Below are 57,191 nucleotides of genomic sequence, written 5' to 3'. Positions count from 1 at the left end.
GGCTTATTTTTATCTTTCTCTTAACACAGGCAATAAATTGCCTGCCTATGAGCAATTTGCCCCTCCGGGGCGAAATCAGCACAAGGCTTTGCCTTGATAGTTTTTCAAAAAACTAAAGTGTTACGAATAATTATTGTTACGTCCCTACTCTGCTAAAAACAGTAAAGAAGGTAAAAAAAAGGATTTTTAAATCCAAAAGGGGTGATCTTTTCTGCACGTAGGTAATGTCATAATTTACCCAATCACTGAATTTACCGCTCTCCCTTCCCATTATCTGCCAAAGTCCGGTCATACCTGGCTTGACCGAGAGCCTGATTTTTCTCCAATTGTCGTCTCCCGTCATCTCTTCATCTGCCAGGGGTCTTGGGCCTACAAGACTCATCTGTCCTTTTAAAACATTTATCAACTGAGGCAATTCGTCAAGGCTATACTTTCTGAGAATCTTCCCTATTTCTGTAATTCTTGGGTCATTTCTCATTTTAAACATGGGGCCGTCCATCTCGTTCTTAAGCCTTTTTTTCAAGGACTCTGCATCTTTAACCATCGTTCTAAATTTATACATATGAAACACCTTTCCATGCCTGCCACACCGCTTCTGCAAAAAGAAAACAGGTCCTTTACTATCTATTTTTACCAAAATGGCAATAATGAAAAACAAAGGAAGAAGAATAGTAAGCAAAAAAATGCTACATACCATATCCAAGATTCTCGTTAAACAATCTTCTATAGCAGTCCAGAGATTCATACTATACAAATAGCTTTTGCAAGTCCAGATATTATATCTTATGAAAGTTTATTTTTCTGATCTAAATTACAGATCCAGAGCACAGCTGTAACCATACCTCTCCGTTGCCCTTTGAGAGGCCATATCATTATTTACTCATTTTTAAACTTCAACATTATAATAATCGGCAGGTTTTTTTCAAAAATAAATATTTTTATTAGCAACCCTCTTTACCTAAATGCCCCAGTCGCATGATGTCCAGACTAATAGTTGTGTTCATAGGTACTTTTCTACAAACAATTTCCAATTGATTTTAAATTGTCATTTACGCAGATTTTGTGTATTATATGGTATTATAATTTTCAATTTTCAATGAACCTGATAAGAGAACTCACGTGCGGGTGGCAATAGTACATGACTGGCTGACCGGAATGCGGGGAGGGGAGAAGGTTTTGGAGGTCTTCTGTGAACTCTTTCCAGAAGCAGACATTTTTACATTAATCCATCGTCATGGCTCAGTTTCAAAGACAATAGAGGACAGAAATATTCAAACCTCCTTCCTCCAAAGAGTGCCTCTTGCGAAAAGGAACTACCGCTCTTTTCTGTTGTTATTCCCTTTAGCAATAGAAGGTTTCGATATGAGAGAGTACGATATGGTTCTGTCCAGCAGTCACTGCGTGGCCAAAGGGGTGTTGACCTCTCCATCTGCAGTCCATGTATGCTACTGCCATACCCCGATGCGCTATGTATGGGATCATTACTACACCTATTTTGGTAACGGTAAAAAGGGGATCATTTCCAGGTTTTTGATACCTGCCATAGCACATTACCTGCGGATGTGGGATGTTGCCTCCAGTAACCGGGTGGATTACTTTGTGGCAAACTCCTATCATGTTGCAAACCGGATAAAAAAATATTATAAAAGATCGGCGGAGGTCATTCACCCGCCCGTAGATTGTTCGCTTTACACACCTCCGGAGAGTCAAAGAGAAGGAGACTACTATCTGGTTGTATCAGCCTTTGCTCCCTATAAAAGGATTGATATTGCTGTAGATGCATTTGAAAGAATGAGTTTACCGCTTGTCATTATCGGAGGGGGACAAGAAGAAGAGCAAATCAGGAAGATGGCAAAAAAACACGTACAGTGTATTGGATGGCAATCCAGCGAATCTTTGAAGGAATATTACCGGGGATGCAAAGCATTAATCTTTCCTGGAGAAGAAGACTTTGGAATCGTCCCTTTGGAGGCACAGGCATGCGGAAAACCTGTAATTGCCTTTGCTAAAGGGGGGGTGTTAGAAACCGTTCATGGTGTATACGCTCATTGTGATTCCGCAATGGAAAAGACACCCGGGGGGCCAGAAACACCTACCGGTGTATTTTTTACAAAACAAACGACAGAGTCCTTGATGGAGGCTGTAAGGTTTTTTGAACACCATAAAGACCTATTTGATCCACTTTTAATTAGAAAACATGCGGAAAGTTTTGATCGCTTAACATTTAAAGAAAAGTTTAAACAATATACTGAAAAACTTTTATGCTAAAGAAACACAGCAAGTTTTTCGAATCGTTATTGCTCCTTACCGACTGGTTCACCCTGTCCATCACGTGGATATCCTCCTACTACCTGAGGTTTTATTCGGGCATTATACCCGTTTATAAAGGGATTCCTCCCCTGAAAATTTACCTGATCCTCCTCATTTTCATGATTCCTTTATGGGGTATGGTTTTTAAAGTATTTGGGCTGTATCGTCCCCGCAGGGTTTCAACCAGGATTTCTGAAATCATAGATATTGGCAAGGCATCCACATTCGCCACACTGATCCTTATCGCGCTGACGTTCCTCTTCCGTCAATATGAATTTTCCCGTTTAACGTTCTTGTATTTCTGGCTCATCAACATTGTATCTCTCAGCCTGACTCGTATCCTGTTCCGGGAATTTCTACGTTTCTTGCGACAGAAGGGGTACAATCAGAGATACGCCTTGATCATAGGCACAGAAAAGTTGGGACAAGACCTCGTAAAAAAACTACAGAAACATCCCGAACTCGGAATTCAGATTTCCGGTTTCCTGACCAACGACCCGAATACTGCAGGAAACACCATACAGGGAATAAAGGTCCTGGGGAAATATCCGGATGTCCGTGAATTCATTCCAAAACTTGGTATCGATATTGTTTTTGTTGCCTTACCCTTTAATGCCCATAATCAACTGAAGGAGGTTTTAAATTGGATCGGTGACGAGATGGTTAGTATCATGGTCTTGCCAGACCTCTTTGAGTTCATTACCCTGCGTGGCAGTGTAAGTGAGTTTGAGGGCATGCCGCTCATCAGCCTTCGCGACACGCCTCTTTATGGCTGGAATATTATTGTAAAAAGGGTTCTGGACGTTGTTTTCTCCTCGCTTGTTCTCGTATTTACGGCCCCTCTTATGATCATTATCTCAATACTGATTAAACTAACTTCTGAAGGCCCTGTATTCTTTAAGCAGGAAAGGATGGGGATGGACGGTAAGATATTTAATATGCTCAAATTCCGAACGATGTTTATCAATGCGGAACAAGCAACGGGACCCGTTTGGACGAAGAAGGACGACCCAAGGTGCACCAAAATAGGCAAATTGCTGAGGAGGACGAGTCTGGATGAGCTTCCGCAGTTTTTTAATGTATTACGAGGAAACATGAGTATTGTCGGACCACGTCCTGAAAGACCAATCTTTATAAGAAATTTCAGAAACACCATTCCAAAATACATGTTAAGGCACAAAATGAAGGCGGGAATCACTGGCTGGGCACAAGTTAGCGGCTGGCGTGGAAATACATCATTGGAAAAACGAATTGAATACGACCTGTATTACATTGAAAACTGGTCATTAAACTTTGATCTGAAGATAATCTGGCTTACGCTGTGGAACGGACTTATTAACAAACATGCATACTAACAAAATGAGAAGACGACCACAGATTTCACAGATTACACAGATAAATAAAAAATCTGTGAAATCTGTTTTTGTATTTTTTTTCTGTGCAATCTGTGTAATCTGCAGTTTCAAATATTCTTTCATTGGTTTGAAGTATGCCTCGTTCGATTTATTGGCAGAAGATTTTAGGCCAAATCTGGTCTGGGAAATTAATACGCAGGAAACAGGGCTGGCAAAAGCTGCACTTCAAATTGCGCAAGAATCGTATCCTGAAATAGACATAGAACAGTATCTCAAAAAGCTCGATAGCATTATTCAAAATATCAAGAAAAGTCTTAATGACGAAACAGAACCGGAACAGATTATCAAAACCATCAACGTTGTACTCTTCAACGAACTCCAGTTTAAGTATGTACAAACAGGCGAACTAGAGTATCTATCCTTAAACAAGGTATTGGACGCAAAGACCGGCAACTGCGTAGGGCTGTCGATTCTCTATCTCAGTATTGCAGAAGGGTTACACCTGCCAATCTACGGTGTAAGCGTACCAGAGCATATCTTTGTGCGTTACGACGACGGAGATTTTCGCAAGAACATTGAAACAGGCTATGAGGGTATGGCCACTCCCGACAGTTACTACGTACATATGCCTGGGAAGCGCATTTCACAAACAAGCATCAAGAATGGATATTATCTCAAAAATCTCACCACGAACGAAGTAATTGCTGATATTTATCTAAACCGTTCCATAATACAAAAAGAGAAAGGTAATATACAGGCCGCTTTGAAAGACATAAACCATGCTATCCAATTACACGGGAACGATGCCGTAGCCTATTGTAACCGGGGTGTCCTTAACGAAAAAATGAATGATCGCGAACGTGCCCTGGAGGATTATAACAAGGCCATTGCCCTGAATCCTGACTATGCACCGGCATATTACAACCGTGGTTCTGTTTATGCCTCAATGGAAATTATTGACAGAGCCATCATGGATTATAGCAAGGCGCTGTCTTTAGACCCCAATTCAACCTTGTCCTATTATAACCGGGGCATCGCATTTAAAATGATCGGGAGGGCAGACCTGGCAATCGAAGACATGAGCAGCGCCATTTCTTCAAACCCTCAATTTGCGGCTGCATATGCCCAGCGTGGCCTGGCTTACGCCGAATCAGGTGAACCAGAAAAAGCCCTGGAAGACTTTAACAAGGCGCTGGAACTTGATCCCAATAATACCGAAATGTACATGAAAAGGGGAATTCTTCATGCTGATGCACAGCGCTTTGATAAAGCTATTGAGGACATAACGATCTTCATAAAATTCGCACCAGGGAATTCCTTTGCCTATTATATTCGTGCCAAAGCATACCGCGGAAAGGGAGATATTGAAAGGGCTATGGAAGATTATAACAGGGTGTTAGAATTGAGTCCCCGAATGGCTGGAGTATACTTCGAACGAGGTCAAATGCAAAACCAGTTAGAAAAACACGAAGATGCCCTTGCGGACTTCAACGCATCCATAGAACTCTTTCCATACAACCCTTTTGCCTATCTCCACCGTGGAAATACTTACAAGATGCTCGGCAATAATAAAGACGCGCTAAGGGATTACTTGGCCTATCTAAAACTCAACCCCAATGCCCCCGATGTAGAAGAAGTAAAAAGGGCTATAGAAGATATCAAAAATAACCTATAATTCTTAGTTACCCCGAATGCGGAGTTTGTCTGACCGGGTCTGTCCAAAACATTGATTCCTGTACCCCCCAAAAGCATCTTTTGGCCACAATCCGTACAACTATGGAATGCCATAAACCTCCACAATCGGAAACCAGGCACTTTTTTCTCCTGCTCCTTATTCCGTAACAACTTTTCACGCGTGTTCATCTACTCAAGCTCGCAATATAATAACCGGCTACAACAACGGCACCTATCCCTCCGGCGACATTTGGCCCCATCGCATGCATAATAAGATAATTATTCGGATCCTCCCTTTGACCTTCCAGATGGGCAACACGTGCTGATATAGGCATTGCAGAAACTCCCGCTGCACCAATAAGTGGATTAACGGGATTATGGGGGCTCAGGTAATTCATTACCTTACCCATGAGAACACCACCTGCCGTTGAAACTGCAAAAGCAAAGGCACCCAGAAACAGAATTTTAAGCGTTTCGATATTAAGAAATCGTTCGCCTGTCATCGTTACACCAACACTGGTACCAAGGAAAATCGTAACGACATTGATGATCTCGTTTTGGGCGGCATTCACCAGACGTTCCGTTACACTGCATTCGCGAAGGAAATTTCCCAGCATCAGCATGAAGATTAAAGCCGAAGATGCAGGAATGAGCAGCACACAAAGAACGGTGATAATCAGGGGAAAAAGGAGTTTTTCCAGCTTTGACACTTTTCGCAGCGATTTCATTCTGATTCTCCTTTCATGCCGTGTAGTTAATAATTTCATGATAGGAGGTTGAATCAAAGGAACGAGAGACATATAACTATAGGCAGCTACTGCAATCGGCGCTAACAGTTCCGGTGCAAGCCTATTGCACATAAAAATAGCCGTAGGGCCATCCGCCCCGCCAATAATTCCGATAGATGCCGCCTGCTTTGCAGTAAAACCAAGGCAGGATGCCCCAAGGAAAGTAACGAATATTCCCAGTTGCGCAGCAGCTCCCAAGAGAAACGTACGTGGGTTGGCAATCAGTGGTCCAAAATCAGTCAGTGCCCCGACTCCCAGAAAAATTAATGGAGGAAATACCTCCCAGGTAATTCCTTTCGAGATGTAATAGTAAAGACCGCCGGGCTGATTGTGGACCGGAAGATTGACGATACCCTGGGTTGGTAGATTTGCAATGAGTGACCCGAAAGCAATCGGCACAAGCAGCAATGGTTCAAAACCTTTGTATACTGCAAGGTAAAGCAGTACAAGCGCTATACCCCACATTACCATCATTTGCCACGTCACAAGATGAAATGCCGTCAGGTGCAGGAAATTGATGAAATCTTGAATCATAAAAGTGGGTTTATGAAAAGATTAACAGCTGTTGACCTTCTTCTACTGCATCTCCAATTTTTACAAGAATGGCTGAAATTTGACTGCTCTGAGGTGCATAAATGTAATTATTCATTTTCATCGCCTCAATGATCATCAACTGATCTCCTTCATTAACAGTTTGCCCCACATGCACAGACATGGCGACTACTCTGCCTGCCAGCGGACTGACAATTCCTCCCGGCCCGGCGTGAATGGGTAAAACCGTGGCCGGTACTGCCTGTTCCTGAACGGAAGGCGGTGTAACAGGTTTGGATGGTTGCGGGGTTCCGCGCTCATTCTCTTCAAGGATTTCAACTGTCACTTCATACACCTTTCCGCCCACAGTCACTCTAAGCTTTTTCATATTTCGAGTAATTGTTCTTTCTATAAATTAACGGATTTTGTGAGATGCAAAATGTTGACGTCTTCCTTCGATAGACCATGCCTGCAGGTAGAGATTCTCAATGACCTTGCCGTCGGCAACGGGACGAATGGAAACAATCCGGTGGGAATCTTCTATTGCTAAATACACCGCAGCAGCAATAACAGCCAGCAGCTCCTGGGTATCTTCTTCCTGTGGTAATACCAATGATCTTTCAAGAGTTGTACCAGCACCAGTCACGGTCTTTCTGTCACCCGTTTTTTTGAAGAGATATCCAAATGAATACAGTATCAAGGCGATCAACCCCAAAACCAACAGTACAAGAACGAAACCAATTGTTTGAAAACGAAAATTTTCCACAAAAGACGGATGTGCTGGCAAATTGGCAAAGATCAACATTTTATTAAATACCATCATATCGCAACAGAACCGCAACTAAGTTAACCATCTTGGCCCCTTCCTTCGCAAGGAGATTAAGGGAAGGTAAAAAATTTTCAAAAGAATTGACACAACACCACTAGAGAGGAATATTCCCGTGTTTTTTCGGTGGACGAGTTTCACGTTTTGAAAGTGTCTTGCGCAACGCAAGCGCAATCACAGAGCGTGTATGTGAGGGTTCTATTACGTCAGTAATCATCGCGTGAGCGGCTGCCTGATAAGGCGAAGCAAACCGCTCCCTGTACTCTGATACAAACTCCTCCTCCCGAGCCTTTGGATCTTCAGCTGCCTCAATTTCACGGCGGTAGATAATTTTGACTGCGCCTTCCGCCCCCATCACGGCGATCTCTGCCGTTGGCCATGCAAAAACCAGGTCTGCCCCCATATCCCGACTGCACATAGCCAGATAGGCACCTCCGTATGCCTTTCTGAGAATTACGGTAATTTTGGGCACTGTAGCCGCAGCATAGGCAAATAACATTTTTGCCCCGTGACGGATAATCCCTCCCCGTTCCTGGGCAATCCCGGGCAAAAACCCGGGAACATCCACCAACGTTACCAAAGGGATATTAAAAACGTTACAAATGCGGATAAAACGACTCGCTTTATCTGAAGCATCAATATCGATTGTTCCGGCTTTGACGAAAGATTGGTTGGCGACAAGTCCCACCACAATCCCTTCGATCCTTGCAAAACCAATAACAATATTTTTTGCCCATTCTTTCTGTACTTCCAGAAAATGTCCTTCGTCAACCAACCGTTTAATAATTTCCAGCACATGCAATGGCTCCCTGTTGTCTGCGGGAACAACCTCATTCATCCCCCGGTCTTCAGCCAGCGAAATCGCAGAAGTGGGCCGGTGTGGCGGATCCAAAATATTATTCGATGGTAAATATGAAAGTAACTGTTTCACGAGATCAATGGCATGTTGGTCATCTTCTGCGATAAAATGAATATTCCCGCTGATTGAGGCGTGAACTACCGCATTTCCAATTTCATCTAAGGTTGTAGATTGTCCGGTAGTAGCTCTGATAACATCAGGTCCGCAGATAAACATATTGGCGTTATTCTTTGTCATGATGATAAAATCCATTAACGCCGGAGAATATGCTGCTCCCCCAGCACAAGGGCCGGCAATGACGGCAATCTGCGGAACAACACCTGAGAGCATTACGTTCCGGTAGAAAACCTGTCCATACCCTGACAACGAATCTACCCCTTCCTGTATTCTCGCACCTCCTGAATCATTAAAGCCAACCAGTGGCGTTCCTGTCTTCAGCGCATACTCCATAAGATCGCATACCTTCCGGGCATGAATCCTTCCCAACGCTCCGCCACCTACCATGAAATCCTGACTAAACGCTGCCACAGGTCTCCCATCGACATAACCTGTTCCTGTTACTACCCCGTCACCGGGTAAGGCCTTTTTCTCCATACCAAAGTCACGGCAGGCATGCTGTGCGTGCATTCCCGATTCCTGAAAAGTATTTTCTTCAAAAAGACTTGTGAGACGTTCACGCGCAGTCATTAAACCCCTGTCATGCCGCTCCCTGATTTTATCACGCACGCTATCCAGGATTGCCTCACGGCGCCTTTCAAGTTCTTCGATACATTTTGGTGGAATTGCCATAAAAATTTTTTACTTTGTATGATATTGTCTTTATGATTTTCTGTTACCCTGTGAACAAAATTCCGTAAGAACACCATGGGTTGATTTCGGGTGAAGAAAAGCTACCAGCTTTCCGCCGGCCCCTTCAATCGGCGTCTCATTCAGGAGACGACAACCTGCCCTGCTGGCCTGTTGTAACTGTGCACCGATGTCATCCGTCTCAAAGGCAACATGGTGCAATCCCTCGCCTTTTTTTTCAAGAAACCCGGCTACAGGACTATCAGCCGAGGTAGGTTCCAGAAGCTCAAACCGAACTTCACCCACCGTAAAGAACGCTATCCGCACCTTTTGTGAAGGAACTTCCTCCTGCCCTTTACACACAAGACCCAGCGCCTGCTCATAATAGCCAATTGCTTCATCAAGTGAGTGTACAGCAATTCCCAGATGATCAATTTTCTGAATCATAATCGGCTCCCTGCCTCAAGCGGGTTTAATGGTTTTTGTTAATAATTTTCTGGCGCTGCGAAACTGCAATCAAAAGCACAGGAAATAACAAGCACCAAATACCGAATAAATTCCAATACTCCACATTCCAGCTACTGGTATTGATTCTATAAAAGATGTTTTTTCAGGGGCAATACTAGAGACCTCTTCTCCCGCCATACACACCAAACACCCCGCGCAGGACGTCGCAAATCTCGCCCATCGATGCATAGCAGCGTACAGCCTCCATGATGAAGGGCATTACATTCGCCTTTCCCCGCGCTGCTTCATCCAGACTTGACAGTACCTCTTTCACTTTCTGGTTATTACGTTTCGTGCGTATTTCCGTAAGTTTCCTTATCTGGTTTTCCTCCACAGATCTGTTGACTTGAAAGACATGAAGGGAAACTTTTTCCTGTTCCTGAAAGCAGTTGACCCCCACAATCGCCCGCTCACCCCTGTCAATTTGTTGTTGGTATTGAAAGGCAGATTCCTCAATCTGGCGCTGAACTATTCCTGCCTCGATGGCTGCAATCATTCCGCCTGCCCGATCAATTTCTTCGATCAGTGTCAGGACTTCACGCTCAACCCGATCAGTCAAATCTTCAACATAATAAGAACCAGCAAGGGGATCAACAGTATTGCAAGCATCGGATTCATGGGCAATAATCTGCTGTGTACGTAAAGCAACACGAACTGCATCTTCCGCCGGCAGCGCCAATGCCTCATCACGGGAATTTGTGTGCAAAGACTGCGTTCCTCCAAACACCGCTGCAAGTGCCTGTAATGCTACGCGGACTATATTGTTATCAACTTGCTGTGCCGCCAGGGTATATCCGGCCGTTTGGGCATGAAACCGCAACATCTGGCTGGTGGGTTTCCGGGCATGGAACCGTTCCTTCATCAATCTCGCCCAGAGCCGCCGGGCCGCCCGAAACTTTGCCACTTCCTCAAAAATATCTGAGGACGTGCTGAAGAAAAAGGCCAGGCGCGGAGCAAAGACATCGACATCCAGACCCGCTTGAATCGCTGCCTGTACATACGTACACCCATCCGCCAGAGTAAAGGCAACCTCCTGGACTGCGGTCGAACCTGCCTCCCGTATGTGATAACCCGAAATTGAAATTGTATTGAATTGCGGAACCACCTTACTACACCACTCAAAAATATCTGTCGTTAATCTCAAACTCGGCCGGGGCGGAAAAATGTACGTTCCCCTGGCAATATATTCTTTGAGAATGTCGTTTTGGATTGTCCCCGTTAATTGACAGGGATTAACTCCCTGTTTTTCTCCCACTGCAACATACATGGCCAGCAGCACCGCAGCCGGGGCATTAATTGTCATTGAGGTGGAAACTTTATCCAGTGGAATACCGGTAAACAGGGCTTCCATGTCCGCCAGGGTATCAATGGCTACACCTACCTTACCGACCTCGCCCCGGCTCATGAAATGATCGGAATCGTATCCAATTTGCGTTGGCAAATCAAAGGCTACGGAAAGTCCAGTTGTCCCCTGCTCCAGTAAGTAACGGTACCTTTTATTAGATTCCTCTGCTGTGGAAAATCCTGCATATTGCCGCATTGTCCAGAGACGTCCGCGGTACATGGTGGGTTGAATCCCCCGTGTATAGGGATACTGGCCGGGGAAACCAATTTTCGAGAGATATTTTTCATCAAGGGTCTCAGGCAATACAAGGCGCTCCACAGGAAGGCCTGAGGCAGTCTTGAACTCCTTTGATCGTTCTGGTGTACGGTCCAAAACTTTTTGAAGGACCTTTTCTTTCCAATCAACAAACGCTGGATGTTCATCCATAGGAATACTTCAATGGCTCATTTTTTGAGTAATTCAGTTTGCGAAATACATACTTCTTAAATGACCGTTGCCGGTTCTCCAACTCCCTCTGCGGTCATGTTACGTTAACCGCTTCTTTTGGTGGTATTCGCCGGCGACTTTTCTAAATGCATTCAGAACTGTTTGAATCGGCGTGCCGGGGGTAAACACATCGCAAATACCTTCGTGTCTTAAATGCGGAATATCCTCCTGGGGAATAATACCTCCCACGATTACAGGTATGTCTCCGGCATTCGCCTGACGAAGGGCTTTTAGCATCTCCGGAATAAGCTCATTATGTACGCCGGAAAGAAGCGACAGACCGATTGCATCTACATCCTCACGAATCGCCATTGATACAATTTCTTCAGGTGTCAGGCGTATACCTGTGTAAATAACCTCAAAGCCATCTTCACGCAGACTACGTGCAATAAACTTCGCTCCGCGGTCATGTCCATCCAATCCTAGTTTACCAATTAACACCCTGCCCCGGTGCTGCCGTATTTCCATAACAATAAGCCTTTCGTTTGGTTGGTAGCATGAAACCCAAAATTACAAGAGTTATTCAACCATATAGGGGGGAGGTAGTGCAAGAGTAATTTTATCCTCTTATGGACAAACCTCTCAAGCGATTATCAAAAAATGTTTTGAATTTTTTAGCAAAAATATCAAGGCAAAAAGTTTGAATAGCAAATTTTCGGATTTTATTTATTTTGACTCATTCGGGTTGAGGATATAAGTCAAAAAGTTTGTGCAGCTTCTAAAAACTTTTATTTCCATCCCATCAATGGGCAGAGTAACCGCATGCCCAGCCAGATAATGACAAAGCCACATATGTCGAAGAAAAAACCTACCCTGACCATTTTGGAAATTGGAACCAACCCGGTGCCATAAACGATTGCATTGGGAGGAGTTGACACAGGCAACATAAACCCATAACTGGCACCGAGACATGCCCCAAGTGCCGGAGGAATCGGGTTGATGCCTGCGGACTTAGCAAGCGTAATAACGATCGGAATGATCATGTTTGCAGATGCAGCATTGGAGGTCATTTCACTCATCACAATCGCTAATGCAATTGATATTGCAGTCAATCCCCACAGCGATTGGGCACCCATCAGGTTCGTAACGCTCTTTCCAAGAGCTTCTGCTACCCCGGTGGAAAACATCAATCCTCCAAGGCTCATTCCGCCACCCATCAAAAGGATGGTACCCCAGTCAATCTGCACTGCCTCGCGCCAGGTGATGGTAAACTTTCCCTGTTTATTATCTGTTGGCAACAGAAAAAGGATGCTTGCCGCAATGAGTGCAACCATCCCTTCAGGAAAATTTTCACTGGCGAATTTTGCACACTTGTGATCACTCCCAAGAGTAATTGCGAGCAATCCAGGGGTAATCCACAATGCTACGGCAACTCCAAAGGCAATCAGCGTATTTATCTGCCCACGAGTCCACCCGCCAAGTGACTCACCCTCTGCCTGAAGGTATTGTGTGAATTGCAACATATCAGTGTTTTTCTGCGTCTTTTTGTTGTGCAGCAAACAAAGCAGCACAAAAAGCACTCCATACATGATTATACACAGGGGAATCCCAATGGCCATCCACTGGAAAAAGTTAATTTCCACACCGACCAACTTATTGATGAGTCCAATACCGATGAGGTTGGGAGGCGTACCGATCGGGGTACAAATACCACCCACCGATGCCGAGAATGCTGTCATGAGCATGATGCCTGTTGAGAAAGGGTCATTTTGCAGTTTCAAAGATATTCCGGACGGGTCACGATCCGGCTGATGTATACCCCGGAGGGCACGAAGAATCCCCATAGCAATTGGCATCATCATAGCTGTAGCGGCCGAGTTGGAGACCCACATTGAAGTTATTGCTGTTACCATTCCAAAAGCACCCAATATCCTTGCCCGATTCCCGCCAACCCAGCGAAGAGAAAGAATGGCAAGTGCAAAACGCCGATCGAGATGATGCAGCGTCATTGCACGGGCGACTATGAATCCACCTATGAACAGGAATATAATTGGGTCTGCAAACGGAGCGAACGTTTTCCTGGCATCCGCAACACCAAAGACGATACACATGCATGCTCCCAGCATTGCGCTCACCGGAAGAGGAAGTGTCTCAGTCATCCACAACACCAGCACACAAGCCAATACTGCGCTCAGATAATTACCGTCAGGCGTTAGTCTGCCCCGGGTGAGCCAGAGAACAATACAAAATGCCAGAGGGGCAGCATAAAACCCTGCCCTCCGGCGCAGACGGTTGAACCGTTCCTCCGCCTTTGATATTACTTCCAGCCTGGTTTGTTCTTCCGCATGGGACAGATCTATTTCATCCATAAAATTATTTATCTACCAGACTGTATCTTTACTCATTCCGGAATTCCGTCATTATTAAATTATCTGATAACCTCGCTCCCTTTACTCTTCATCTCTTTCATGAAAAGCAAATGGTTCTGACAGGTATCGCTGGCAGATTATCGTAAAAAGCATTAGGCATTTCAAGGGTTTTTGTACGGAACAACTGCGAAATTCAAATATCGTACTGTATATGTATTTGCGGCTTGATGTTACTTACGAGGTATTGTAAAATTATAACAAATTCGGTACGCTGTAAACGTCAGAAATGCAAGAAGTTTATGACTAAAACCATATAAACTTTCTTCTTTAATTTTTACTATATGCGATGAAGGTTCTTTGAAGGAGTAAGTCATTATTCAGGCCTCTTCTCAGATACTTATGAAAAAGTTTTTTTAACCAAGATTATTAAATGGAATATTTGGCAACTTTGAATTTCTTAAAGTAAATTTAGTCCGGTATGATATATTCATAATATGAAAAGCTATATATGGTAAAAGGCGTTAATCTTTTTAGTGGCATTGGCAGAAAACTGCTTTGCTGGTTTTTGTTGTTATCCATTTTGCCCATCATTACCGTTGCCATTCTTACCTATCGGTATGCGCAGGAAACCATCAAGAACGAACTCCTCAACGAAGAGGCATTCCTTGCTGATGGAATTAAAAATCATATACTGACTATCCTCAATGCGGGTGAATATTCGTCACAATTTTTTGCATCTGATGAGTTTATCCGAAGACACCTGGAAATTCTGAACCACAACCCAAAGAACACACACATCGTCAAAAAATTCAATGATTACATGATATACAAAACGAATCTGAATAAGGACTTTTACGAGACTTTTGTCTTAAACCCTGCGGGAATTATCGTGGCATCGAGTAACGAGAACAACATCGGCAAGATTGAATTCGGTGCAGATTATTTTACCTACGGCAAGGAAGGTCCTTATGTCAAGGATGTCTATATGGACGAAAACACAGGGGAGTATTCAATGGCCTTTGCCACACCAATTCTAAAGAAACGGAGTGGAAAGTTTCTCGGTGTGCTGGTAATCCGATTCAATGCAAACAAGTTAAATGAAATTACGACGGGAAAAAAGGCTGGTGTAAAAGAAGATGTGGGCATGTTCCTTCGAAGGGGCAAGACAAGCGAAGCATATATTGTAAGCAAAAATCACCTGATGATTACCGAATCGAGATTTAAGGAAGAAGCCATTTTACGACAGCTAGTCAACACCGAACCTGTGACCGCAGCGCTTCACTCCGGAAAAGAGATTGTGGGTGTATATAAAAATTACATGGGAAGGAACGTCATCGGTGCCACACGGTATGTAAAGAAGATGAAATGGGTCCTTTTGGTGGAAACAGATGAATCAGAGGCATATTCCCCCATTTCCAGGTTCAAGTATCGGGCTATTACTGTAGTGGGTATATGTATTGTTGGTGTAATATTTATATCCTTTTTTGTCTCCCGGGGGATCATTATTCCCATTATACGGCTTGTCAAAGGCATGAAAAGGGTTGCGGAAGGTGACCTGAACTTCCGGGTCGAAAGCAATTTGAAAGACGAACTTGGTGAACTAACGACCTCGTTTAACCACATGACCGATGACATCAAAGACGCGCGTGAAAAACTCCTGAAGCTGAAGGCCGACCTTGAAGAAAGAAAAGAATATCTGGAAAGCATCTTAAAGTATGCAAACGAACTGATATTCACGCTTGATGTTCAAGGAAACTTTACCTTTGTCAATCCCAAGATCAAAGAATGGGGTTACCACGAAGAGGAGTTGATCGGGCAGCCTTTGATTTCCATCCTGTTCGATAAGCGGCTGGAAAATGCAGATCAGATCATTCACAATGGTTTCAGGAAGATATTCGAGGTTGAGGTATTGGATAAGCAAAAGAACGTCCGAAATGTATTGCTGAGCACATCTCTTATCAAGAGTAAAGATGGAAAATTGTTGAGTATATTAGGGACTGCCAACGATGTTACTGAATTGAGAAGACTTGAGCAAAAGCTTGTGCAGGCCGACAGGCTGGCATCTATTGGTCAGTTGGTAGCTGGAATTGCCCATGAAATCAATAATCCGATCGGTGTAATTTATCTTTACAGTACGGAAAGTTTAAAGATTTTCGAAAAGGTCACGAATGCCTTAAAACTCACAAGCTCGATCCCTATTTCTGAAAACACACAGCGGCTGAATGGTCTTATTTCTCGTTTGGGTCACGCAGAAAACGTCACCTTGGAAAAGGATACATGGGCAGAGGAGCTTTCATACATCGCTAATGACTTAAACAAGTACTGCCAGGAATTGTCGCAAATTTACACTGTTATTAATAAGAACAGAACTTATTTGTATGAATACTTAGAAGGTTCTGTGAAAGAGTCCGTGCGGTGTAAGGACTTAATTAGCGGACTGCTGGATTTCTCAAGGCAAAAAGAGCCGGAAATGCGCCTGTCAAACGTGAACGATCTGATAGACAATGTACTCGGTATGGTAGAAAAACAATACAGAAAAGAAAAGATAGAAGTAGTTCGTACGCTCGACCCAAATATCCCTGACGTTATGATGGATGCCCGTCAAATGGAGCAGGTTATCATTAACATCACCAATAATGCCGTCTTTGCCATGAAAGAATTTATGGGCAATACGGAACACGCCGGAGTGCTTAGGAAGGGTGAGTTGACAGTAGGATCCCGTTTCCATCCGGATAAGGAGTGTGTTGAAATATTTATTAAGGATACCGGGGTGGGTATCAGTAAAAATGTTTTGAAAAAAATTTTTGATCCCTTTTTTACTACAAGAAAGGACGGTAAGGGGACGGGCCTGGGTTTGAGTATTAGTTATGGAATAGTAAAAATGCATGACGGTAGTATTGAGGTTGACAGCGATATTGGGAAAGGCACAACATTCAGGATATTTTTACCCCTGAAATCAAAAAAAGAGCAGGAAATGTCTGTGATTAAACTATAAATCTTCTATCATTGGTTATTTGTCAAGGAGACAGCAAGCTACAAAGTAAAAGTATAACTTAGTGTCTTAGTGCCATTGTGGCAAATGAATAGGTTGGACTAGTTTTTTTATGAAAACGAATGGGACGAAAATATTGGTCGTGGACGATGAGATTGGTTACCGGAAGGTGCTGAACAACGTACTGACAGAGCGTGGCTTCCATGTCAAAACGGCGGCATCGGGAGAAGAGGCACTGGCAGAACTGAAAAAACAGGAATTTCCCCTTGTCATTATAGACATGAAACTCCCCGGGGGAATCGATGGACTGGAATTACTTCAAAGAATCAAGGGGACATATAACTCTTCCGTGCTGATAATGACTGCTTATGGAGGAATAGAGACGGCTGTAGAGGCAATGAGGCGGGGTGCATTTAATTATATTACAAAGCCCTTCAATCTCGATGAGATCATCCTCAATATCGACCGCATGATTGCCCAGCAGAAGATTATTGAAGAAAATAAGTATCTCCATTCCGAACTGGAAAAAGTCTATGGGTTAAAAAAGATTGTGGGAAGTTCTAAAGAAATACTGAAGGTGCTGAACATGATTTCAAGGGTTGCTTTTAGCTCCGCTACCGTACTGATTACCGGCGAGAGCGGCACGGGAAAGGAACTTGTAGCGAGGGCGGTCCATTTTACCGGGAATCGGAAAGATGAGAAATTTGTCGTAATTAATTGTGCCACGTTAACCGAGAATCTCCTTGAGAGTGAATTATTTGGTCACGTCAAAGGCGCTTTTACCGGTGCCATCAAAGACAAAAAAGGTCTCTTTGAAGAAGCAGATGGTGGTACCCTGTTTATGGATGAAATTGGTGATATCCCAAAATCGGTTCAGGCAAAGATATTGCGCGTTTTACAAGAAGGGGAGTTTATTCCGCTGGGAGATACGGTTACAAAAAAAGTGGATGTGCGTATCATTGCAGCTACAAACCAGGATTTATTACAGCGGGTACAGGAAAAGGAATTTCGGGAAGATTTGTATTATCGCTTGAATGTAATCAACATCAGGATGCCTCCATTACGTGAAAGAAAAGAGGATATCCCCTTACTGGTAAAACATTTTATTGAAAAGTATAACAAAAAGGAAAATAAACAGACCAAAGGGATCTCTCCTGAAGTAGAAGCGGAATTTTACAATTACCACTGGCCTGGCAACGTCCGTGAACTGGAAAATGTTATAGAAAGAGCGATTACCCTTACCAATGAAGACGTAATATCGTTAAACGTAATATTGCCGCTGGTAAAAAAAGAGGGACTCTCCGGGGATTTTGGAGATGAATTACTTTCTCAACCATACAAAGAGGCGCGCAGGAAGGCACTCGATACATTCAATGTAAAATACATAACGAACGTATTGAATAAAACGGGTGGAAACGTAACAAACGCGGCCAAGGAAAGCGAAATAGAACGTCAATATCTCCAGCGCATGCTGAAGAGATATAATATTAAATCGAAGGATATTTTTTAAACCACAAAAAAAGTTTTTACTGGGTAATATTAACGGGTCTCGGAAAGAACAGACACCCTATGAGGAACTGTAGACATGATGACGCTAAGGCAATTTTCACACACACCAGAAAGCATACCAGCTACTACCTCTTGGTATCTGGCCGATCTCGGCGAATCCCGCGGAAAGCAGGAACTCTTTACCAGACAAGCACCGCAGAAACTCAAGGTTTTGCGGGAACATGCACTTATAGAGAGCGCAGTATCTTCAAACCGCATCGAAGGTGTAACCGTTGATCAATCCCGCATCCGCACCGTTGTTTTCGGCAAGTCATACTTGCGCGACCGCGATGAGGAAGAAATAAGGGGTTATCGCAACGCCCTTAAGATCATTCATGAGCAAGCTTCAAAATTACCGGTCTCAGGGGACACCATTTCCAGGCTTCATAAATTGGCAAAGGGTGATATTGGGGATGCAGGGCAATATAAAGAAAAAGCCAGTGATATTATTGAGAAGCATCCTGACGGCACATTCCGGGTACGTTTCAAGACGGTCTCCCCTGTCCAAACCCCTGCATATATGGCCGAGTTGATTGACCTGTGGAATCAATGCAATCGCGAACGCTGGGTGCATCCACTGATTGCTATGGCTGCCTTCAATCTCGATTTTCTTTGCATTCATCCCTTTCGTGACGGAAATGGCAGGATTTCAAGGCTGCTTCTTTTGCTTCAATGCTATCATCTTGGTTATGAAGTCGGTCGTTACATCAGTATCGAACGGATTATAGAACAGAACAAGGATCGCTACTATGAAACCCTTGAACAAAGCTCTCAGCGCTGGCATGAAGGGAAGCATGACCCATGGCCTTACATAAACTATGTTCTTTTTATTCTCAAGTCAGCCTACCGGGAGTTTGAAGAACGGGTGGGACAATTGAGGTCTCCAAAAGGTGCAAAGACAGAATTGATTAAAACAGCCATCGATTCCTTTGCAGGTGAATTTTCCTTGTTAGATATTGAGCGGGCTTGTCCTGGTGTCAGTAGGGATATGATACGCCGGGTGCTCAGGGAACTCCAAGTCCTTAAAGCAGTGGAATGCCTTGGCCGTGGACCAGGGGCACTTTGGAGGAAAAGATGTAATACCTCTAAAAGAGAGTAATAAAGAGGGCAATGTGACAGTGTTTGTGATGATTTACTTGCTCAACCATATAAAGAGGCACGGAGGAAGATCCTCGATGCATTCAATATAAAACATAGAACGAACGTATTGAATAAAACGAGTGAAAAATGTAACAAACGCTGCTAAGGAGAGCGAAATAGAGCGTCAATACCTTCAGCGCATGTTGATGCGATATAACATTAAATCAAAGGATATTTTTTAACTTGGGAAACAGAAATATGACACAAATGTCTCGTTTGTGTTATGTCCGACTTTAAACAATCCATTTTGTAAAGCCTCTCTTTTTAAGTCCCTTGAGTTTGGACAATATCAACAATAACTCCTTTTTTTTCCATCTCCAGCATCTCCCAGTCGATAAAGTCGCTTTCTGTTTCATGACCGTGCCTATCCTTTATCCTGCCTTCATCCCACGTTTTTTCAAATTCGCTGAAGGAGACACCGTATTTCTCTTCAAATTTCAGTATCTCCCGGGTGTACTGTTCCAACCTGTTTTCAATTGCGGTGGGAAAAGACCTCTGGGACAAATACTGGATAGCATTGGTTGAGTTGAGGTACGAAACCCAACATTTCTGCTATTTTTGCACCTTTCCATGCCCCTTTGTCTTCCAGTCCTTATCATAAATCGTAACATAATCATCTTTGATAATCACGTGCTCTTTTACGTTTCCCTTACTATCGTATATATTGATTACCTGGCGTTCTGCCTGATTATCTTCAACAGGTGGTAAGGATGCACAACCGGCAATCATAATGCATAAGATTGATGCAACGAAAGTCCTTATTATCATCTTTGATAATTTCTCGGCAAATTTAAGATTTCCTGTAAAGCTACTATACTCCATATTTACCAGTAATTTCCATTGACAAATGTTTTGTAATTATGTAAATATAAAAAATGAGTACAGTAAAGCAAAAAAAGAAGATGTAAAATCCATAAAATTCCTAGAAAGAAAAACAAACCCAGTTCCGATAAAAAAGGATGATCCTTTTTTTCATCTGCCCCCAGTAGATATAGGTCATACGAATAATGAAATAATTGATGAATTATTGTATGGCATAAAATGTCAGAAATAATTTTTTTGCTTCCTGAGAAGATATAAAGGTGCATTAAAGTCGCGGCCTTTGACCGACATTTTATAGCTGCCGGTTTTCACATAATCCCTGCAACCCAATCCTGAACGTCAAAATCCAAACAACGACGTAGAGATTGATCGCAACGACCTTAAAATCAATCATGAGCAAGCTGCAAAAAGCCAATTTCAGAGGTCGGAACGCACAATGGCAAAAGACAAAAAGGGAAATAGGTAATACCTATTTTCAAATGAATGATGAATTAGATAATATGAATTTACAGGTACAGCAGGGCTTTAAGGAAAAAGGTAATACCTCTAAGAAGGGCAACAAATAGGACAAAACGGTGTAATCCTAGTAAAATCAGACCAGAAACTGCTCATGGCTTGAAACTTATCACTTGTAACTTTAAATATATTTTCAGTATTATGTGGAATATGGAATGTGGGGAGGTAAGGAGAGAGTCATTAATCAAAATTATTCAATATAAGGTGCATAAACGTAAAGACACTATTCTGTGACAACGGTACTGAACAAATCAAAATTAAACAACCTCGCCAATGAAATCTGGAAATCTGCCGAGCGGCTGCGAGGTAAATTTAAGGCCTACGAATACCAGAGCGTTATCTTGCCCATTATTGTCATACGGCGGCTGGAATGTGTCCTGATTGACTGGCGGAAAAAGAAGGCTGAGGAGATTCGAAAGAAAAGACCTGATATTACTGAAAGTAAACTTGAGAAACTGGTCAAGGAACTTGAACTCAATCCCAAAGAAATTCCATTCTCGAATAAAACCAATTGGACATTGCAGGGTATATGCAAGGAAGACCCAACCTTGATGGAGAAAAACTTCCGTGATTACATCAACGGCTTTTCCGATAACATCCAGGACATTATCGATCATTTTGACTATCGCGCCGTGATCGGGCGCATGGTGAAGAACGCCAGGCTTTCTCCCATTCTCAGTCAATACGCCACTGAACCATTGGGACCGGAACATCTCTCAAATCTTGAAATGGGATATATCTATGAAGAACTTTTACGCCGGTTTTCAGAACAGAGCGGCGAAGAGGCGGGAGAGCATTTCACGCCACGGGAGGTCATTCGCCTCATGGTGGAATTGCTTGATATCCCTGCCCCCACGAAGCATATTTCTATTTATGATCCCGCCTGCGGGACGGGAGGTATGCTCTCTGTTGCAAAGGAACACCTTCTGGATAAGGCAAGAACCGATAAAGCGAGAGAGGATGTGGAGCGGTTTGTCACTTTGCACGGACACGAGCTTCAGCCTGCCAACTATGCCATCTGCAAGGCGGATATGCTGATCAAGGATGACAGACAGGCAGAGATTTGTTACGGCAATTCGCTCATCCCACATTCAAAGCAAAACCGTGAGCCTGGTGACCAGCTCGCAGGCCAGAACCACCGGTTTGATTACATGCTCAGTAATCCACCGTTCGGCGTCACCTGGGGAGGCAAGGACGGATATGAGACAGAGGCGAGGAGTTCCAGTCCACACGCTATGCGGCCGGGATGCCCCGTACCAATGATGGGGCGCTTCTGTTTCTCCAAACGATGCTGGCAAAGATGAAACCAGTGGATCAGGGTGGTAGCCGTATTGCCATTATTTTCAATGGATCGCCGCTCAGCAACGGCGACTGCGGCTCAGGCGAGAGCGAAATCCGCCGCTGGATATTGGAAAATGACTGGCTGGACGCCATTGTAATGCTGCCCGACCAGCTTTTCTACAACACCGGTATTTTCACCTACGTCTGGCTCCTGACGAACAATAAGCCTCCTTCTCATAAAGGACGGGTGATGATTATAGATGCGCGGCAGCAATATGAAAAAGAACCGAAATCCTTCGGAAATAAGCGAAACCGGATCCTCGACCACCACAGGCAATGGATTGAAGAACGCTACTGCAACGGCTGGAAAAAGGGATGCCAGGATGAGTGTGTAAAGATATTCAATACAAAGGATTTTGCCTATCACAAGGTAAACGTTGTCTTCTGGCAGACCGACGAAAATGATCAGCCCGCATACATCACCGAACCGTATACAAAGACCTTTACGGCTGCCAATATAAAGAAAGAACAGGAATTTTATGCAGGCGACCTGGGGTTTCGCATACATCTGAAATACGGAAATTCAGAGCATGGGATTGCATTTACACTTTCTCCGGATTCCGATTTTGTGAAGCTTTTTGAAAAAAAAGTAAAAGAGGCATTTTCAACCGAGATCAATGCCTTGGCATCTGATATTAAGACTGCCACTGAAAAGAGCAAGGCGATTAAATTATTTATCAATTCCCTTGAAGTCTCAGCCGAATTCACCCACCGCCATTATGTGGAAGATTACGAGTACATTCAGTACGGCGAGGATATTGAGGAATTCCTGAAACGTGAAATCGGCAAACAGATTATCCGATGGCAGGACAGCCCCCAGCTTGGATATGAGATTCTGCCGAACAAGTATTTCTATCGCTACGAGCCGCCCAAACCGGCGGATGAGATTTTAAATGAGTTTTGGAAATTGGAGAAAGAAGCTGAGGAAGTGTTGATGAAATTGAAATGAAACATGAGCTTGTTTTCGTTCAAACTGGACAACTTAATTCCATGTCACCCTTCGACAAACTCAGGGTGACAACTCGGCAAGTGTTCGACAGAGCTCACGCCGAAGGCCCTCTGTGTCAATAATAGTTGGACACTTTCCGATGAGTAGTTTACTGTAGTGTGACAAAGGATGCCATCGTAAACCTGTCATCATGTCCAGGTATCGTAAAACTGTCATCCTGAGTGCCGGTCATCCTTCGACAAGCTCAGGGTGACAATGTCCCTGTCAATGTGAAATTGTCAGGCTGAGCCTTCGGCATGAGCTCAGCCGAACGTCTATCGAAGCCTTGTCGTGGTGAGCTTGTCGTGGTGAGCTTGTCGTGGTGAGCTTGTCGTGGTGAGCTTGTCGTGGTGAGCTTGTCGTGGTGAGCTTGTCGAACCATGACAAACGCTATTTATGAAACTTATGAAAAGCTACTATACTTATATCTTACAATGCTCTGATGGTAGTTATTATACGGGTGTAACCAACAACATAGAAAGACGACTTTATGAGCATCAGGAGGGTCTCATTAAAGGGTGTTATACCCATGATAAAAGGCCTGTGAAATTGGTACGTGTTGAAGAATTTACCAATGTTATGGATGCAATCGTGAGGGAGAAGCAGATAAAAGGCTGGACGAGGAGGAAGAAAGAGGCATTAATCGCCAGGGATTTTGAAGGTTTGGTGAAATTATCTAAAAGCGGCAATTCGACAAGCAGTTCAAATGATCGTTCGACTAAACTTACTCCAAAGGTTCGGGATGTCAAGGGGAGTCATAGTGGGGACTCCGATGCCAGTCCTCCTTCGACAGGCTCAGGATGACAGTTGTGTTTTGCAGGCTCAGGATGACAGTTGTGTTTTGCAGGCTCAGGATGACAGTTGTGTTTTGACAGGCTCAGGATAACAGTTGTGTTTTGCAGGCTCAGGACAAAAGTTGTGTTTTGACAGGCTTCGGTGACAATGTCCCCTGTCATGGTGAGCCTTCGGCGTGAGTTCAATCGAACGCCTGTCGAACCATGGCAGGTTCAGGATGATAATCATGCTTTGACAAACCAGTCAGGAGTTCATCGAAGGGCTCAAGATGACGGGTATTGCAAGTTGTCAGGTTGAGATCGTCAGGCAGAACTTGTCAGGCTGAGCCTGTCGGAGCCTTGTCGTGGTGAGCTTTGTCGTGGTGAGCTTTGTCGTGGTGAGCTTGTCGAACCATGACAAGCATTTGAGAAAGAACCAAAATTATGAAGCAACAAGATTATTGGATTCCCATGCGGCTAAAGAACACAGCTGATGTGAAGGTATGATACCAGCCGCATAAACCGGCGAATGAGTTGTCAAATGAGTTCTGGCAACTGGAAAAAAAACTGACCGAATTTTAACAGAGCTTGGAAGTACCTAAGTATGCAAAAAACAACAGAGTCTTGGCTTAGTTATATTCCTGATGAATGGCAACCCAATCGAATCAAGGATGCTGCACAATTATCACCTGGTTTTTCCAATGGCGCACCCGATCCAACTGAATTATGTACAGTCGTACCCATGGAGGCCGTCTCTGAAAAGGGATACATAGATACAAGCACCACTGAAGAATACGATCTTATAACGAATGGACTGACCAACTTTGAAGTCGGTGATGTGTTATTTGCTAAGATCACACCTTGTATGGAGAACGGCAAAGGGGCCTATGTCGAAAATTGCCAACGAAATACGCTTTTGGCAGTACCGAATACCATGTCCTTCGCCCAGGACCTAAGGTTGAAGGTAAATTTCTTTATTACTACACATACAATCCAGTTTACAGAGATTATGCAGAGACAAATATGATAGGTGCTGCGGGGCAGAAACGCGTCTCTTCAAGGTTTCTTAATTATACAAGAATTCATTTACCACCAAAATCCGAACAGTGCCGGATTGCCGCTTATCTCGACGAGACCTGTGCGGCAATAGATGCGGCGATCGGGGCAAAGCGACGTCAGCTTGAATTGCTGGATGCCTTGCGGAAGTCCATTATCCACAAAGCCGTCACCCGCGGGCTAGATGATTCAGTTGAATTGAAAGATTCCGGGGCAGGTTTTATCGGGCAGATTCCAAGACCTTGGAGAGTGGATCGGTTAAAGGATGTAACCACGAAAATAGGCAGTGGCATTACTCCAGAGGGGGGTGCAACTGTCTATGTTGACGAGGGAATACCTTTGTTCAGAAGTCAGAATATTCATTTCGATGGTTTACGCCTCGACGATATTGCTTACATTACAGAAGAACAGCATGAAGCAATGTCCAATACACAAGTTTATCCAGGAGATGTTCTTCTTAATATTACCGGCGCATCTCTTGGCCGTTGTCACTATGTCAGTGATGGCTTTGGCGAAGCTAATGTTAATCAGCATGTCTGCATTATAAGACCGATAAAGAAGGTATTCTTCAAATTTCTATTTTATTTCATATCTTCTGATGCTGGACAGAGACAGATTTTTGCTGGATTTCGTGGAGCATCACGGCAAGGACTTAACATTCGAGAGATTCATGCCTTTGTGTTGCCTCTTCCCCCAACCAAAGAACAACATAAGATATGTGAATATCTTGATGAAAAAAATACAGATTTTAAAAAGCTTAAGGAGAATATTGAGACTCAGATTATGACATTACAGCAATACCGCAAATCCCTTATCCACGAATGTGTAACCGGCAAAAGGCGGGTTACCGAAGACGATTTAAAGGATCAACATGGTGAAAGAAAAGAAGATTGTTATTATTGCGGGGCCTAACGGGGCAGGCAAGACAACGTTCGCCAAAGAGTTTTTGCCCAATGAGGCAGGCTGTCCTATTTTCGTTAATGATGAATGGCAAATCAGCGAAACTGACGGTGACAGAGAATATTTTCTCAGAATAGTTAGGAGCCAATAGGGAAAACGGGCAGACGGGAAAATCCCGAAGGGATGATATGATTATAGAAAAAAACGCACCACAATATTCAACCCCGTAGGGGTGAAATATCAAGAAAATAATGATACCATGTCACCCCTACGGGGTTAACCATACTTGCATAACGATATGCTATAATAATGACATCCCTTCGGGATTACATAATCAATATTTTGTTCATTCGTAGTGATTGTGAACGAAAATACGCTGAATAGTTACTAATTTTCAACACATTTACAAGCAGTTGGTAGACGCCTGGATTCTTTACAACAACTCAGGCAGGACATCAAAACTTCTTGATGAAGGAGAGAAGAGATGAATGAAAAAAAGATACAGATACATGACAAAGACCTTGCGAATGTTGAAGCAGCGTTGCTGAGGGCGGCAAAAAGGGCAAGGGAAATAGCCAAACAAACGTATACTCCACTGGTTTATTACGAAAACGGGCATGTGGTAAAAATATTTGTTGAACAGAATGAGGATAGACAGGAAAAGCTGATCCATCATGTTTGAAGGACCGGAAAAGAAGTTCCAACGACACATCTTCGAATACCTCATACGCGAACACAAGTACGCCGTGCTGGAACAGGATGAGATCACAGACACGGAATACTATTTTGCTGAGGATCACCTGATTGCCTTTATTACAGCAACACAGAAGGAGACCCTTGAATCCCTGGAGCGCGATTACGGAACGGATGCACGGGATGAATATTCAGGGCGTTGAAAGATGAACTCCGTGTCGCGCCTTTGTGGACGATCATTCGCCACGGCCTGAAGGTGCGGGGACTGGAGTTCAAACTCTACTACCCAAAACCCCGCTCAAGCGAGAGCGTCGCAAACTTTCACTACGAGCAAAACCGGATTGCGATAAAGCCCGAACTGATCATCAGAGGTGGCAAGCGGCCTGATTTTGTCTTTTTCCTGAATGGTCTGCCCATCATAACTATGGAACTCAAGCACGAGAAGAATCAGACCGTCCATGACGCCGTCAGGCAATATGCCAAAAGAGACCACAGCGACAGAATCTTTCAGCTCCCCTTTATCCATATTGCAGCGGATACCTCTGACGTTATGGTTGCAACCGACCCGCACAGCGAGAAAGGCTTTCACTGGCACAATTCTGGATTGACGAATAAGGCGGATAATGAAAAGGAATATCCTGTCGAATTCCTCTATCGCGATGCCCTTTCAAAGGATTCCATCCTGGAGGCGTTATCCTTCTTCCTGGTCTATGTCCCAAAGCGTGAGGCCGCGGAAGACAAGCCTGAACGTCTTGCATTTACGATTTTTCCTCGTTACCATCAGTCGCGCATGGTACAAAATGTAGCACAGGATGTGCTCTCTCACTTTGCATCAACCGGGGCGTTGGGAAAGAAATACCTTATCAACCATTCTGCGGGATCGGGCAAGACCCTCTCCATCTGCTGGTTTGCCGATCGCCTGCATAGTCTGTATAAGCCCGGCACAAACGAGAAGGTGCTGGATATGATTTTCGTGCTCACAGACCGCAAGGCGCTGGATAAGAACATCCGGGACGATTTTGAGAATTTCAGCCATTTGAGGGAAGTTGTTGGATATGCAAAGAAGGCAAAAAATCTGCAGGAGTTTCTCAAGAGAGGCCAGTCAATCGTCGTAAGTACCCTGCAGAAGTTTGAATGGATACTGGGCGAAATTGAAGGCGACCCTGATTTGAAGAAATTGCGTGTGGCTTTCCTGATTGACGAGGCACACCGCTCTCAGGAAGGCAAGATGGGGGTTGCTATCCGGGTGCCTTTCCGGAAACCGGAAGAACCGGACGGAGACCTGCCCGAAGCTGAAGAAGATATTGAGGAAGAAATCGCAAAGATTATACGGGCACATGAGGGCAATCAGCTCTTCGTTGCCTTTACTGCAACACCGTCGCCGGCAACAGTACAGTTATTTGGAGATCCCTTCGATACTTATTCCGAGGCAGAGGCGATTGCTGAAGGGTATATCGTCGACGTTGCCACCGGGATCATATCATACAAGACACTCTACAACCTGCATTGCCCGATTATTCCAGGCACAGAGGAAGAAAAGGTCTATCCTAAGGGCGTGGTCAGCAAGGCATTAAAAAACGTTGCCTTTCAGGATGAAGGACTGATTCAGTACAAGGCTGAGGTAATGCTCCGCATCTTTGAGGAAAAGATCGAGCCGCTCATCGGTGGACGGGCAAAGGCGATGATTGTTGCGACCTCGCGGCTTGCCGGGCTCAGGTATTTTCAGATTCTCAAGGACAAACTCAGGGAGAGGCCGGGCTGTGATTTCAATGTCCTGTATGCCTTCTCGGATTTCGTTCATCCGGAGACGAATGAGTTGATAACAGAATTCGCAGTCAATGGGCTTAGGCCCGGAGAACTTATTGAAGACCGTTTTGAAGGCAATGACTACCGGTTCATGGTTGTTGCAAGCAAGTTTCAAACAGGTTTTGATCAGCCCCTTTTGGCAGGTATGTTTCTTGACAAGGCGGTTGTTGACCGGAATGCTGTACAAACGGTATCGAGGCTGAACCGGTGCCATGATGGCAAAGATACCGTTGTTGTTGTGGATTTTACGAACAACGCACCTGCTATTTTAAAGGCCTTCGGCAAATACCGGAAGGGTATCCCGTTTGACAGCAGTGAGCCTGATAAAGAGCAATGCATCAAATATTATCAGGAGATTATTGCGCAAGGGGTATTCAAACAGGCTGATGCCGGGAACGTCGTCCAGCTTATTGCCGGAAACAATGATGCTGCGTTGCAATTTACCGTTAACGCCCTTCGAACGAGGTTCCAGGAACGGATTCAGGCCGCTGACGACCGCAAGAAATTTGTCTATCTGATGGCACGGTTGGTAAAGAGTTATCATTTCCTGTCGTGTTTCTTTCAATATCCTGAATACATTGGTATATTTGCCGCTTTTGCTGAATATGTGGGCCCGCAATTGATCAAACAGGGTTCCGTCTCTGATCTGATGAAACAGATACGCAAGACGAGCGTTGTGAAGGCCAGCGTTAAATATAAAGGAGAAGTATCTATCCCCGGTGAAGTAAAACTCAAGAATGGCCGTAAGAGCAGCGGGGGGCCACCGCCCAAAAAGGTCTCTGTCCAGGATATGATTGGTGAAATTCGCCAGAAATTTCAAATTTCGGATGAAGAGGCGTTATACATAAAGGAAGTGACAGAGGAAAAAATGCACGATGAGCAGATTCAGACAACTATCGGGATACACAAAGATGATGTATTTTATTTAGAAAATACCTATGCCGGACAGGTGAATCATTCAATACAGGATTCCTACGAAGGAAGAAGCCGGTATGAGGAGCTTGCAGATCCCAAGCATATTGACCCTGGGGCGATATTCGACATGATGGCGCTGACGGTGATTTATTATGGACTTCAGCGTGCAAAGTCTGCGTGAAGACATGAAAAAGAATACAATTAGAAATTTACCCGAATGCGAGCGTCCGAGAGAAAAGCTCCGGCAAAAGGGAGCAGAGGCATTATCTGATCTTGAATTGCTGGCCATCCTTTTGGGAAGCGGGACAAAAGGCCATGATGTGATGACCATTGCAGGAAAGATATTGAAATCCCTGGATGGTGGAAAAGGGAGTGTGAGTCTTGAGGAATTACAGAAAATTGAGGGCGTTGGCCTGGCAAAGGCCACGCTCATTGCCGCTGCCCTTGAATTTGCCCGCCGCCGCATCCGTCCCGAAGGTCTTAAAATTTCTTTATCGGCAGATGTGCTTCCACTGATCCGTTACTATGCCGACCGAAAGCAGGAACATTTCATCTGTATATCCATAAACGGGGCGAATGAGGTAATTGCAAGCCGGATCGTATCTGTCGGTTTAGTGAATAAAACCCAGGTGCATCCCAGAGAGGTGTATGCTGATCCAATCACAGACAGGGCATCGGCCATCATCGTAGCCCATAACCACCCGGCCGGGGACTTAACGCCCAGTATGGAAGACAAAGAAATTACCGAACAACTCAAATCCGCTGGTGAAACCCTCGGTATCAGGTTACTCGATCATATTATTTTTAACCACAAAGGTTATTACAGCTTCCTTGAACATGGAGAATTATAATCAAATGCCGCATGCGGGTGGTAAACAGATGAAAACCTTCGAGGAAATAAAAGGATTGCTTCAAAGACATAAAGAAAAATTCAGTAAGCAATACACGATAATTCGAAACAAGCCGGTCTTTGAATAACAGTTCCGCCCTCCCCAAAAATCTTCTCTTGCTCGTCGTATTTCATCAACCTTGGCAGATGTTCCTCTTCTGTTTTCTTAACGCAAAAAAATAACAATTTTTATGTTTTTTGATGCCCTTAAAAGGCATGGATTTGATCTTGAACTGCAACCAAATTGTTTCCACTTATTAAACTTTTGTTATTAGTTTCTATATTACTTCACTCAAAATACTTATGACTATTATTGAGAATTGGATATGAAACGAATTGTTTACAGTTAAATTTGTAAAAAAATTTTAGAAATAATTTTTATCTTTTATAAGTCATTGAAATAAATACGCTTGGAGCAACCCAGACGTCCTTTTGTTTTTATAGGCACATTGGTTGCAAACTATAAACACAGAATTCGTGATTTCAGAAGAGATTAAGGATTATAAAAGATGATAACAAAAAGGGTACTGATCGTTGATGATGAGGAAGGATATCGAAAGGTATTATCAAATTCCTTAACTGACCTTGGATATGAGACAAAGGCAGTGAACAATGGCCTAGAGGCCCTGGAAGAGATTAAAAGGAGAAGGTATTCGGTTATCTTGCTGGATGTACAGATGCCAGGTATGGATGGTATCGAATTACTGGATCAACTGCAAGGCATACGATTCAGTTCTCATATCGTGATTATCACTGCCTATACAGGTGAAGACGTTGTGCACGAGGCGATCAGGAAAGGCGCAAAAAAGGTCATTACAAAACCTTTTAGTGTTGATGATATTGAAATATGTCTTAATGAATTTTCCAAGTTTAAGGACAATAATTTACATAACTCTGACATTTAGCTCACAAGAGGTGAAAGATGGGAAAGATGGTAGGAAGAATATTTAAGGAACGCATAGTAATCGTCATTATTGCATTTGTACTTTTTGGGTTGTTTCCCCTTGTTCTGTTTCGATTAATTGCCTTTCCAAAGGCAAGCACCGAGCTGAAACAAGGGGTGCAAAGGAACCTTTGGGGAATCGTAAACAAACAAAAAGACCTCCTTACACTGCTGTGGGAGGAAAGGAAATCGCACGCGAGGAGTGTTTCAGACACTATCCAAAGTGAATTACTTATCCACGACGATAAAGATTTTTTGAGTCTGGTGAATGGAAAAAACGAACATGAATATCTTAGATTAAAGATGCAGCTGGAATGCATGAAGGCAGATTATGGTTATAAAGGGATAGTAATTTGTGATGCGACAGGAACAATCCAACTGACAACTGATACTGAAAAATCCATGGTAGGCATGAATATTATGAAAGAAAAACCTTTCAGGAATGTTCATGAGACCTTATACGATGGTAAAACGTACACCTCCGATGTAATTCATTATTCTCTCAATGATGCAAGTGATGGGAAAGGGGATGACTCACCTTCCCTGTTTATGTCTTATCCTATTAAGGGTGAAAATCATGATGTAATCGGCGCTGTTTTACTGTGGATGGATACCTCCCTGCTGACTAAGAGCATGAGAAATGTTTTATTAGGAAAAACAGGGGAGGCTTATCTGGTAAATAAAGACGGCATTATGGTTACTCAATCAAGATTTTCAGACCATATAAAAAACAATGGTGAAACTTGCAGGACATGTCATAAGGTCGTAGACCCGGATACCAATATGCTGACAAAAGGAGTAAAAAGATGCATTACAGAAAAAAGAAGTGGTTATGACCTGGAAGGGTATATGGATTATGACGGGTTAAAAGTCGTTGGCGCATGGAGCTGGCTTAAAGATTTGAATATGGGATTAATTGTTGAAATCGATGCAGATGAGGCACTTGGTACCGTAAACAACATTAATTCAATGGTAAAGTCTCTCATGGTAGTGATAATTATTCCGGCGTTCGTTATGGCAATACTCATGTACAGGAAGTTAAGTACAGGATATATGCTAAGAAAATTATCTTTACCAAAGAAGGCTTTACTGGGAGTCACAAGTATCATTGTGGTTGGATTTGTAATAGCCATCCTGGATGGTTACGAATTGAGAAAAGAGCGCGGTTATCTGCGGGAACAGAAATACAAAGTACATAATCCCTTAGATGTGTTTGGTTCGATTGTGACACGGAGAGATGAGGATTTTATCAAGAGTAATATTTCTAAATTCAAGGGGCAGTTTCCCATTTTGAAATCTGAAAATACGATTAATAAAGAGAGTGTGGATCAGGAGATCGTAAAAACTCATATAAAACAATCACCAGAAAAAACTGTAGCAACGTGGGAATTAAAACCTTAAAACAAAGAATTGCGAATAAGGAGATATGCATGAATAATACCATTTTGTCAACAAAAGATGAGTCTAAGCTGTTTCTTAATGTGCAAGATGCAAAGGGCTGGTATGAGTATGAGCCTTCCTATGATGGCGTCATCACGCATATCAATACCGCAGGTGCAAAGCTTTTTGGTTTTGCGTCATCTGATGATGTAATCGGGAAAAAAATCAACGAACTGTACGCACACCCTTTTGACCACGAAAAGACATTGTCTATGCTTTTTAGAGATGGACAAGTGAATGGCTTTTTTACCCTGATGAAGACGAGGAATGGCAGATTGTTTTTTATAAAGCAAACGAGTTCACTAATCACAGAGGGTCTCTACAAATGCCCTATCAAGATAAAGAGTGAATTTGAGCCTATACAATCACTGCTTCCTTCATAACATCAAATTTAAGATTTTTAGGAGATCTATTTTTATGAACTCATCAGTACAAACATCTTCGGTACAATCACCCCAGGGAAATACCAAGGTGCTGATACTTGCAACCTTAGCATTTGCCATATGTTTTGCCGGTTGGGCACTCTTTTCTCCTTTAGCTGCATACCTGAAGGTCGAGTTTAACTTATCTTCCACAGCCGTGGGATTATTACTCGCAACACCTGTATTGCTTGGCTCCATTGCCAGGGTGCCCATTGGCGTTTTGACAGACAAATTTGGTGGCAGGCGGGTTTTCAGTGTCCTGCTCTTATTTGGCTTTTTCCCTATGTTTATCGCAGGTTTTGCGCAGAGTTACGGCTTTTTACTCATCTGTGGGTTCTTTTTCGGTATGGTAGGTACATCATTCGCCATTGGCATTCCACAGGTTTCACAATGGTATCCAAAAGAGAAGCAGGGGTTGGCATTAGGAATTTATGGTGTGGGAAATATAGGATCAGCCGTTGCCACGTTCGGAGCGCCATTCCTTGCAGAATCTCTCGGATGGCACAAGGTATTTATGATCTATTCAGTACCACTGCTTATCATGGCCTTTGTTTACTGGTTTTTCTCTGCTGATGCCCCGAAACCAGCCAATGTAAAGCCCCCCACCTTCAGTGATAAACTGAAGTTATATAAGTCCTCTCATTTAATCTGGGTCTTTTGCCTGTTTTACTTCATGACCTTTGGGTTTTTTGTAACCTTCTCGTTATGGCTGCCGTCTTACTTTCGGGACTTTTATAAATTAACACCGGTAAAGGCAGGCAGTTTTACGTCAATATTTGTATTCGCTACAACTTTTTCCCGTATTCTCGGCGGATATCTTGGTGACCGCATACCCGGAAGGCGTATTTTAATTGCCCTTTCAGTGGCGATCCTCAGCATATTGATATTCCTGAACCTGAATGTATCGTTAATAACTTCACTTACGGTCTTTTATTTGATGGGTATTTGTCTGGGCATAGGTAATGGTGTTGTGTTTAAGCTTGTAGCAGAGTATTTCTCGAAGGACACAGGCGCTGTTGGCGGAATGGTAGGTGCTGCGGGTGGTCTTGGTGGTTTCTTTCTTCCCATTATATTGGGTACAATCAGGGATTATACAAATAATTATTCTTTAGGATTTATCTTCGTATCCCTTATATGTCTGATATGCCTCTCGTTTATGGAAGAAAAAACGATAACAAAGATGCATAAAAAAGTAGCGAATGTTGCATAGGCGTAGTTTCTTAATAAAAACATTTTTACATTTTTGACGAAAACAATTCAGCATCGTCCTTTGTGCAGGGGCGGGGTTACCCAGCCCCTACGGTTCGCAGGACAGCAACATAAATGTCACACCACTTGTTCTGGCTCATTCTGGTTAGGGTTAAATCAGCATAAATCCAGAATTTGATGTTTATTTTGGATTTCATAACGAAACAGAGTTTCGTACCAATTGTGTTCCCAAACAGAGTTTGGGAACAAGCAAAAAAATCTTTTCCTCATATACATGGGGAAAAGATTTTTTTGTAAATTTTACGACTATTCATTTTGTTCTACTACTAACTACCTTTTAATTTTTTGTTGTGACAATATCGTCCTACTGCATATAATATATAATTGTAATTTGTGTTTATTACTTGCGTATCTAACATATTGGTGAAGACATTCATGGAATAAAATTCGTTTTATGAGCAGATTAAAGATTGCAACCTATTCATTAAATACCCGTTGGTTTACTATCGTCATGGCCACGATTATGATTGCATCCATATCTCACATGTATGGCTATGAGGTAATTGCCCCTTACTTTTTTTCAGCAAGTTTAGCCATACTCTTCTCTGTGGTTGTTTTTAAGGCAGTGCAGACGGTATTATTCTATAAAGACTCTTTGGAGGAAATACTCAATCCGGAGAAAACCCTCTATTTCTTTACCATTGTAGGAAGTGTAAATTTTATTGGTATTTGTTTTTCCAGGGTATTTCATCTCTACACAACGGCCACTATATGCTGGTATGTGGCCACAGGCCTCTGGCTGGGAACATCACTTTCCTCATTTAGCATCCTGTTTTTACATAAAAAATCTGCCGATAGAAAGATCGAAGATGTCTTGCACGGCGGATGGTTCTTTGCTACCGTGGGCACCCAATCTACGGCCTTGCTGGGAGTTATTGTTGCAGAACGTGCAATAACACATGTAATCTTTCTTCAATTATTCTCGTTTGCCCTATGGTCTATAGGTGCGAGTTTATATCTTGTATTTATGGCGCTCATCGTCTTGAGATTGGTATTTTACCGGTTTGACAGTAATAACGTTCTCTCGCCTTACTGGATGAACATTGGGGCAGCAGCCATAACGGCAATTACGGGTGCGGCTTTGTACCAGCACATACAAGTAGCAGGTGGACCTTTTGTAGATTTTCTCTCATTTTTAAAAGGGATTTCTCTGTTATTTTGGTCTTTTGGGCTGTGGTGGATGCCGTTCTTGATTATTCTTACCTTGAGAAAGTTAATTTACAGTGATGAGGGTCTTTCGTTTACCATAGGATACTGGGAGATTGTCTTTGCCCTGGGTTTATATGCCGACAGCACGATTCAAATGGTGGGTTTATTTGAAGGACAATACCTTGCTATTATCTCGATATGCTTTTACATCGCCTGTATCATCCTTTGGTGTTTTTCATCAATATTTACCATCGTTCATCTGGTGAAGTCCTCCATATGGGTACCCGTCAATGATCTGACAATAAATTACGTAATTCCCTATAGCTTTAAACTGCACGGCAGACTTTTTCAGGTGAAAGAAGTCGTAAACGAATGGCTGGATCAAACCATTGAGGGTGTGTTAAAGAAACGATATTGCATAATAACCAATACCAATCTCACCTGCCTTATCTCCTACAATATGCTGACAAAAAAATGGTACTTTGATCAGGTTAAGGACTGAGAGTTAGTTACGTTACTCCCTTAATTGCTTTTTACGGAATCTTCCGCCACTTTCTCAAAAATTAGCCTCCCCGTAGAGCTTGATATCCAATGTCATTAAGTAAAGCAACCTTTTATACAAATCCGTCCTTGAGAACCCCTGAAATATTTCACATTTGAGTCTATACACAGATGTATAGCTGAACCAAGACTAAGATGAGAGCACGAACAAGTAATAAACAATCGGCAAATTTCCCTTATCAAAGGGGCTAGGGGTTGTTTTAATACCGACAAAAGCCCTGTTGTACTGTTAATCCTTTCAAAATCCGAAGCACGAAATTAGTGAGTCAACCCTGTCAGGATTTTAAACCCTGACAGGGTTAATTTTATTCATGTTTTTTGCTAAAAATGTCAAAATTATCTTTGGAAGATACTAACCCTCCCCGACCGATTATCTTTGGCTTCGCTGCGCCATTCGGAAACTCGGGACAGGCTTAACCTGACCTACACGGCTATTGAGCCAATCTATAATTAGTGATTATTGTGGTTTCTTTCAGCGTTGAGATACTCTTAATTTGCTGTTCAATCATCGCAGTAGACAGGACAAAATCAATGGGTGGCGGTGATGTGCGCAATTCTATTTCGAAATCCTTTGCCTTGATGTACTTAATTTCCGGCAAAAAAAACAGACCGATTAACAAGACAACAAAAATAATATGCAAGGTTATATTCACATCCAGAGATGGGAATAACCATTTGCGAATAAACGGATAAAGAGGCAGCGATACAAAAATAGCAACCGTAAGCAACCCAAAGCCCGCTCTTTTCCATATTTTATTCAAATGCCCGGGAGCGCACAACCACCACCTCCACCACGACGGCCTGATCTGATTATTCCATACATTATTGAGTAATGCTTTTGCTAGTATTTTTATTTTTGATTCTGGTTTTAAGGCTAATAATTAAGTATGGTGTCCCTGGAATTCCCTACAACCGCAGCTTCGAAATTCCTTATCATTTAATTATCCGCTATATACGGCGTAATCATCTTCCTGCCCTTACTGCCCGAACGTAGTGCCTGATGTTGTTGTCTGTATATGCATAGTCGCAAAAACCGGAATCGAACCAAACAGCCCAGGCCATGCCATCCTTCCTGAAATCAGACGTCCATACCCTTTTCTGGCATGGGTCGAATACCGCATTTATGTGCAAACCACCGTTCTTTCTTGACGGTTCTAATAATGAAATGGCCTCCTCCAGGGTTGGCAGACGCCAGTCATTATAACCGGCAAACCGGTCTTTGTTCAGGGCGGAAATATAGTCCTTCGCATCACGGTAGTTCATATCGTTCTGCGAACCCGCCTGCTGCCACATCAAACCGCTGGAGTGGTCACACACTACCTTTCCGTCTTTCTGTATTTCATACTGATGAGAAAGGCCATGACCGGCGGCATTCCTGCGGGAATCAAACAACCCCTTTTTCCCCAGCATGCCTTGCACCATCTCAGGAGACAAGGCCTTCTCAGGTTTGTCGCGCAATGCCGTTCCGGTAGCTAACGCACATACTGAATGTGCGGTTCTCTCTGGTTCGGAAACGGCAGCTTTGTCATGGACTATCGTTATTATCCCCCAACCGATTATTATGGGAAAAAGCATGCAATGAATTTTTGTGGAAACAAATATTTTCAAGGTCATTTCAAATACGACAGGGCAATCCCCTTGTTAATAGCAGTTGGACAAAATTTATCAGCTTACCCGAATCACCATCGACTTTTTTGTGGACCTTGCACTACACGCCCCTGTTAAAGTGTGTCCTCCAGCGCAAACCCAACCTTGAGTATAACCTCCCAGCGGGCAATCTTCCCGTTTTCAATACGACCACGGGTTTCGGCAACCTGAAACCACCGCATATTGCGCAAGGTATTCGATGCCCTTGAAAGTGCATGTTGAATAGCATCTTCCATCGTCGTTGTAGAAGTTCCCACCAATTCAATTACTTTATATATATGGTCATCCATACAACACCTCCATGATTTACATAAAAATAAAACCGAATAGAACCTTCTGCTTAATACCCTTTTTAGAGCAATTTATATTTACTCAATATCAGTGAGAAAAACACATTTTTCCCCGATTTCTCACTACATGACATGGCCAAAATACTTATCATTCTGTAATGCCTCACAGCAAGGGTTTTCTCCAGAGCCCCCCTCTCGCATTCTCTACTTCCGTTTTTTCTTACAAAAGGCTTTTAATTTATCAAGCGAAAGTGTATTGATCACATCCTTTGCTTCCAGCCATCCCCTGCGTGCTATTCCCACGCCCAGTTCCATCATCCACATCTGATCCACATGGTGGGCATCCGTACTAATAGCAATCATAACGCCTGCCTCCTTCGCCCTTCTGCAATTGATATCGTTCAGGTCGAGCCGGTCGTAATAACAATTAATCTCAAGGGCCGTCCCCGTCTCTGCGCAGGCGTCTACGACCTTATCCAGATCAACTTCGTACCCCTCTCTTTTACTGATCAAGCGACCCGTAGGGTGGGCAATAATATTTACATACGGATTGCGTATAGCAGCAATCATTCGCTCGGTAATCTTTTTCATTCCCTGTTTAAATCCGCTGTGAATAGAGGCTACAACGATATCCAGCTTTTCTAAAAGTTTGTCGGGAAAATCCAATGACCCATCTGACTTGATATCTAACTCTGTGGCCTTTAGCAGCGTAAACCCTTTGAATTTTTTATTGAGTTTATCAATTTCTTCAATCTCTTCAAGCAGTTCGTCATCTTTTAAGCCATTCGCTACATGAAGCGATTTTGAGTGATCGGAAACCACAAGATATTTGTAACCCATCTTCATGGCATGTTCGGCCATTTCTTCAAAGGTAGGAATACCGTCACTCCAATTGGAATGGTTGTGGAGGTCCCCCTTGATATCAGAAAGCGCGATAAGCTCAGGCAATTTTCCCACTTGGGCAGCCTCAATCTCTCCCCTGTTTTCACGCAACTCGGGTGGTATCCAATCTATGCCTAAGGTCTTGTAGACATCTTCCTCCCGTTGCCCACCAATCTTTTTGTCTCCTTTAAAAATACCATATTCACTGATCTTTAATCCTTTCTTTTTGGCGATCTCACGGAGGTGGATATTGTGCTCCTTTGAACCCGTAAAATATTGCAACGCCGCACCAAACTCATCTTCACGAACAACCCGCAAGTCTACCTGAACACCCTCTTCTACCCGCACGCTTCCCTTGGTATCACCCGCTGCTAATATCTGAGTAACTCCCCGCATATTCACAAAAGACTTGATAATTTCCGTACCTTCTGTACCGGAGACAAGGATATCAATGTCTCCAATTGTTTCCTTCATTCTCCGCAACGAACCTGCCGCCTGAATGTCCCTGATCAGGGAATTGTGCCTTAACCCTTCTATAATTTTTTTCACGACTGGATACGCCATTCCAATGGATATCCGTTGTTGGCTTGTCTTAAACAACCCAATTCCTTTAACAATATTTTCAATTTTCTTGTCCCCAATCCCAGACAGCCCCTTTAATTTGCCGTCTTGCAAGGCTTTCTCAAGGTCACTCAAACTAACAATACCCAATTCCCTGTTTAGCATGGCAACGGTCTTTGGACCCAAACCCGGTATCTGCATGAGTGTCACCGTCTCTTCAGAAACCCCCTTCATTACTTCTTCATATTTAGACATCTTTCCTGTGTTAATATACTCAATAATCTTTTCAGCCGTGCTCTCCCCAATACCGGGAATATCTGTCAATTTCCCAGCCCTTGCAAGTTCTTCTATATCCTCTGTTAGATCACCAATTACCCGTGCCGCCTTCCGGTAAGAATTTATACGAAAGGTGTTTTCCCCTTTGAGTTCCAGCACATTGGCGATCCGTTCAAACAATGCTGCTATTTCATGATTTTTCACGGGTAATACCCCTGACCATTTAATCGCAAGACACAAAGATCACAAAGAATTCAACGGATTTTTTTCAGCGTTCAGCTGTTGGCAATCAGCATTCAGCTTAACACCTATTCCTGATAGCTGAGGGCTGATCACTGAACATCCTTGAAAATATTTTATGATTACATCAGAGGATTATATCAATGACCATAAAATACTTCAAATTTTATTTATTGACATGCACTGAGCACTTTCGCATAATCTAAGCGTTTGTTACTTTCGGAATAATAGCCCAGGTCACTAAACACTAAAGCTATAAACCTTTTGTGCCTTTGTATCTCATTGGCAAAAAAAGGATTTTCGCAAAAAGGAGAAGACAAAAAAATGGGGGAAAAGATGATTGGCATTATTGGAGGCAGTGGTCTTTATAATATCGAAGGGATCAAGGATGTAAAATCTGTATCAATCGATACACCCTTTGGCAAACCTTCCGATAGCTTTACTTTAGGTTCCCTGGAAGATCGTCAGGTGGCTTTCTTGCCGCGACACGGCAAGGGGCATACGATCTTACCATCTGAACTCAATTTCAGAGCCAACATTTATGGCATGAAGAAATTAGGTGTTGAACACATTATTGCCGTGAGCGCAGTTGGGAGCATGAAAGAGGAAATCAGACCTCTCGATATTGTTATTCCAGACCAGTTTTTTGACAGGACACGCGGCAGGATCAGCACATACTTTGGGGAAGGGATTGTGGGTCACGTAAGTTTCGCTGATCCAGTGTGCTGGGTACTTGCTGATACATTGTTTGATGCAGCTAAATCAATCGGTGTACGTGTGCACAAGGGTGGTACTTATCTTTGCATGGAAGGCCCGCTATTCTCAACCCGTGCAGAATCAAACGTCTACCGGCAGTGGGGAGTCAGTGTTATTGGTATGACGAATCTTCAGGAGGCAAAGCTGGCACGAGAGGCAGAGATCTGTTATAGCACCCTTGCCATGGCTACGGATTATGACTGCTGGCACGTAAGCGAAGAGGCAGTAACGCTGGAAATGATCATCGGGAATTTAAATAAAAATGCCGAAACAGCAAAACGGATTCTTAAAGCGGCCATTCCAAAAATTGAGTCAAAAAGGACGTGTGCATGTGCTACGGCAGTACAGAATGCCATCGTAACGCACAAAGACCTTATTCCAGAAAATACTAAAAAGAAACTCGACATTATCTTTGGCAAATATCTCAGATAATTCCTATTGCGATTAGACAAAAGCTTGCTAAAAAGTTTTATAAGAAGATAATACGGTATCATAACTTTTGGAGCATTATTCCTGCTCCAAATCTCCCTGTCTCCTTATTCTGATAACGATATGAAAAAAATAATTTATGATTACAATAAGTGCATATCTGAGCAATTTCTATATTCCTCTCCGGAATACCCATTTGTACCAGTTGCGTCTTGTTTGCTCCCCATAAATTGAAACAGCCCTTACCATCAGGAGTTTTGTTATTAATATAGCTTTTTTTATTATGAAAGGCCTTTTCAATTTGAACAATGGTTTCAGGGCCGATTTCATAGCAACATGGGCCGATGGAAGGTCCGATTCCCACAAGAATATCTTTTGGCGAACAATTGAAGTTTTCCAGTAACACCTTTACCGTATTCTGTGCCACCACATGAACCGTCCCCCTCCATCCTGCATGGGCAACGCCAATCACTTTTTTCTTCATATCAAAGAATATAAGAGGAACACAATCGGCCTGGAGAACCATAAGGCAGATATTAGGTGTACTTGTTACCATCGCATCGGTTGAGCTTATTGCTGTATCGTAATTAAACGCACCACGGCCTCTCAAGTCTTCTGTTATAATTTTTACATTACAGCCATGAACTTGCTGAGCGATGGTAAAATTACTCAATGGAATCCCAAGTACTGACGTAAGCCTCTTTCGGTTCTTAAGTACTATTTCCGGATCATCACCAACGTGTAGCCCCAAATTAAAAGATTCATACGGTGGATTGCTAAAGCCACCATTTCTCGCGGATACAAAATGGCAGATTTCTCTGTATTTTAACAGCTGGGGAAAAAACCATAACGGCAACGAGTTTATATTCTTTTCAATCACGTATCTTGAAACCATGCTATTATAAAAAACGGCTATTCTGGAGACAGAATCAAAAAACAAGGGCGTTGAGTTTTTGCAAACTCAACGCCCTCTTTTACACTAATAGTATGACATAATCAACAAAATATTAGACGGCCTTTTCGCCTCTTTCGCCTGTACGGATACGGAGCACATCCTCGACCGGCGAGATGAAAATCTTCCCGTCGCCAATGCTCCCCGTCTGAGATTCCTTTGTAATACACTGAACAATTTTTTCTACTTCGTCATCAGCAACAATCATCTCTATCTTTACCTTTGATAACAAGTCCACCCGGAAAGTCCTTCCACGCCATTGCTCGGTTATTCCTCGCTGGGCACCATGACCTTTTACATCGGTGACGGTCATACCGGGATAGCCTAATTCTTCCAACGCGTCCTTGACAATGGATAGCCGTTCTGGTCTTATTATTGCTTCAATTTTTTTCATGTACAAACCTCCTTCATAATTATAATGCCCTAATTTCTTGAGCAACGAATCAGGTCATTTTGTTCTAAGTATAACAGGACAATGGATAATTACGTGCTTTCAGTTTCGTAATAGTGGTAAGCAATTTCTTTGTGTTGAGAAATATCCATACCGGCAATTTCTTCCGATTCGCTTGGCCTCAAACCAACAGTTACGTCTACAAACCAGCCTAATAGCGTTGTTATACCAAAAGACCATGCCCATGCAGCCAGAATACCAATCCACTGTTTTCCCAAGATAGCAACATTCCCATAAATCAGACCATCGACCCCGGCGGGGTTTACGGACGTGCTACAAAAGATCCCTGTAGCAAATGCACCCCAGGTTCCACCCATTGCATGCACCCCGATTACGTCAAGGGCATCATCATATCCCAAAGCTTTTTTCATCTTTGTTACACAATAGAAACAAATCAGTCCTCCACCAACACCTACCGCAATTGATGCCATAGGGCCAACAAAACCAGAGGCCGGTGTAATGGCGACCAGACCCGCTACGGCACCAGAACAGGCGCCAAGGATCGTTGGTTTCTTATGATGTATCCATTCCAGGACAGACCAGGTAAATCCTGCTGCTGCTGCGGAGGTATTAGTAACTACAAATGCGCTTGCAGCAAGGCCATCGGCAGCAACTGCGCTCCCCGCATTAAAGCCGAACCAGCCAAACCACAACAAACCAGTACCCAACATCATGAACGGTAAATTATGGGGAGGCTTTATTTCTTTCGGATAACCTTTTCGTTTCCCCACAAGCATTATTAATGCAGCACCAGATGCACCAGAACAAATGTGAACCACAGTTCCACCTGCAAAATCTAATGAACCGAGCTTTAATAGCCATCCATCAGAAGCCCACACCCAATGTGCCATAGGTGCATAAACAGCCCCCGTCCACAAAAGGACTAATAGTAGCCAGCCATTAAATTTAAACCGTTCTGCAAAGGTACCCGTCATCAGTGCAGGGGTAATAATAGCAAACATACATTGAAATATCATGAAAGTTAAATGAGGTACTGACGTTGCGTAAAGATCACTCGGTGCTTGTCCTACCGCTCCTGCCCCCAATCCACACCACTGGAGACCACCAATAAACCACGACCCCGGTGCGAAAGACAAGCTATACCCCCAAAGTACCCATTGCACACTTACGATGCACATAACAATAAAGCTCAACCACATCGTATTTACCATATTTTTCGCCCTTACCATCCCCCCGTAAAACAAGGCAAGGCCAGGCGTCATAATCAAAACCAGTGCTGCCGATGTGAGCAACCATGCATTATTTCCCTTATCGATTTCCGGTGCATCAGCTGCCAACGCATTCGATGCAAATAGCATTATCATCGACAATGCAATAATCGATGAAATACCTAAAAAGGCTCCCTTTCTCATAAACCTCTCCTTTTTAAAGTTATAAATTAACTCCTCACCGCAAAACCATATACAATACGATACCATGAAACTCACCGGATGAAACAAACACTTCATAAAGTCTGAATTATTTCACCCTACCACCCCCTTTCTTTAAAAAACTTAGTTTTCGTAAGGTCTAAGCTTTATTTCCCACAAGTAACCAGCCAGACTATCCATGTCTTTTTGCAGAAAGAGAGAAGGCTCTTTTTCCTTCATTCTGTCAATGATGCTCTTGCATCTCCGTTTTGAGTATAATAACGAAACGTCTGTTATTTTTAATGGATTATGACAAGGTACGCAGTTGTTTATATATACACCTTCAGTAAAATCGGTAACATCTTTTTTCGAAATCTCTTTGAGTGACTCAAACTCGGCAAGTTTTCCTCTATCAATTTCACCTTTTTGATATTTTTTAAATAAATCAATTACTTTCTGTTCGTCCTGCGTAAATCTTTCTTCCTTCTCCATTTGCATCCTGTTAAATACATGCAGTATATCCTCCTCAACCCAATTTTTATGAGAAAATATATATTCCAATATATGACATTGACCACACCTCTTGTTCAAGGTTGCTTCCATGCTTTCTTCGGAATGTATTACCGATTTTAAAATTCCCTTATCATCTTTGTTGGCCGAAATTAACAACTTGGCATCTGTGGGAGAACTTATGATCGTTATACCATCGGCCAAGGCAATATAAGGCATAAGACCAAAAAAGCTTTTCTCCCTTCCTATTTCAATCTCGGTATTATTCGTATAATAAAAAATACGCTTGCTTATTTGGTCATAAACTACTTCTTTTGGCAGCAAATACAGTGTTTCTTTATATCTCTTATGATTGATAATATTCCTGGCACCTTCATCAAGCACTACTCGGATATAAACTCGCTTGTCTTTGATAATTAACGATTCCCTCCGCACAATACTATCCTTAACGGCAGTTTCTTGATCTTTTTTTTCAGAAATCCCGTTAATTACATAATTCTGAGAAAATACAGGAAAGGGCAACAACCCAGAAATAAGCACCGGCACCATAATTCCAAGATAAAAATACAGTTTATGATTATGCATAATTGAACTTATAAACGCTTACCACTGTAAGCGTGTCAGAAAAATCACAGGATAAACGAGAATGCCTCCATCGCAAATCAGCGACAAACAACAGTTATAAATATAACTCTGTACATCGCTGCCCTAACAGATGATGTATGACACTGTTGCAGACTATTAGTCAGCACAAGGATAAATTACTTATAAAGTTCCATATCCCACGAGGAACGGTTCGCACAAAATATACCAAACAAAAATTTATATACAACACAACCCAACAACAACATGACAACAAACGAATTACAACTTATTTTAATTTTGAAATATAAATTTGCACAAAATTTGCTAACCTAATAATGATGGTCGATTTAAACCAACATCACAACTCAGTGGCACAACAGATTTTTGTCTTTTTATGTCCTGCAACCACAGGAAAGACCCAGGAAATGACAAAATTTTCCCCAGAAAAGACTTTTTTCCAGAGAAAAGGTATTTTGAGTTTGAAACGAAATCAGTACCTAAGTAATATGGTTAAAAAAGAATTAAAAATAGGGAAAGATACCAGGAGAGAGCAAAAAACTTATTTATCATCACTAAAATAAAAGAAAAAACAAACAAGTTCTTTTTTGGAAAGGATTTCTGAATTTTTGGGGTAATTATACAATTCTATTCATAGTTTTGCAATATCTCAATAGTCCCCAAATCATATCCCAGGATAACAGCTTGTACCATGTTCATAAATATCTATTCCGGAACGTTCGATATTGACAGGTACCCGTAACCCTAGTAGGCGCTTCATAACAAAGAAAAACAAAAAACCTACAGAAAAACACCATGCTATCAATGTAACACAGGCTATAAACTGTGCTAATAATTGCCAGCCTGAACCCGTAATCAGACCTTTTACACCACCATACGTCCCGTCAGAAAAGATCCCCACTGAAAGTAAACCCCAAAGGCCATTTGCCCCATGAACCGAAATAGCACCCACCGGGTCATCAATCTTCAACCTGGTTTCAATAGTATGCAAGGAAAACCTTGTGATTAAGCTAGCAACAACGCCTATGATAATTGCTGCCCAGTGCGGAACATATGCTCCGGAGGCTGTAATTGCAACGCAGCCTGCCAATGCACCATTACAGGTCATAATAACATCCGACTTTTTTGTCTTGCAAAATGAAAAATAAAGGAGAGTTATAGAACCTGCCGCTGCCGAGAGAAAAGTATTTACCGCAATAATCGATACGCGAAGATCCGTAACTGCAAGCGTACTCCCCGCATTAAAGCCAAACCATCCAAAGATCAAGGTAAGTGTTCCTATTACAATATAGAGCAGGTTATGGCCGTGAATCACATTAGGACTGCCGTCAGGGTTATATTTTCCATACCTCGGCCCTACCATCCACGCAGCAACGAATGCAATCAAACCGCCAACTCCATGCACTATCCCTGAACCGGCAAAATCTCTGGCCCCCACACCAAATGGTAGCAACTCCAGCCAACCCTTACCCCACATCCAGTGGCCAAATACGGGATAAAATACGCCACACAAAAAGATGCTGTGAATTACATGCACATGAAATTTCAATCTCTCTGCTACAGCACCCGTAACGATTGTACAGGCAGTTGCAGCAAACATAATCTGGAACATCCAAAGTACCGAGGTAGACACATCGTAGGAATCCCCAAGCAGCAGGAATCCGCTGTAACCAATGAATTGATTTCCATCCATGAGTCCCGGGGCTAACCGTGAACCACCAAACATAAGACCAAAGCCAAAGAGCCAAAAAACAAATGCACCAACACAAAAATCTATAAAACTCATGGCCAGGTAATTGAGTGTATTCTTCTTTTGAATAAAACCTGCGCCAAGGAACGTAAACCCCGCTTGCATATTAAAAACTAAAAAGGCACTCAGCAACGTCCATGCGAAGTTTACCGAAAATTTTAATCCCTGTATACTTTCTGAATAGGTATTAGCACCATTTGGATCCCCGGCAAATACATCGATGACATGGAAAACCAGCAGACCACACAGCAGGACGAATATAAAAGTATGAATTTTCAATTTTCTACTTTCTTGAAAACTGCTGATATTGTCCCGGCAAAAGCGGGACAATACCAGCAACACAACGTTGAACTTCTGACACGACATTTAGATTGCCGCCTCACCAGACTCTTTTGTACGGATGCGATATACGTTCTCTACGTTGAAAACGAATATCTTTCCATCCCCAATACTTCCAGTCTGGGATTCGTTGATGATCGTATTAACAATTTTATCCACATCGGTATCCTTAACAGTAATCTCGATTTTAATCTTTGATAAGAGATCTACACGGTATCTTCTTCCACGCCATACTTCACTGATACCTTTTTGACTACCGTGCCCTTTTACTTCGGTAACAGTCATCCCCGGATAACCCAACTCGGTCAAAGCATCTCGGACGATGTTAAATTTCTCCGGTCTAATTATAGCCTCGATCTTTTTCATGAAAAAAAACCTCCATCCATTCAAATATCTTCCAATTACAGTAAAGTCACAAATGCAGTCTATTACCTCATTTTGTCTTGTTTTTTTCCGTCTTTAGCCTTGCATACACCCATCGGCCAAGTTTTTCCGAATAAATCTTTTCTCTCTCCCTATCCTTGCTTAGGGCTTCTTCAAGCAGAGATATCTGTGCTCTTTCCTGCGCCAAATCAATCGCTGCTTCACCTGTCAGAGGCGTAAGGAACTCTTCTTCAACTGGATAACATGGAGAACCGTGAATATGCACATCAACACCTTCTGCCTCAGTAAGTTCTGAAACTCTTATACCCATGGTATATTTCAACGAGAAGAATACAGCAGCGCCCCAGGCAAATGCCCATGCTATGGCAACAATTGCCCCAATAAACTGAGCGAGCAACTGCCACCCGGAACCCATTATTAAGCCGGTTACTCCCTGATAAGTACCGTCGGCAAAGATACCAATAGCCAGCATACCCCAGATACCATTAGCCGCATGGACGGCTACAGCGCCAAGTGGGTCGTCAACTTTAAACACAAACTCAACCAGCCAAAATGCGCCCCTCATGATCAAACCGGAAAGAAGTCCGATAACGGCAGCTGACCAGGGAGCAACATAAGCACATGGAGCGGTAATGGCAACCAGGCCTGCAAGCGCACCGTTACAAATGAAAGGCACGTCAATATAGCCGGTCATTGCCCATTGAACAAAGAGCATTATGGAAGCACCCGTAGCAGCTGCAATAAAGGTATTCGTTGCGACTACAGATATGCGCAAATCAGTCGCAGCAAGCGTACTCCCGGCATTGAAACCAAACCAGCCAAAGGCAAGCACCAAGGTCCCTATCACCACATAAACAAGATTATGACCCGGAATGGCATTCGGCGTTCCATCGGGGTTGTACTTTCCTTTTCTAGGTCCTAATACCCATGCTCCGACAAACGCCACAATTCCACCAATGGTGTGGACACAAGCGCATCCTGCAAAGTCTTTTACTCCTGCACCGATCGGAAGCATGCTTAACCATCCACCACCCCACACCCAATGTCCATATATTGGATAAATTAAGCCACACATCAGGAAACTATATATGATGTATGGTACAAATTTCATCCTTTCAGCCACGGCACCTGCAATAATTGAAACTGTCTTGGTAGCAAACACCATCTGGAAGAGCCAGAACATAATGGTTTGGACATCATATGACCTCCCACTAAGGAAAAACCCATCCCAGCCGATAAAAGAATTACCATACTCAAGTCCCGGCAGCAGTTTAGAACCCCCAAACATCAGGGCAAATCCGAAAAGGTAGAATACTACCGCACCGAACGTGGAATCGATAAAACAATGTGCCATATAACCCAGCATGTTCTTTTGCCTTAAAAATCCACCTAAAAAGGCAAATCCCGATTGCATGCTGAAGACCAAAAAAGCCCCCACCAATGTCCAGGTAAAATTAACAGCATATTTCAATCCGTCAATACTATCTGTATAAGTTGCTGAACCATTTGGGTCGCTTGCCTCAACAATCCCCAATCCGAATGTAAATATTCCTAAAATTATAACCAATAACCACATACTTATCATTATTTTATTATTAGTAACAAATTTCATAGATTTCGCCCCTCTCCTCGCAAAATACTACCTTTTATCCAAATTAATTACAACAAATTAAATAATTTTTCTATTTTATATTATGTCCACCTCCTTCCGTAAACTTTTACACAAAATGATATTCAAAAAAGCTAAAATATTTAACCAAACTAATCTAATAGAAGCAATTATTATTCCCATCGTGATTTACAAAAATTTGTAAGGTATTTTATGCCACATTTTGCTATTTCTATATTCTTTGTCAACAAAGAGATATAATTCATTTTCAACTGGAACAATAATGGCATCGGCATCCTGTAGTGAAGATATTGGCATAATTTGCCATTCTTCACTATATTCTTCATCCTTTTCTATAATCTCTGTGTAAAATAGGATTTACAAACTGATTTTAAATCACAAACAAAAAAAACACCTATTGGCTTATTTCAGCCATAGCGAAAAAAATTACTCTCTAAAAACTTTTTTAAATTTTTCATTCACAAATAGCCTAATTTCTGGTAATAATAATAAAGCGTCGGTGTTGGGGAAAAGCCTTGGTAGTAATCGGCTCAGTTTTGGGCTTATCTGAGCAGCTTCGGCACCGGCGCACTTCCTATTTGTTATTATGACCACCACTGAAATCGAAAAAATAGACCGACAGGCCATCGAAAAAATTGTCGATGGATGCCATAAGATAAAAAAAGAAATTGCAAAGGTCATCGTAGGGCAGGAAGAGGTAATCGATTATCTCCTCATTGCCCTCTTTTGCAAAGGGCACTGTCTCTTTGTGGGAGTACCGGGACTCGCAAAGACACTGCTGGTAAGCACCCTTGCAGATGTTTTAAACCTAAAATTTAACCGCATCCAATTTACTCCCGATCTTATGCCAGCAGATATTACTGGCACTGACATCTTAGAACAAGACCATGCCACGGGAAAAAGATTTTTTAAATTTATCAAAGGCCCGATCTTCTCCAATATTCTCCTTGCCGATGAAATCAACCGTACGCCTCCGAAAACACAAGCAGCGCTGCTTCAATCAATGCAAGAATACAAGGTTACCGCTAGCGGAACCACCTATGCGCTCAATCTTCCTTTTATTGTATTCGCTACGCAAAATCCCATCGAGCAGGAAGGCACATATCCCTTACCAGAGGCACAATTGGACCGATTCATGTTCCAAATCGATGTCAAGTATCCCTCCAAAGAAGAGGAAATCGAAATTGTACGAAATACAACATCTCTTTTTAAACCAACAGTTGCAAAAATTTTCAATCCCGAGGAAATAACGGGCCTTCAGGACCTGGTAACAAGGGTACCTGTAGCCGATTATGTGCTTGAATATGCCATAAGATTAGTTCGGGCTTCGAGGCCAACTGACCTCAATGCACCCGACTTTGTTAAAAAATGGATTAGTTGGGGGGCGGGACCCCGCGCTTCTCAATATCTCATCCTTGGAGGCAAGGCACGTGCATTACTCGACGGCAGATATGCAGCCACTTGCAACGACGTTCGGGCAATTGCCAAACCTATACTGCAACACCGTATCATCACGAATTTCAATGCAGAGGCAGAAGGAAAAACATCCTCGCACATCATTGACCAATTACTCGACACCATAAAAGAACACCCATAATATACACGAATTAAAAAAACAAACAGATGTAGTCCCCAAAATTCATACTTATTTTAAGGCAAATTAACTCTATGCCAGAAAACCCCTTCGACCCAGTAACCCTCTCAAAGATAACCAACATGGAATTACGCGCAAAACTTCTGGTAGATGGAGTTTTGACTGGTATTCATAAAAGCCCCTACAAAGGTTCCAGTATCGAATTTCTCGAACACAAAGAATACTCACCGGGAAATGAGGTAAAACATATTGATTGGAAGGTACTGGCAAAGACAGACAAATATTATATCAAACAGTTTGAAGAAGAAACGAACCTCAAATGTTATATTTTTATTGACAGTAGCGGATCAATGGGATACAAATCAACGGGTATCAGCAAATTTGAATACGCTGCAACCCTTACAGCTTCTTTGGCCTATTTATTATTAAAACAATCCGACCTAGTCGGGCTGATCAGCTTTAGCGACAAGGTACTGCAATACATACCGCCGAGGTCTCGACTCACACACTTGCATGTCCTGCTGAATGCACTCACAGAATTAAAGACTGCCGGTAAATCAAATGCCAGTGCCATATTAAACGAATTCGTCGAAAAGATTGGTCGCCGTTCTTTAATCATTATCATATCTGATTTTTTTGACAATACAAAAAAAATACTCCATCAGTTGAAATATTTTCAGTTCAAGAAAAATGAGATTATCTTGTTCCATATACTCGATCCATATGAGTTGACATTCCCTTTCGAAACAATAACGTTTTTTGAATCTATGGAAGATGAAAGGCGTGTCCTGGCAGATCCTCAGTCTATTAAAGAAAGATATCTTTCTGAGATCAACCGCTTTCTCGAACAATTCAAACAATCCTGCTTTGAAAACCACATAGCTTACTGGCTCATTGATACTTCAACTCCGCTGGATCAGGCATTAATCAAGTTTCTCGCAAGAAGAGAAAGTACCAGCGCCCACCCCCCGAGAGTCGATGAGAAGTAATCTCTATTATCAACAGCCCAAAACCTTTGTTTCTTTTGAATAGTAGTTCAGCGATTTTATATAAAGTCAAAAGTAAAAAATCAAAATGCAAAATGACAAATCAAAATTCAAAGATAAGTTCACAACTGGAAAATAATAATTGCTAACACATTAGCTTTCAGTATACTTACTTTAAAAGACTGGGTAATTTTTCATTTTGACATGTATTTTTAATTTTTTATCTTTGTTTTTGATTTTTTATAAATATGATCTCCTTTCTTAATCCCCTTTTGTTACTGGGTATCCTGGGCGCAAGCATCCCCATCATTATCCATCTCATAAACAGGAAAAAGGCAATATCGCATAAATTTGCTGCCATTGATTTTATATTAGAAACCAACAAACGTATCTATGTAAAATTCAAACTTCGTCAATTGATCCTTTTAATCCTCAGGGCTTCTCTGCTTGTTTTCCTTGCCATGGCCCTTGCCAAGCCCTTTATAAAGGGCTTTGGCGGTGGAGCTGCAGAAAAAAACATCCCTACAAGCAACATCATTATCATAGACGACTCTTACAGTATGCAGTATTCAGACCGCCATGAGTCATTTTTCGTATCTGCAAAAACTGCCGCAAAGAAGATCATAGATACCCTAACGAAAGACGATGATGCCGCGATAATTACCTGTTCCAGTATAGCATCACACGTCCTGCCAGAACTCGACTATGACAAAAAACATCTTTTAAACTTCGTAGAGCAAGTGCAACCCAGTTTTACGACCACTCAGATTGCACCTGCACTTGATGCGGCAATCGAAATTTTAACAAGTGCAAAGTCACCTGTGAAAAGAATATTTTTGCTTACGGATATGACACGAAACGGCTGGGATCCTAATTGGTTCAAGAGCGCGCAAGAAAAATTACGAAGATACGTGTCCAGAATTCACATCGTGGACATGTCGGAAGGTAAAACACTCAAAAACATCGCCATTACCCAAGTTGAAACACAACTTGACATATTAGAAAAGAATGCAGAAGGCCATATCAAGGTAACCGTATCCAATTTTTTACCCACCCGTGCTAAAGACCTCCTGGCACAAGTGTTTATTGATGGGGAAAAAGCAACTCAAGGATTTTTCAATATCGAAGCCAACACATCAGAAACGAAGGATTTTTTCTTTAACGTAGAAAAAGGGAAAGACCATGTAGGTTGGATTGAGATTTCTGGGGACAATTTAAATGTAGACAATAAACGATATTTCACAATAAATAAGTCGCACAAATTAGATGCCCTGCTGATTGACGGCGATCCCAGGACAATTATTTACGAAAGTGAAACATTTTATCTTGAAAAGGCATTAAACCCTGGCCGTGAACACGCATCCCCGATCAAACCGGTGATATGTTCTATACACGAAGTGAATAACTTTACCTTTACCGATTTCAATATTATCTTTTTGTGCAACGTCGAAACCTTACCGTTTGAAAAGATCCATGAGCTTGAGAAGTTCGTACAAGAGGGGGGATCGGTAATTTTTACCCTTGGCAATAAGGTGGATGCCAATTACTACAATAACTCGTTCGGCGCCCTCCTGCCTCATCGACTTCACGCTACGAGGACTTTTTCCAGTAACAGTCCACTATCGGAAGAACAACCCCTTCATCTAAAGACGACTGAACCAATACACCCGGTTATAAACATCCTTTCCGAAACCCAAATGAACACATTGTCTTTGGTAAAATTTTATCGGATATTTTATGTTGATCCAACACCCTTAGGAAATTGCAGGGCCATACTTTCCTTTTCCGATGGTACCCCTGCCCTTATTGAACGGCAAGTCGAACGAGGAAAGACTGCGCTCTTTACGTCATCGATTGATAGAGATTGGACGGACCTCCCCGTAAAGCCCTTTTTCCTCCCTCTCATGCAACAACTGTGTAGATATGTATCGGGAAGTTTAACAGAAGAGATACAAAAAGAAATCCTGGTTAAACACGATTGGCAATTCCCTTGCCCCTACGATATTAATACCATAGAAATAACCAATCCCGAAGGAACAAAAACCGTCCTGCAACCACAATTCATTAATAACGAAAATTCTTTTTTATACAACGAGACCAATATCCCGGGGATTTACGCTGTTACTGTGAATGGGAAGCCACATCCACAATTACCCCAAATATTTCCCGTGAATGTAGATGCTACCGAATCCAACCTGGACAAAATAGATCAAAAAGAGATTACAGCCCTCATGGGTGGTACAAACCTTACGATAACAACCTCCCATATCGATGAAGGTCGCGACGTACTCCTGGGAGAAGCCAAAAAGACCCTTTGGGGCCCCATCCTCTTTCTCACCCTTTGCATCCTCTTCATCGAATCATTTATTTCCAGAAAATAATTCACCTGCAAAGATTATCTCCTTTTTTCAGAAGATGATAAGAAGCACGAAATTATTGATGGGGAACACTTCATGACACCTTCACCGTCAACAAAGCGTCAAAGATTTTCCGGAAGGGTTTTTCAGGATTCTCAGCAAAGAACGGTTTGAGCAAAAGTACGGTTCTGTATCGTTCTAAAATGACATCCGGCAAAAAACAAGAAAAACTTTCAGTTCTATACAGAGGCAGAGTTTATAGCAGCCATTACGCAGCACATCCCGGAAAAAACATTTCAGATGATGTGTAATTACGATTGGTATTCAAACAAATCTTGCGGTTGCGCAAAAAAAGAGCAATCTCACACCACCTGTCTGCGTGCGATGCACAGGCAGATAGTTTTCCAGGTTATGATGAATCCTGTATCATGACAAACTGAACTATATGGTTTATACCTTTAATATTGCAGGAAACAGGGATAGCCTGTCCATTCCCCGTCAAATTCTTGTGAAAAATCAGGTAATTTGCCGCAAACTACCCAACCTCTTGTCATTCTCCTATAAATTCATATCATTCTTTCTTTTTTCTGATCTTTAATTTAACTAAAAGAGTAAATACACTTACAATCTTCTTCTTTTTTATTTAGTTTTGCCTCATAATGAAAAAAACAATTTCCTATCATCTCATCTTGCGTTACACGTTCCCGCTTGTTTTGTTAGGTATGACATAAACACACTTATATGACGTCACATTTATGTACCACATCACACTTTTGCATCTCCCTTGAATGCATCTATCACTAATTTATAGCAGTTTTACTGCTTTCATACATCGTTAAAATTCAAAGCATTGCAAACAATTCAGTAAAATATTTACATTTTGCTGTGTTTTGGTGTTTTTTTTGCTAAATTCTGACATTCGGAACATTTCGATAAAGGTAAACCTTGAGCGACCAAAGGAAAAAATTGGTCTTTTGTAGAGACACATTGCAATGCAGCACCTCTACAAGCTATAAAAAAGTTAGAATGGATCTTACTTAGTGGCGGAAAAGAAGGTAATGATTTATGAATGCATGACCGGGTGTAATACGCACCTTAATTTTACTCAAGCAAGTAAAGGAAAGAACGAGGTGATTGTTTATGAAAAAAATATTTATTCTGTCTAAAGTATTGCGAAGCATTACTACTGCTTTTACTTTCATGTTTAAATTCCGCTCACGCTGCCCCACCTGTACATCGGAGTTGGGATAATGCGAACACAATCATTTCTCATGGGAGACTTACTGAGGTGCAGGTTTCTCTCAATGCCGTTCGATATCTTGGTAATGTCGATCTGAGGATTGTTCCGGAAATCGATCCCTATGTAGATATAAGTCCGTTAACCCTCTCCAAAGCAGATGACATCGTCCCAATTCTAGATCGACAAACACCTCAAGTTGCCGCGAATGGCGGTGGACGAAACCGGCAGAGGTATTTACGAAGACAAGGCGCTCAAGAACCTGTATGCGACCGAAAACGTTTATAATATGATAAAGCACGAAAAGACCGTCGGCATCATTCGCGACAGCACCGAAGACGATTACTTCGAGGTCGTCGAGCCAGTCGGGGTAATAGCGGCCATCACACCAGTGACCAATCCTACTTCAACAACATTGTTCAAGAGCATCATCGCTGTGAAGTCCTGCAACCCGATCATTTTCGCCTTTCATCGCTGCGCGCACAACTGTAGTCAGCACGCGGCCGAAATCGTGCGCAACGCAGCCGTCCGCGAAGGTGCGCCCGCGCACTGCATCCAGTGGATCGAAACGCCATCCCGCAAGGCGATCACCGCGCTTCTGACCCATCCTAAAGTCGCCATGATTCTCGCAACCGGCGGGGCATCGCTCGTCAACGCCGCCTACAGCAGCGACAAGCCAGCCATCGGTGTCGGTCCCGGAAATACCCCCTGCTACATTGATAAGACAGCCGATCTGCGGCGGACAGTCACCGACCTAGTCTTGAGCAAGACCTTCGATAACGGGATGATCTGCTCCTCGGAGCAATCCCTGGTGGTCGATCGTGCAATCAGCGACGAGGTGGTCAGCCTGCTGCGCAGCATGGGGTGCTACTTTCTCAACCCGGACGAGGTACAGAAACTGTCAGCCGTCGCCATTGGTAGAACGAAGGCGATCAACCCTGACATTATCGGGCAGCCTGCCGAGAAGATCGCCGAGATGGCCGGACTCTCGGTACCGAAGGAAACGAAGATCCTGATCGCACCACTCGACGGTGTTGGCCCCGCATATCCGCTCTCGGGAAAGAAGCTGAGCCCGATTCTCTCACTTTATCTCGCCCGAAATCAGCAAGAGGCGATCGAACGCTGCGAGCAGATCATTGCTCACGGTGAACTGGGGCACACGGCCGTCATTCACAGCGAAGATGCCAACGCCATTCGCGTGTTCAGCAACCGTGTCCGCACCACCCGCCTGTTGGCCAACTCGTCTTCGAGCCATGGCGGTCCCGGCGATCTGTACAACACCTATGTTCCCTCACTGACGTTTGCTGTGGTCGGGTTGCCTCCCATCGTGCCGCAGCCAAACGTCAGTGCGCGCGATCTCATCAACGTCAAGCGAGTGGCCAGGCGGAAGCTGAGGCTGCGCTGGTTCAAGATGCCCCCCGAAATCTATTTCGAACCAGGTTCACTGAGATTTCTTGCACGACTTCCGGGAAAACGGGCATTCGTCGTCGCGGCCAATTCGGCCGTTCACTCCGGGATCATCGCGCGAGCGTTAAGCTTCCTCAAAAGTGCCGGCATCGCGACTCGAGTCTTCCAGGGAATCGAGGCCGACCCCGAACCTGGCGTGGTCTCACGCGGCGCAGAAGACATGGCCAGCTTTCACCCCGACACCATCGTTGCTGTCGGTGGCGGCGGTCTGCGATCTACTGTCAATGCTCGACGTTCCGTCGACGCTGAAAGACATGGATATCGCGAGTGAGGAGCTGAACGCCCATCTTGTGCATCTTTCTGAGACTGCCTTTGCCGACCGGTGCACGGTGACCAACCCGCGAACGCCACTGGTCACCGAGTTGCGAGAACTCCTTTTGCGGGCGCATGACGGTGAACTCCCCGGACGCGCTCACAGACTGTGCCAAATGAAACTGTTCTTTGACAAAAAAGTTTGAAAAAGAAACCCTAGCAGGCACTATTTTTCAAAAGCGAGTTGTTTCAAGCTGAAATAATATGATAAGTGACTATCGATATCACA

The 57,191-nt window shown here is 42.9% G+C and carries 42 protein-coding genes and 3 pseudogenes; 23 read left to right on the top strand and 22 right to left on the bottom strand.

Annotated elements, in window-relative coordinates:
- Positions 1–136: 136 nt before the first annotated feature.
- A complete protein-coding gene (locus E3K36_14180; GenBank protein MCF6156353.1) occupies positions 137–745 on the bottom strand; it encodes a sugar transferase in 609 nt (202 codons plus the stop codon).
- 374 nt (positions 746–1,119) lie between these two features.
- Between E3K36_14180 and E3K36_14175 the strand changes: the two genes are divergently transcribed.
- The 3 genes from E3K36_14175 to E3K36_14165 are packed head-to-tail and all read left to right on the top strand — an operon-like array spanning position 1,120 to position 5,340.
- Positions 1,120–2,268, top strand: a complete 1,149-nt coding sequence (locus E3K36_14175; GenBank protein MCF6156352.1) for a glycosyltransferase family 4 protein — start codon at positions 1,120–1,122, stop codon at positions 2,266–2,268.
- Complete coding sequence (locus E3K36_14170) at positions 2,262–3,665, top strand: undecaprenyl-phosphate glucose phosphotransferase (protein ID MCF6156351.1); 1,404 nt, start codon at positions 2,262–2,264, stop codon at positions 3,663–3,665. The genes E3K36_14175 and E3K36_14170 overlap by 7 nt, the downstream gene beginning before the upstream one ends.
- The gene (locus tag E3K36_14165) at positions 3,655–5,340 is read left to right on the top strand and encodes a tetratricopeptide repeat protein (GenBank protein ID MCF6156350.1); all 1,686 of its coding nucleotides are present in this window, start codon (positions 3,655–3,657) and stop codon (positions 5,338–5,340) included. Before E3K36_14170 ends, E3K36_14165 begins: the two co-directional genes overlap by 11 nt.
- 184 nt (positions 5,341–5,524) lie before the next feature.
- Here E3K36_14165 and E3K36_14160 read toward each other — a convergent pair whose 3' ends face one another.
- The 8 genes from E3K36_14160 to E3K36_14125 form a co-directional block, all read right to left on the bottom strand.
- A complete protein-coding gene (locus tag E3K36_14160) occupies positions 5,525–6,592 on the bottom strand; it encodes a sodium ion-translocating decarboxylase subunit beta (GenBank protein ID MCF6156349.1) in 1,068 nt (355 codons plus the stop codon).
- Positions 6,593–6,671: 79 nt separating this feature from the next.
- On the bottom strand, positions 6,672–7,046 hold the full coding sequence (locus tag E3K36_14155) for a biotin/lipoyl-binding protein (GenBank protein ID MCF6156348.1): 375 nt from the start codon (positions 7,044–7,046) through the stop codon (positions 6,672–6,674).
- A gap of 27 nt (positions 7,047–7,073) precedes the next feature.
- Positions 7,074–7,481, bottom strand: a complete 408-nt coding sequence (locus E3K36_14150) for a hypothetical protein (protein MCF6156347.1) — start codon at positions 7,479–7,481, stop codon at positions 7,074–7,076.
- A gap of 100 nt (positions 7,482–7,581) precedes the next feature.
- The gene (locus E3K36_14145; protein ID MCF6156346.1) at positions 7,582–9,132 is read right to left on the bottom strand and encodes an acyl-CoA carboxylase subunit beta; all 1,551 of its coding nucleotides are present in this window, start codon (positions 9,130–9,132) and stop codon (positions 7,582–7,584) included.
- A gap of 30 nt (positions 9,133–9,162) precedes the next feature.
- The gene (gene mce / locus E3K36_14140; protein ID MCF6156345.1) at positions 9,163–9,576 is read right to left on the bottom strand and encodes a methylmalonyl-CoA epimerase; all 414 of its coding nucleotides are present in this window, start codon (positions 9,574–9,576) and stop codon (positions 9,163–9,165) included.
- Positions 9,577–9,751: 175 nt separating this feature from the next.
- On the bottom strand, positions 9,752–11,407 hold the full coding sequence (locus E3K36_14135; GenBank protein MCF6156344.1) for a methylmalonyl-CoA mutase: 1,656 nt from the start codon (positions 11,405–11,407) through the stop codon (positions 9,752–9,754).
- A 99-nt stretch (positions 11,408–11,506) separates the two neighbouring features.
- Positions 11,507–11,929: a cobalamin B12-binding domain-containing protein gene (locus tag E3K36_14130; GenBank protein MCF6156343.1), complete on the bottom strand. Its 423-nt coding sequence runs from the start codon at positions 11,927–11,929 to the stop codon at positions 11,507–11,509.
- Positions 11,930–12,195: 266 nt separating this feature from the next.
- Positions 12,196–13,776: a DASS family sodium-coupled anion symporter gene (locus E3K36_14125; GenBank protein MCF6156342.1), complete on the bottom strand. Its 1,581-nt coding sequence runs from the start codon at positions 13,774–13,776 to the stop codon at positions 12,196–12,198.
- Positions 13,777–14,284: 508 nt separating this feature from the next.
- Here E3K36_14125 and E3K36_14120 point away from each other — a divergent pair.
- From E3K36_14120 to E3K36_14110, 3 genes are all read left to right on the top strand, one after another.
- Positions 14,285–16,771: a sensor histidine kinase gene (locus E3K36_14120; protein MCF6156341.1), complete on the top strand. Its 2,487-nt coding sequence runs from the start codon at positions 14,285–14,287 to the stop codon at positions 16,769–16,771.
- Between the two features lie 109 nt (positions 16,772–16,880).
- Positions 16,881–18,278, top strand: coding sequence for a sigma-54-dependent Fis family transcriptional regulator (locus E3K36_14115; protein ID MCF6156340.1), 1,398 nt, complete (start codon positions 16,881–16,883; stop codon positions 18,276–18,278).
- Between the two features lie 75 nt (positions 18,279–18,353).
- The gene (locus E3K36_14110) at positions 18,354–19,415 is read left to right on the top strand and encodes a Fic family protein (protein MCF6156339.1); all 1,062 of its coding nucleotides are present in this window, start codon (positions 18,354–18,356) and stop codon (positions 19,413–19,415) included.
- 305 nt (positions 19,416–19,720) lie between these two features.
- Here the strand turns inward: E3K36_14110 and E3K36_14105 are convergent, their stop codons facing one another.
- Positions 19,721–19,921, bottom strand: coding sequence for a hypothetical protein (locus tag E3K36_14105; GenBank protein MCF6156338.1), 201 nt, complete (start codon positions 19,919–19,921; stop codon positions 19,721–19,723).
- Positions 19,922–20,008: 87 nt separating this feature from the next.
- On the bottom strand, positions 20,009–20,224 hold the full coding sequence (locus E3K36_14100) for a hypothetical protein (protein ID MCF6156337.1): 216 nt from the start codon (positions 20,222–20,224) through the stop codon (positions 20,009–20,011).
- An 800-nt stretch (positions 20,225–21,024) separates the two neighbouring features.
- Between E3K36_14100 and E3K36_14095 the strand changes: the two are divergent.
- The 12 genes and pseudogenes from E3K36_14095 (at position 21,025) to E3K36_14040 (ending at position 35,880) form a co-directional block, all read left to right on the top strand.
- Positions 21,025–23,084, top strand: a pseudogene (locus E3K36_14095) (SAM-dependent DNA methyltransferase).
- Between the two features lie 444 nt (positions 23,085–23,528).
- Complete coding sequence (locus E3K36_14090) at positions 23,529–23,927, top strand: GIY-YIG nuclease family protein (GenBank protein ID MCF6156336.1); 399 nt, start codon at positions 23,529–23,531, stop codon at positions 23,925–23,927.
- 830 nt (positions 23,928–24,757) lie between these two features.
- A complete protein-coding gene (locus tag E3K36_14085; GenBank protein MCF6156335.1) occupies positions 24,758–25,864 on the top strand; it encodes a restriction endonuclease subunit S in 1,107 nt (368 codons plus the stop codon).
- Positions 25,824–25,940, top strand: a pseudogene (locus E3K36_14080) (Zeta toxin family protein). Before E3K36_14085 ends, E3K36_14080 begins: the two are co-directional and overlap by 41 nt.
- Before the next feature lie 396 nt (positions 25,941–26,336).
- Positions 26,337–26,534, top strand: coding sequence for a hypothetical protein (locus E3K36_14075; protein MCF6156334.1), 198 nt, complete (start codon positions 26,337–26,339; stop codon positions 26,532–26,534).
- A pseudogene (locus tag E3K36_14070) lies at positions 26,527–29,447 on the top strand (type I restriction endonuclease subunit R). The gene E3K36_14075 and the pseudogene E3K36_14070 overlap by 8 nt, the downstream one beginning before the upstream one ends.
- A 4-nt stretch (positions 29,448–29,451) precedes the next feature.
- Positions 29,452–30,117, top strand: coding sequence for a DNA repair protein RadC (gene radC, locus E3K36_14065; protein MCF6156333.1), 666 nt, complete (start codon positions 29,452–29,454; stop codon positions 30,115–30,117).
- A 547-nt stretch (positions 30,118–30,664) separates the two neighbouring features.
- Positions 30,665–31,060, top strand: a complete 396-nt coding sequence (locus E3K36_14060) for a response regulator (protein MCF6156332.1) — start codon at positions 30,665–30,667, stop codon at positions 31,058–31,060.
- Positions 31,061–31,077: 17 nt separating this feature from the next.
- Positions 31,078–32,499 (top strand): hypothetical protein, encoded by a 1,422-nt coding sequence (locus E3K36_14055; GenBank protein ID MCF6156331.1) that lies wholly within the window; start codon positions 31,078–31,080, stop codon positions 32,497–32,499.
- 29 nt (positions 32,500–32,528) lie between these two features.
- A complete protein-coding gene (locus E3K36_14050; protein MCF6156330.1) occupies positions 32,529–32,921 on the top strand; it encodes a PAS domain-containing protein in 393 nt (130 codons plus the stop codon).
- Positions 32,922–32,955: 34 nt separating this feature from the next.
- Entirely contained in the window at positions 32,956–34,170 is a 1,215-nt protein-coding gene (locus E3K36_14045) for a NarK/NasA family nitrate transporter (protein MCF6156329.1), read from the top strand.
- Between the two features lie 453 nt (positions 34,171–34,623).
- Positions 34,624–35,880, top strand: coding sequence for a hypothetical protein (locus E3K36_14040; GenBank protein MCF6156328.1), 1,257 nt, complete (start codon positions 34,624–34,626; stop codon positions 35,878–35,880).
- A 490-nt stretch (positions 35,881–36,370) separates the two neighbouring features.
- Here the strand turns inward: E3K36_14040 and E3K36_14035 are convergent, their stop codons facing one another.
- The 4 genes from E3K36_14035 to polX all read right to left on the bottom strand — a co-directional run bounded on the left by E3K36_14035 (position 36,371) and on the right by polX (position 39,799).
- A complete protein-coding gene (locus E3K36_14035) occupies positions 36,371–36,667 on the bottom strand; it encodes a hypothetical protein (GenBank protein MCF6156327.1) in 297 nt (98 codons plus the stop codon).
- Positions 36,668–36,902: 235 nt separating this feature from the next.
- Positions 36,903–37,553, bottom strand: coding sequence for a DUF1566 domain-containing protein (locus E3K36_14030; protein ID MCF6156326.1), 651 nt, complete (start codon positions 37,551–37,553; stop codon positions 36,903–36,905).
- A gap of 107 nt (positions 37,554–37,660) precedes the next feature.
- Entirely contained in the window at positions 37,661–37,876 is a 216-nt protein-coding gene (locus E3K36_14025; GenBank protein MCF6156325.1) for a dodecin domain-containing protein, read from the bottom strand.
- A 204-nt stretch (positions 37,877–38,080) separates the two neighbouring features.
- Entirely contained in the window at positions 38,081–39,799 is a 1,719-nt protein-coding gene (gene polX / locus E3K36_14020; GenBank protein ID MCF6156324.1) for a DNA polymerase/3'-5' exonuclease PolX, read from the bottom strand.
- Between the two features lie 360 nt (positions 39,800–40,159).
- Between polX and mtnP the strand changes: the two genes are divergently transcribed.
- Complete coding sequence (gene mtnP, locus E3K36_14015) at positions 40,160–41,023, top strand: S-methyl-5'-thioadenosine phosphorylase (GenBank protein MCF6156323.1); 864 nt, start codon at positions 40,160–40,162, stop codon at positions 41,021–41,023.
- A gap of 58 nt (positions 41,024–41,081) precedes the next feature.
- Here the strand turns inward: mtnP and pgeF are convergent, their stop codons facing one another.
- The 7 genes from pgeF to E3K36_13980 form a co-directional block, all read right to left on the bottom strand.
- Entirely contained in the window at positions 41,082–41,915 is an 834-nt protein-coding gene (pgeF, locus tag E3K36_14010; GenBank protein ID MCF6156322.1) for a peptidoglycan editing factor PgeF, read from the bottom strand.
- A gap of 112 nt (positions 41,916–42,027) precedes the next feature.
- Complete coding sequence (locus E3K36_14005; GenBank protein MCF6156321.1) at positions 42,028–42,366, bottom strand: P-II family nitrogen regulator; 339 nt, start codon at positions 42,364–42,366, stop codon at positions 42,028–42,030.
- A gap of 89 nt (positions 42,367–42,455) precedes the next feature.
- Positions 42,456–43,796, bottom strand: coding sequence for an ammonium transporter (locus E3K36_14000; protein MCF6156320.1), 1,341 nt, complete (start codon positions 43,794–43,796; stop codon positions 42,456–42,458).
- A 141-nt stretch (positions 43,797–43,937) separates the two neighbouring features.
- A complete protein-coding gene (locus E3K36_13995) occupies positions 43,938–44,888 on the bottom strand; it encodes a hypothetical protein (protein MCF6156319.1) in 951 nt (316 codons plus the stop codon).
- Between the two features lie 682 nt (positions 44,889–45,570).
- Positions 45,571–46,935: an ammonium transporter gene (locus tag E3K36_13990; GenBank protein ID MCF6156318.1), complete on the bottom strand. Its 1,365-nt coding sequence runs from the start codon at positions 46,933–46,935 to the stop codon at positions 45,571–45,573.
- 87 nt (positions 46,936–47,022) lie between these two features.
- Positions 47,023–47,361, bottom strand: a complete 339-nt coding sequence (locus E3K36_13985) for a P-II family nitrogen regulator (GenBank protein ID MCF6156317.1) — start codon at positions 47,359–47,361, stop codon at positions 47,023–47,025.
- Positions 47,362–47,428: 67 nt separating this feature from the next.
- Positions 47,429–48,991: an ammonium transporter gene (locus tag E3K36_13980; GenBank protein ID MCF6156316.1), complete on the bottom strand. Its 1,563-nt coding sequence runs from the start codon at positions 48,989–48,991 to the stop codon at positions 47,429–47,431.
- A 604-nt stretch (positions 48,992–49,595) separates the two neighbouring features.
- On the opposite strand from E3K36_13980, the gene E3K36_13975 reads away from it, so the two are divergent.
- The 4 genes from E3K36_13975 (at position 49,596) to E3K36_13960 (ending at position 56,921) form a co-directional block, all read left to right on the top strand.
- Positions 49,596–50,606: a MoxR family ATPase gene (locus E3K36_13975; protein ID MCF6156315.1), complete on the top strand. Its 1,011-nt coding sequence runs from the start codon at positions 49,596–49,598 to the stop codon at positions 50,604–50,606.
- Positions 50,607–50,677: 71 nt separating this feature from the next.
- A complete protein-coding gene (locus tag E3K36_13970; protein MCF6156314.1) occupies positions 50,678–51,592 on the top strand; it encodes a DUF58 domain-containing protein in 915 nt (304 codons plus the stop codon).
- A 245-nt stretch (positions 51,593–51,837) separates the two neighbouring features.
- Entirely contained in the window at positions 51,838–53,970 is a 2,133-nt protein-coding gene (locus E3K36_13965; GenBank protein MCF6156313.1) for a VWA domain-containing protein, read from the top strand.
- A gap of 1,421 nt (positions 53,971–55,391) precedes the next feature.
- Positions 55,392–56,921 (top strand): aldehyde dehydrogenase family protein, encoded by a 1,530-nt coding sequence (locus tag E3K36_13960; protein ID MCF6156312.1) that lies wholly within the window; start codon positions 55,392–55,394, stop codon positions 56,919–56,921.
- The last annotated feature ends 270 nt before the right edge of the window (positions 56,922–57,191 follow it).

The organism is Candidatus Brocadia sp., from assembly GCA_021646415.1.
Classification (GTDB): Bacteria; Planctomycetota; Brocadiia; order Brocadiales; family Brocadiaceae; genus Brocadia.
The sequence above is the reverse complement of the archived record's forward strand: the minus strand, read 5'-3'. Positions and strand labels throughout refer to the sequence as shown.

Coding starts and splice junctions, on each gene's coding strand:
- E3K36_14180 (MCF6156353.1), bottom strand. CDS start 745: ATGAATCTCTGGACTGCTATAGAAGATTGTTTAACGAGAATCTTGGAT.
- E3K36_14170 (MCF6156351.1), top strand. CDS start 2,262: ATGCTAAAGAAACACAGCAAGTTTTTCGAATCGTTATTGCTCCTTACC.
- E3K36_14165 (MCF6156350.1), top strand. CDS start 3,655: ATGCATACTAACAAAATGAGAAGACGACCACAGATTTCACAGATTACA.
- E3K36_14160 (MCF6156349.1), bottom strand. CDS start 6,592: ATGTGGGGTATAGCGCTTGTACTGCTTTACCTTGCAGTATACAAAGGT.
- E3K36_14155 (MCF6156348.1), bottom strand. CDS start 7,046: ATGAAAAAGCTTAGAGTGACTGTGGGCGGAAAGGTGTATGAAGTGACA.
- E3K36_14150 (MCF6156347.1), bottom strand. CDS start 7,481: ATGATGGTATTTAATAAAATGTTGATCTTTGCCAATTTGCCAGCACAT.
- E3K36_14145 (MCF6156346.1), bottom strand. CDS start 9,132: ATGGCAATTCCACCAAAATGTATCGAAGAACTTGAAAGGCGCCGTGAG.
- mce (MCF6156345.1), bottom strand. CDS start 9,576: ATGATTCAGAAAATTGATCATCTGGGAATTGCTGTACACTCACTTGAT.
- E3K36_14135 (MCF6156344.1), bottom strand. CDS start 11,407: ATGGATGAACATCCAGCGTTTGTTGATTGGAAAGAAAAGGTCCTTCAA.
- E3K36_14125 (MCF6156342.1), bottom strand. CDS start 13,776: ATGGATGAAATAGATCTGTCCCATGCGGAAGAACAAACCAGGCTGGAA.
- E3K36_14120 (MCF6156341.1), top strand. CDS start 14,285: ATGGTAAAAGGCGTTAATCTTTTTAGTGGCATTGGCAGAAAACTGCTT.
- E3K36_14115 (MCF6156340.1), top strand. CDS start 16,881: ATGAAAACGAATGGGACGAAAATATTGGTCGTGGACGATGAGATTGGT.
- E3K36_14110 (MCF6156339.1), top strand. CDS start 18,354: ATGATGACGCTAAGGCAATTTTCACACACACCAGAAAGCATACCAGCT.
- E3K36_14100 (MCF6156337.1), bottom strand. CDS start 20,224: ATGATAATAAGGACTTTCGTTGCATCAATCTTATGCATTATGATTGCC.
- E3K36_14090 (MCF6156336.1), top strand. CDS start 23,529: ATGAAAAGCTACTATACTTATATCTTACAATGCTCTGATGGTAGTTAT.
- E3K36_14075 (MCF6156334.1), top strand. CDS start 26,337: ATGAATGAAAAAAAGATACAGATACATGACAAAGACCTTGCGAATGTT.
- radC (MCF6156333.1), top strand. CDS start 29,452: ATGAAAAAGAATACAATTAGAAATTTACCCGAATGCGAGCGTCCGAGA.
- E3K36_14060 (MCF6156332.1), top strand. CDS start 30,665: ATGATAACAAAAAGGGTACTGATCGTTGATGATGAGGAAGGATATCGA.
- E3K36_14055 (MCF6156331.1), top strand. CDS start 31,078: ATGGGAAAGATGGTAGGAAGAATATTTAAGGAACGCATAGTAATCGTC.
- E3K36_14050 (MCF6156330.1), top strand. CDS start 32,529: ATGAATAATACCATTTTGTCAACAAAAGATGAGTCTAAGCTGTTTCTT.
- E3K36_14045 (MCF6156329.1), top strand. CDS start 32,956: ATGAACTCATCAGTACAAACATCTTCGGTACAATCACCCCAGGGAAAT.
- E3K36_14040 (MCF6156328.1), top strand. CDS start 34,624: ATGAGCAGATTAAAGATTGCAACCTATTCATTAAATACCCGTTGGTTT.
- E3K36_14030 (MCF6156326.1), bottom strand. CDS start 37,553: ATGACCTTGAAAATATTTGTTTCCACAAAAATTCATTGCATGCTTTTT.
- E3K36_14025 (MCF6156325.1), bottom strand. CDS start 37,876: ATGGATGACCATATATATAAAGTAATTGAATTGGTGGGAACTTCTACA.
- mtnP (MCF6156323.1), top strand. CDS start 40,160: ATGGGGGAAAAGATGATTGGCATTATTGGAGGCAGTGGTCTTTATAAT.
- pgeF (MCF6156322.1), bottom strand. CDS start 41,915: ATGGTTTCAAGATACGTGATTGAAAAGAATATAAACTCGTTGCCGTTA.
- E3K36_14005 (MCF6156321.1), bottom strand. CDS start 42,366: ATGAAAAAAATTGAAGCAATAATAAGACCAGAACGGCTATCCATTGTC.
- E3K36_14000 (MCF6156320.1), bottom strand. CDS start 43,796: ATGAGAAAGGGAGCCTTTTTAGGTATTTCATCGATTATTGCATTGTCG.
- E3K36_13995 (MCF6156319.1), bottom strand. CDS start 44,888: ATGCATAATCATAAACTGTATTTTTATCTTGGAATTATGGTGCCGGTG.
- E3K36_13985 (MCF6156317.1), bottom strand. CDS start 47,361: ATGAAAAAGATCGAGGCTATAATTAGACCGGAGAAATTTAACATCGTC.
- E3K36_13980 (MCF6156316.1), bottom strand. CDS start 48,991: ATGAAATTTGTTACTAATAATAAAATAATGATAAGTATGTGGTTATTG.
- E3K36_13975 (MCF6156315.1), top strand. CDS start 49,596: ATGACCACCACTGAAATCGAAAAAATAGACCGACAGGCCATCGAAAAA.
- E3K36_13970 (MCF6156314.1), top strand. CDS start 50,678: ATGCCAGAAAACCCCTTCGACCCAGTAACCCTCTCAAAGATAACCAAC.
- E3K36_13965 (MCF6156313.1), top strand. CDS start 51,838: ATGATCTCCTTTCTTAATCCCCTTTTGTTACTGGGTATCCTGGGCGCA.
- E3K36_13960 (MCF6156312.1), top strand. CDS start 55,392: ATGGCGGTGGACGAAACCGGCAGAGGTATTTACGAAGACAAGGCGCTC.